Raw genomic sequence first — 57,671 nt, 5'->3', positions numbered from 1 at the left:
AAGGTGATAAACGTAATCGCTAAAGGAATCATCTCAATATTTCCAGCAATTATCGCTTTGGTAGCAAGAACAACATTCACAATTGGAACAAAAGCCAATGTTGCGTTCAATTCTATTCCTGGAATAAACCCGACCATTGCAGGTAAGATAACTGCCATGTTTAATGGCGTTAAAATACTTTGCGCTTCTTTAAAAGATCTTGAATAAACTGAAATTGGAATCATAATTCCCGCAAAGAAAATAGCCAAAGGAATTAATAAGACATACAAAGTTAGGATCAATTCTGTTGACAACATGCCACTAATCACATCCATCATCTCGCCTCCTTCTTTCACCATTTTAAGACTTAAAAACAAACCTATTAGTGCGACGGTGGCACTAATCAATCCAAAAGCAGTAACAACTATCATTTTACCTAATAATATGTGCAAACGATTCACTGGTGTTGTCAATAAAGTCTCAAGCGTTCCTCTTTCCTTCTCCCCAGCGAATAAATCAATAGCCGGCAACATACAACCCATAAAACAAAAGGCCATAAATAAATATGGTAGAATTCCACCAGCGTATTTACCAATTACCTCTTTTAGTGAACTTTGGTTAAGTAAATTAATCTTTATCGGTTTAATAAACATAGGAGCCAATGACTTTTCAGACAGTCGTTTATTGATCAAACGCTCTTCTTGTTTTTCAAGCAATACATTAAATCGGTCGTACTCTTCAGAGTCTGCTTGACGATAAAACAAATCAAAACTTGCTTGATTACCTGCATTAAAGTCATCATCAAAGGTTGGTGTAAGTCCAATTCCCAAATTAATTTCTTGACTAACAACATCTGCTCTTAAAGCTGCCGTATCTGTATAGGCAATAAAATTATAATTTGGAGACATGGCTAAACTATCGATCATTTCAGACGACTGATTGTTCAACACGTAACCAATTTTTAATTCTTTCGCTGCTGCTTTCTCCATTTCTGAAGATTGCACCGTTGTCATTATATTTATAATTAATGGAAAAGCCAATAATGGAATCAGAATCATCCTTACTAGCGTTCTTTTATCTCGAAAAGTGTCGAGAAATTCTTTTTTGGCAACAATTAATATCTTTTTCATCTTAAAAATGGATCAATTTTAATTTTCTCTAACAATTCGTATAAATTCTTCGGTCAACGATTCCGTTTGCATTTGTGCTCTGAAATTTTTCATTGTATCCGTATAAAGCAATTTTCCTTTATTGATAATAGCCAAGTCATCGCATAACAAATCAACCTCCGACATAATATGAGATGAAAAGATTACAGTTTTACCTGCTGTTTTACAATCTCGAATTAGTTTAATAATGTTTTCTGCAGTGATCACGTCAAGTCCTGAAGTTGGTTCGTCAAAAACAACGACAGAAGGATCATGAATCATTGTTCTAGTAATAGAAACCTTCTGTTTCATTCCTGTTGACAATTCACCAATTTTTTTATTCTTAAAATCATGCATATCCAACAGGTCATAATAACGCTCTTTTCTTTCTGCAAAATCCGATTTAGAAACGTCGTTTAAGTCAGCAAAATATTTCAACACCTCATCTGGCGTCAATCTTTCATACAAACCTGTGGACCCTGTCAAAAAACCAATATTTTTTCGCACTTCTTTGGCTTGTTTAACAATATCATATCCTGCAATTTCGGCAGAACCTGAGCTTGGAGATACCATCGTAGAAATCATTCTTAATGTCGTAGTTTTACCCGCTCCATTTGGTCCTAAAAGTGAAAATATTCTTCCTGGTTGACATTCAAATGAAATTTTGTCAACTGCAACTGCATAATCTCCAGTTGCGTTGGATTCTTTTCGCTGTTTCTTGTTCAGCTTGAACTGTTTTGATAAATTTTGAACTTTAATCATCTTTGCTATCTTATTCTGTAAAAGTCAGTGTTCAAAACTAACATTAATGTTTTGATAAAGTCGTTGACAAAACTGTTTTTCACATACTTTAAGTTTCTATTTTTGTAAAAACTGAAATTAATGCCCTTCAACCTCAAAGTACTATCTGCTATTATTATTTGCTCTTTTAGCTTTATAATTGCTTCATGCGGAACAAAAAGCAACTCTCAAACTGTTCAAGTTAAGCAAGACACCGTTATTATCATTCCTCCCGTTATTGAATATGGGTTTACCCTCGATTCTTTTCGTGTTGTTAGAGATACTGTTCAGCCAAATTGGACGCTTAGTCACATGCTTGCTCCTTATGGGGTTTCGCAATGGGATATCAATCAAGCGGCAGACCTTGCTGCAGATTCGACTGTTGGTTTAAGATATGTTAAAGAAGGAACTCCATATATTATTTTATCAGGATTAAAGGATACTTCAAATAAAGTACAATATTGTATTTACCCTATGAATTTGGTTGATTATGTAGTGTTTACGTTTACTGACTCTATAGAAGTTGAGAAACGATCAAAACCAAATATGATTACTGAACATATTATGTCGGGTGAAATTATCAAAAATTCGAACCTAACATTCGCCCTTGATCAGCAGATTAAGAATATTAATATGACTGGAGAAATGGCAGAATATATTGCTGGCGTTTTTGCATGGACCATCGATTTCTTTAAATTACACCCTGGAGATGAGTTTAAAGTAATTTATGATGAAAAGTCTGTGGATGGCTTGCCTTATTCGGTAGGTGGAATTTCTGCAGCTTGGTTCAATCACCAGGGGAATGAGTTTTACGCCTTTGAATATATGATTGATTCAGCAACGAATAAAGTGGGCTATTTCAATGAAGAAGGCAAAGAAATGAAACGTCCATTTTTAATGGCGCCAGTTCAATATTCTAGAATAAGTTCTGGATTTAGTGGAAGACGTTTTCACCCGGTTCAAAAAAGATGGAAAGCACATTTAGGAACAGATTATGCAGCTCCGAAAGGAACACCAATTATGTCAACAGCAGATGGAACTGTGATAGCAGCAGCGTATACTAGAGGGAACGGTAACTATGTAAAAGTAAAACACAACGATACTTACACCACACAGTATTTGCATATGACAGGATTTGCAGCAGGTATCAAAAAAGGAACTTATGTAAAACAAGGGCAAACTATTGGATATGTAGGAAGTACTGGTCTTGCAACTGGTCCACATGTTTGTTATAGATTCTGGAAAAATGGCAAACAAATTAATCACCGCGCAGAGAAGTTCCCTTCTTCTGTTCCGATGGTAGATTCGTTATTACCACATTATTTAGAATATATCGCCCCAATCAAAGCGAAACTAGATTCGATGAAGGTGACACCTTACATCGAAGAACCTTTTATGTAGTTGCTTTATTTAGATATTTTTCTGAATACATAAATTAGAATTACAGCGCCGATTGTTGCTGTAATGATAGATCCTATCCATCCTGATGATCCTGAAAGTCCTACTAAACTGAAAAGCCATCCGCCAGCAAAACCTCCTACAATACCAAGTAAGATATTCCATACTACACCTTCCGATTTAGACTTCATAATCAGTCCGGCTAACCAACCAGCTATTCCTCCAATAATTAAAGATGCTATCCAACCCATAATTTATATTTTATAATTTTGAGTTAAGATATGGATTATTATCAAAATCGCCTTATTTCTTCCAAAAACTCCACCAAGTGGGATAGAAAGTATAGGTTATTTTTAAAGTAGATAATTCCGGTTGAATATCTGCTTCGTAATATTTAATTTCATCATTATTTGCCAGATACCCTTTAAAAGATTGAGAAGGAATCGCATTCAAGCCATATTCGAATGACGCAGAAAATTCATGTCGCCTAATTTTATCTTTATAGATTGTATAGTTAATTCCCAACATCAATTCGAAAGTTTTATAAGGGTCGAAATTGTTCGAATTACGAGAAAATTTATAATATAAAACATCCTCTCCGCTATATCGCGGTTCCCAATCTGATCCAGAACTTAGCGAAGTCGGCAATCCTTTTGTTAAAATAACACCTACTTCATACGACCATTTAAATTTTTTATTTGTTGGAATTTCTAATCTACCAATTATTGGGATCTGCCACGCAATAATATCAGATCCCATATAAAACCCACCGTTGGATTTGAGTTGAGGAAAATCAAAATTGTTCAATTTAAATTTGTAAACTTTTCTCTGGTAGCCTATTCCAGTTCGCAACGACCAAAGTTTATTAAACCGCAATAGCACGGGCAATGAAAGTGTTTCTCCAAATTGAGGTGTCGTTCCATAAAGTTTGTTCTCGTATGTCGATTCACCTTTATGAAAAAAACTGAGTCCAGCGCCTACCTTCATTCCAACCTGCAAACGTTGCGCAAATATTGTAGTCATTGAAAATAATACAATTAAAAAAACACTTACTTTCATTATAAAATCTTTAACCACGTTAACTCATTTAGATTATGATTATTATCTAAATTGTTGTAATAATTTTATCCTTCAAACGTTCTAAATCAATATGAAATTCCTTTTTATCATACTTTTCATAGGAAATTTAGCTTGGTCCCAAGAAATCACCTATTCTCCAGGCCAGAAAGTTGATATCGTAGTCGCTTCAACTTATTATAATACCGAGTATATATATCTTAAAAACACAACCAAATCGAATATTGAGCTTGAATATGCCTTAGTTGATCATGATTTTAATAAAGATTGGAGCATAACTTTATGCACAAATTTATACTGCTTTAATCATTTGAATGAATTCGGATTATTGGGTAATCTAGCACCTAACGAAGAGGCTTTTATATCGATTAACTTATCCGTGAACGAATCAATAGGTACAGGGAAAGTTAGATACTTAGTAACCTCACCACAATTGCCAGAAATGAGTGATACGGTTACTTTTATTTATACCGTAACTGAAACAGGTAAATTACCTGCTGGCCCTGAGGTCAAAATTAATTTTCAAAATGAAAGCCTCACTGTCTTTGTGTTAAATAGCGCTTTTGTGGGTCTTATCGAAATTTACAATTATGGTGGTCAATTGATGTTCCAGGATGAATTGACGCCAATTACAGCTATCTCATTTAGAGATTTTCCTCCGGGTATATATATAGCCGTAATTCGTAAGGAAGATGGGCAAGCTATTACTCAAAAGATTGCACATAATTAGTTAACGAATTTATCCCCATCAATGGGGTGAAATATCACAGCACTTTCTTAAACATCGAGCGACTAACCCGTTGTCATTAATTAAATAACAATTGATTTACAATTACTTATCGAATTATTTACGAATACACACCCTTAATGGAACTAAATTTGTGAATGGTATAATCACAATATTAAAAGAGTCGATTATGAAAAATTTAACAAGCAAAATCATTTTAGCAGCAATAGTATTACTTGCGCACCCCACTTTTGCCCAAGTTGGCATAGGTATAAAAGCAGGTATTGGTACTGGCAATATTTATATAAGTCAAGATGAAATTGAAGGAGAATTGAGAGGTGATAATGTTTTAGGATACGAAGCTGGAGCCTATTTACTTTTCCAAAAAAACATTGTTTACTTTCGCCCAGAAGCCCTTTACCTTTTTAGACAAGGCGAGTTAAACGATATTGACAAATCTAAAATTAGTTACCATCGAATTGAAGTTCCTTTGATTTTTGGTATAGAATTGCCTGGTCCATTAGCCATTGAAGGCGGTCCAACTTTTCATCATATTTTAAAAGTTGACCAAGCATACAATAATGATTTAACCATTCAAAAAAATGGCGTTGGTTATAGAATTGGTCCAGCACTGAGGTTTGGTCGCTTATCAATTTATGCTAATTATGAAGGACTTGCTTTCTCAGGAGGTGACGGAACAAAATTAAAAGAACCGTATAGATTAAACTTCGGTGTACAAATTGGCTTAGGTCATAATGGGAATTTAGATTAAAATCTAAATGAATTCTCTAGTCATTTTTTATCGCGTTTGCGACATTTTTAGCAATGTCTTTTCGACCCTTTTCAGCATAATGCTCGGTAGGGAAATCCTTATCCACATATAAACTATCCGGAACGGTTTCTAAATTATCAACTACCACTACCCCTTTGCGACCATAATAATTGACCAATAAGTCGCGGTTTTCACGCATAAAATAAACCAATTCTTCACCGACTAATCTTTCAGCTTTCTCCGTGTTCTCGCCCATTAAATTAAATACTAAATTCCAATTCCTTTGTTTCGCTAAAGCAACAATTGCATCAAAATCTTGAATTCGAGGATTGTTTAACGTATCAATTTGAAAACCATAAGTCTTAATAAATTGCGTGGTAATGATCGTTTGATATTGATCAATATTTCCTGAAGAATCTTTGATAGGATTCATCGCTTGCCAATAATCCCAGTCCTTAACGTTTTTATGAGGAAATGGAAATGGTACTTTAAATTCATCCGCTAACCATTGCCCTTTAAATTGTCTTTCTCTTTCTTGTTTCGACTTGATATCATAATCCTTAAAAGACAACATTAACCTATTGACTAAAGGTGAATTGTTACGCATCAATACTAAGCCTCTCTGCAGTGGGGTTTCTAAATCCGAATAAATCCATTGCGCGTTAAATGACCTTAAATTTAAAGTAACAATTACTGTTTTGGCCTCATTTTTAGCAGGAATTTGATTCAAAATCGCGTAATAAATTCCGCTATGACTAGCAGGTTTAGTAATGTCAACGACATCTAAGTCCGGTAAATATTCATTGATAAATTCAGAAATTGCCCGTTTGTCCCTATCCTTTTCTAAATATGTGACGTTAGATGATTCTCCGAGGTATATTATATCAACATTCTGCGGCAACGAATTGACTTGCTCAGCGATATCAGAATATTTTGTTAGATCAGCTTTGAAAAAGAAATATTGATAAATATAATTCATCCCTACCAACAAAATTGCAAGTAATAATACTTTAAATCCGATTCGTTTTAATATCCCGTTCTCCATATTTAAAATTGAAAATAAATAAATGGATGATTCTCAACACCAGAAAAAACGATAATGGCAAAAATCAAAATAGAATAAATACTCCAACGAATGATGCCATTCTTCTGGCCAACCCATGAATCAAAACGCTTGTTGTACAATAAAATATCACTCAATAAAAATAACGACAAGAAGATCCAAACGGTATTCGGTATGATAAAATTATTGCTCTCCATATCAAAATTACGACCTAAATTCTCAAAGATGAACAAGGCTTCGTCCAAACTTTGGCTTCTAAAAAACACCCAAATAAAAGTGACCAAAACAAACGTTTTAATTGCCATTAAAATGTGTCTAACAGAAAACGGTTTAATATCATTCGATAATTTCAATTGTTTATTCAAAATGGATTCTATTAAATAGACAATACCATATAGAGCACCCCAAATTATGAAAGTCCAATTTGCACCATGCCATATCCCACTTACAATAAAAACAACAAAAATATTGAATATCCATCTGGCCCATTTAACACGATTTCCTCCCAAAGGAAAATAGACATAATCTCTAAACCAAGTAGACAAAGAGATATGCCAACGTTGCCAAAATTCCGCAATATTAATTGATAGATAAGGCGTTTTGAAATTATCCATTAAACGGACACCCATAATCAAAGCTGCTCCAATTGCAACCAACGAATAACCATAAAAATCACTGTAAATTTGGAATGAATACATAAACATTCCCGTTAAAATTTCGAGTGAAGAATGAATTGTAGGGTCGGCATAAATTTGATCGACAAATGTGCCAATATTATCAGCAATCACCATTTTTATGAATAAACCATACAGAATTAAGCGCATGCCATTGGCTACATTATCATATTCTAAAGTATGTTTCTTTTTTAATTGTGGTGTTAACTGCGAAAAACGCTCTATCGGACCGGCCACTAACTGCGGAAAATAAGAGACGTATAAAGCAAAATACCCCAAATGTCTTTCCGCCTGTTGTCGTCCATTGTAAACATCAATTGAATAACTTAAAGTTTGAAAAGTATAGAATGAAATACCAACAGGTAAAAGAAAATCGAGGTGTGGAAAATTAAAATCAATTCCAAAAGATTGAAACATGCCGTTCGCATTATTTGTTGCGAACGAATAGTACTTAAAAAAGAATAAAAGTCCCAAATTAGTTGCGATACTCATTAACAACCATGGTAATCGTTTCTTTTTTTGATTAATTCTCTCCATTTTTAATGCAATGAAATAATCAACCAAGGTTGAAAAGAGGATCAAAAAAATGTATTCTACTTTCCACGACATATAGAAAAAATAGCTCGCAGCCAATAATAAAATCCATCTGAATTTATGCGGTGTTAGAAAATATAGAATTAACACCGTAGGTAAAAAGAGAATAAAATCGAAAGAATTAAATAACATGCCTAACTATTGACGCCTATTCGAACGTATTTATTATAAATCGTAAAGTTAAATTAAAAATATTACGCTTTAAAAAATCTATCACTTATCCAACACGTAACACTTAAAATCTGGCATAAAATAATTCTAATTCCTTCAATTATCATGAGATTTCACACGAATAATTAACAAAATGCCACATTTATTAAAAAATTGCTGTTTTTTATTTATAATTCAATGGCTAATACCTTATAAAAGCATAAATTTGTACTCTTGCTTGACTTGACTTCACCATTTCCTTTTTTGAATTATTGTTCATTTAACTTTTTTGGTATTGAACAGTCCTAGTAAGACTTATAGTAAACCCGTATTTAAACAGAAGATGGCAGACCAAAAAAGTATCAAGAATGCGCTAATTTCAGTATTTGACAAAAGTGGATTAGATACAATCGTAAAAAGACTAGACGAATTAGGTGTAACTATTTATTCGACTGGAGGAACTCAGAAATTTATCGAAGAACTTGGAATTAAAGTTGAGCGTGTTGAAGATTTAACTTCATATCCTTCAATTTTAGGTGGTCGAGTAAAGACCTTACATCCAAAAGTATTTGGAGGAATCCTTTCTAGAAGAGATAATGCGCAAGACCAAGAGCAAACAGCAGAGTTTGAAATTCCAGATTTAGATTTAGTAATCGTAGATCTTTATCCTTTTGAAGCGACTGTAGCTTCAGGCGCAAGTCAGGCGGATATTATTGAAAAAATTGATATTGGTGGTATCTCATTAATTAGAGCTGCTGCAAAAAATTATAATGATGTAGTAATCATTCCTTCTCAAAGTGAATATGAAACTTTCGAGCAAATCATCACAAAAGGAGATGGAAGTACGACATTAGCGGAGAGAAAAGCATTTGCCCGTTCGGCATTTGAAGTTTCTTCGCATTACGACACACATATTTTTAATTACTTCAATCAAGGAGAGAAAGATGTGTTTAAACAGAGTATTGGGCAATCGCAAGTTTTAAGATATGGAGAAAATCCACATCAAAAAGGTGTGTTTTATGGTGAATTAGATGCCATTTTTGATAAATTACACGGGAAAGAACTTTCTTATAATAATTTATTAGATGTTGATGCGGCAGTTCAATTGATGGCTGATTTCAAAAACAGTGATCCAACTTTTGCTATATTAAAACACAATAACGCTTGTGGTTTGGCAACACGTTCAACAATCAAAGCGGCTTATCTTGATGCTTTAGCAGGTGATCCAGTTTCAGCTTTTGGAGGAATATTAATTTCCAATACAACAATTGACAAGGCAACTGCCGAAGAAATTAATACTTTGTTTTGTGAAGTTGTAATTGCACCGAAATATGATGAAGATGCATTGCCAATTTTGAAAGAAAAGAAGAATAGAGTAATACTCGTTCAAAAAGATGTGGAGTTACCTAAAAAACAATTTCGTACAATCTTAAACGGGGTACTTGAACAAGATAAAGATACAATTACGGATCTAAAAGTAAATTTTGAGACACGTACAACGACTGCACCTACAGCGCAAGAATTAACGGATTTAGAATTTGCCAATAAATTGGTAAAGCATACAAAATCGAATACAATTGTTTTAGCAAAAAATGGACAACTTTTAGCAAGTGGAACAGGACAAACTTCACGTGTTGATGCGTTAAATCAAGCGATTCATAAAGCGCAATCGTTTAATATGGATTTAAAAGGAGCAGTTATGGCTTCAGATGCATTTTTCCCATTTCCAGATTGTGTTGAAATAGCTTTTAATGCAGGAATCACTGCTGTTGTTCAACCAGGCGGATCTATTAAAGATGAATTGTCGATTGATTATTGTAATAAAGTTGGAATGAGCATGGTATTTACTGGGAATAGACATTTTAAACACTAGTAAATTAAACAGAGAATTTAGATAAGGTAACCTTATGTGTTACTTATCAGTATATAAGAGTGACTTAAAATAAATTAAATCGGAAATAATAACATCGAATGGGGCTATTTGATTTTTTAACACGTGAAATTGCAATTGACTTGGGTACTGCAAATACACTAATTATCATGAATGATAAGGTAGTAGTAGATGAACCCTCGATTGTTGCAAGGGATATACAAACTGGGGCGTTTGTAGCTATTGGAAAAACAGCACAACAAATGCACGGTAAAACGCATAAATTAATCGAAACTATTCGCCCGTTAAAGGATGGTGTTATTGCTGATTTTGAATCTGCCGAACAAATGATTCGAGGCATGATTAAAATGATCCATACAGGAAACAGATTAATCAGTCCTTCATTAAGAATGGTTGTTTGTATACCTTCTGGTATTACGGAGGTTGAAAAAAGAGCCGTAAGAGATAGTGCTGAGCACGCCGGTGCAAAAGAAGTGTTTTTGATTCACGAACCTATGGCTGCTGCTATTGGAATTGGAATTGATGTTGAAGAGCCAATGGGTAATATGATTATTGATATAGGCGGTGGTACATCTGAAATTGCAGTCATTGCATTAGGCGGTATTGTTTGTGATAAATCAATTCGTGTTGCCGGTGACGACTTTACTAAAGACATTGAAGAATACATGCGTAGACAACACAATATTTTAGTTGGTGAGCGTACAGCTGAGCAAATTAAAATTGAAGTTGGTTCTGCCTTAACTGATCTAGGCGATAAAGCTCCACCACCATTCGCGGTTCGTGGACGAGATTTAATGACAGGTATTCCTAAAGAAATCTCTATTACTTATTCTGAAGTGGCACATGCACTTGATAAAAGTATCTCAAAAATTGAAGAGGCAATTCTTAATGCGTTAGAAATGACACCGCCAGAATTATCTGCTGATATTTATAAAACAGGTATTTATTTAGCAGGTGGAGGATCAATGTTGAGAGGATTAGATTCTAGAATTTCTGAGAAAACTAAATTACCTATTCACATTGCAGAAGATCCGTTGAGAGCAGTTGCGAGAGGAACAAGTATCGCCCTTAAAAATATCGGTCGATTCCAGTTCTTAATGAGATAATCAACTGTTGAATTATATCAAAAGGTAATGACCCTTATTTGGAGAAAGAGAAATGCGAAATTTATTTGAATTTTTAAAACGGTTTAGAGATTTTTTAATCTTTCTAATCTTACAGGTCATCGTTTTAACTTTCTTCTTCAATAGTAAAAACTACCATAAATCAAAGATGGTCAATACCTCATCTAGCACAGTTGGCTGGTTTATTGAGAAAAGACATAATATTACGCAGCATTTTAACTTGATTGATGCCAACGAGCAATTACAAGCCGAAAATGCGCGATTGAGAGCAAATTTACCTGAAAGTTTCTACCAATTACAAGATCGACTTTATTCGATTGAGGACACATTGTATCGCAAGCAATACGAATACATCCCTGCCAAAGTTATCAACTCATCAAGTAATAAGCAGAATAATTATTTGACATTAAACAAAGGTGCTATTCAAGGAATTGAAACGGGAATGGGTGTTATTTCGCCAATTGGGGCTGTTGGAATTGTTGTTGATGTTTCTGACCATTATTCTATAGTTATGACTGCTTTGTCAAACCATAGCCAGCTCAATGTAAAACTTAAAACAAATAACGAATTTTGGTTGCTTTATTGGGACGGCATAAACAGTGATTATGCACAAATAAAAAATGTAAAAAGAGATGCAATTTTTAATGTTGGGGATACAGTAATTACACGAGGTGGCGCAACGCAATTTCCTGAAGGTATTTTTGTTGGAACAATCGCTGAGCAAACTGCGGTAGATGGAGAACAATCAATGTCCTTAAATGTTGAATTAGGCGTTAACTATAATGCAATTTATCAAGTCTACATTATCAGAAATTTAATGAAAGGTGAACAACTTGAAATAGAAGATAGAATATTGTCAGCAGATGAAAACTAATACTTGGATTATATATTGCATCAATTTTATATTGGTAGTCCTCATTCAAGGACTGGTTATTAATAATATTGAAATCAATACTTATTTAAATCCGATGATTTATCCAGTAATGATTATGATGTTGCCTTTTGAATTGAACATCTTGGTCACCATGTTAATCGCTTTGGTATTGGGTGTTTCTGTGGATGCGATGAGTAATACTTTTGGTTTACACACTTCGGCGGCATTAATTATTGGCTATCTGCGTCCTACTGTTTTAAAATTAATTGAACCACGCGATAGTTATGATACAACACTTTTACCAAGTATACATGACATGGGAAAACTTTGGTTCCTTTCCTATGCAAGTATTTTAATTGCCATGCATCATATCTGGTTCTTTACGATCGAGATTTTGAAGTTTGACCAATTTTTCTTCATTCTTTTGAAAACAATATTCAGTTCGATATTTTCGTTATTACTAATTATCTTATTTCAATATATTTTTTACAAGCCAACTAAAAAATGAGAAATTTAGACAATCGAAAATATACAATTGCACTTGTTTTTCTATTAATCTCAGTGACTTTCACTGTTCGCCTCTTTTATATGCAAGTGGTAGATGGACAATGGAAAGAAAGGGCTGCACAAATTTCTGAGAATAAAATATCTACTTATCCTGCGCGTGGAATTGTGTATGATAGAAATAATGTAAAGATTATATCGAATGAAATTTACTATGATATTCATGTAATTCCCAAACAAGTTAAGGATGTTGACAGCTTTAAACTGGCCAAATTATTAGATATTACAATAGAGAAGTATTCTGAGAAAATGGCGGCTGCAAAAGATTATTCTTACCGAAAATCTTCTGAAATAGTTCGACAAATTCCACCCAACGAATTCGCTTTAATTGCGCCAGAATTATACAAGTACCCTGGCTTTTTTGAGGTTGCAAGAACATTGAGAGTTTATCCTAAAAAAATTGCATCTCATGTTTTAGGTTATATGAACGAAGCCAGTCCGGCGGATATTGAAAAAGATAGATACTATAAACCGGGAGATTATATTGGACGAAGCGGAATTGAAAAAATGTATGAGAATTATCTCCGTGGCCAAAGAGGTGTAAAATACTATTTGCAAGATGCAATTGGAATTCCAACGAGTAGGTATGAAGACGGTAAATATGATACCCTTGCCGTGCAAGGAAAGAATATTACTTTAACGCTCGATTGGGAACTACAGGCTTATGGCGAAGAGTTAATGAAAAATAAATTAGGAAGTATTGTTGCAATTGAGCCATCTACCGGTGAAATTCTAGCCATGATATCTGCGCCAGATTATGATCCAAATTTATTAGTTGGTAGACATCTAAGCAAGAACTATACGAAATTACAACAGGATACTCTTTTGCCATTATACAATCGTTCTATTAGCTCTAAAAACCCTCCAGGATCAACTTTTAAAACGTTGATGGCATTAGTCGGCATGCAAACAGGCGCAATTACTGAAAATTCGAGTTTTGCATGTAATAGAAGTCTTTCGGGTTGTCATAATCATCCAACTGCCCGCAACGTTTCTGACGGTGTTAAAATGTCTTGTAATCCGTACTTTATTAGTTTAACACGACGAATTATTCAACCAGGAAAGGTGAAAAGTATCTTTAAGGATGCTGCCTTAGGAATGGATGTTTGGGCGAAGCATGTAAAGAGTTTTGGTATTGGCGAAGATTTACATACCGATCTTCCATCAGTTGTGCGAGGAAAAGTGCCAACAAGAGAATATTATGACAACGAATTCCCAAGTAAAAGAAATCCTTACGGACAATACCGTTGGGCATTTAGTACAATTTATTCGAATTCAATTGGACAAGGTGAAGTACTAACAACACCACTTGAAATGGCGAATATTGCAGCAGCTATCGCAAATCGAGGTCAGTTTTTCTATCCTCATTTTATTAAAGAGATTGAAGGGGAATATTTACCTGATCTCTATACAAATCCAGTTAAAACAACAATTGATACGACTTACTTTAGACCGGTTATTGACGGAATGTGGCGCGTAGTTCACGAGCCTGGTGGTACAGCTAGAAGAGCAAGAATCGACAGTCTAAATGTATGCGGTAAAACAGGAACGGCAGAGAATTTTAAAATGGTACATGGAAAGCGAATCCAAATGACAGACCATTCGATCTTTATGGCATTTGCACCAAAAGATAATCCACAAATTGCTATTTCAGTATACGTTGAAAATTCTGGGTTTGGAGGAACATGGGCAGCGCCTATTGCAAGCTTAATGATAGAAAAATTCATTCGAGGAGAAATATCGGATAAAGCAAAAGAAACACGTGTGTTAGAAGCGAATCTAATTCCTGACGAAGATGATTATCTTAAAAAATGAGAAATCAAGAAAACAAAATATTTGCTAATATAGATTGGACTTTGTTCGTCATCTATATCGTCTTGGTACTTCTTGGTATCTCTAATATCTATTCGTCTGTTTACAATCCTGAAAAATCAAACATCTTTAATTTAGATACAGAACATGGTAAACAAATTATGTGGTTTGGTGTATCGCTATTTTTTGGAATCGTTATTCTTTTTTTAGAATCCAACTTTATTCGAAAATATGCTTACTGGTTTTACGGGTTTACGATGTTCTTATTGGTTGCCGTATTATTCACACCTCCAATTAACGGTGCACGTTCGTGGTTCGGGTTTGGCAGTGTCGGTATCCAACCTTCCGAATTTGCAAAAATTGGCGTAGCATTGGCTTTGTCACGATTCTTTGATCAAGCGCATAGTTTCTCTGATCGCGCATCCTCTTTCAATAAAAAAGTAGGGTTAAGCAATTTATGGGGAATGGTACCATTCATTTTAAAGAATAAAGAAACCGCTTTAATTTTAGGTATTCCTTGTGTATTAGTATTGCTACAACCTGATGCTGGAACCTTTATCATCTTCACCTCTTTCATTCTGGTTTTATACCGTGAAGGGTATGCAGGAAATATGTTGTTATTTATGGTTATCGCCATAATAATTGCAGTAATAACCTTATTGGTTGCCGATTCAAGTTTTGAACTTCCATTAACAGATATTAAACTTTCCGGAAAGGCAGGTATCATTATAACCTTGGTTGTTCTGGTTGGAATTTTTGCCTTGTTAATCAAGAATTTTATTTTAAAAAGGAATAGGAAATCATTATACAAATCTCTTTTTGGCAGTTTATTAGTCGCTGTTATTTTTGTCAACTTTATTGAGGTTGGATACAGCAATATTCTGCAATCCCATCAAAAAGTACGAATTGATTTATTGTTAGGAAAAATTGATGATCCTGATGGGGATGGTTATAATATTAACCGAGCAAAAGCTGCAATTGGCTCGGGTGGTTTTATTGGGAAAGGTTATAAGCAAGCAACATTAGCGAACGCTCATCAAAAGCATGTACCAATGCAAAGTACAGATTTTATATTCTGTACATGGTCGGAGGAACGAGGTTTTATTGGGTCCTTTCTACTGGTTTCACTTTACACCTTTTTATTGTTGAAAATTGTTGTCATTGCTGAACGGCAAAGATCACACTTTACAAGGGTATATGCCTATTGTGTTGGCTCGATTTTCTTCTATCACTTCTTAATTAATGTTGGTATGGCAATTGGTCTTGCCCCTGTAATTGGAATTCCTTTGCCCTTCTTTAGTTATGGAGGATCTTCGATGATGTCTTTTTCAGTTTTAATTTTTATACTGATTAAATTAGATTCGGAACGTAAAATTGTATTACAATAAAAGTTTATGCTTAAAGATTTATCAGCCCCTATCCAATTAGTTGCGTTTATAATAATTGTATTTATAATGTCTGGGGTCGGTGAAATTATTTTTGGCTTGGCCATTACTCCATTTATAACAGAACCTGTTGATCAATTTGACTGGACTGATCCTCGAATGACCTTAACCCGTGCCCTATTCTTTCAAATATTTAGCTTCTTAATCAGTTTGATGCTCTATATGCGTTATGTTAAGGCTAATTTCAACGAAATTATAGATGTTGGCGCATTACGTATAAAACCTTTTTTAATTACGTTAGGCGTCTTTATAGCGGGATATTTTCTAATGGATATTTTGCAGTTATTGAACGAACCCCTCAGAAATTTGATTCCAGAACATCCAGCTATTTTATATGAAGATGAAGTCAATGCCATGCAAGAAAAATTGGTATATCACAGCGATCCTGTTCAACTGGTTTTTACGCTATTCATTATGGCATTGTTACCTGCAATTTGTGAGGAACTAGTTTTTAGAGGGTTTTTGATTCATAATTTGATGAAATCGGGAGGAAATGTAAACGCATCAATTTTAATCTCCGCACTTATTTTTACGATTACACATTTTCAACCACTCAAGTTTTTACCAATTCTATTTATGGGGATTTGTTTAGGCTATGTTTATACCTATTTCAAGAATATTAAATACCCGATTATTTTACATTTTCTAATTAATGCAAGTCAAATCATCATTGCATATTACAGTTTCAACTTTTAATCGATAATATTTTCTTCTAAAACAAGAGGATCATTTCTAAACCTTAAAAATAATTGAATCAATGCAATTACATCCTTTTGACAATAGGTAACAATTCTTGCTAAGTCATTTTCTTCGTAATATACACGTGCAACATCTGCTCCTGAAATATCATCTTTAGGGGTTGGTACTTTGAAAATATGACACAATAAACTCATTGACGTATAATGTTTATAATCGCCAAGCTTCCATAATTCCATTGTGTCTAAATGATTAATTTCCCAAGGTTTTTTACCTGCAATATCAAGTGCTGCTGGTAAATCAATTCCATGAATCAACATCCTCCTTCCAAGAAAAGGAAAGTCAAATTCTTTGGCATTATGGCCACATAAAATGTGATAAGGGGAATTATAGTGTTTGTTCAATAATTCGGCAAATTCTTCGAGCAATAATTTTTCATCATCACCAGCAAAAGATTTCATTCGAATGGTTCGACCTTCCGGTTTATCTTGAACGATGCCACAAGAAATACAAACGATCTTACCAAATTCGGCATAGACACCTGCACGATCGTAAACATCCTCTGCCGTCAGTCCATCTTTTTGAAAAAACTTTGTTTTATGGGTGTATAATGCCGCGGTTTCATCATCAAGATCACTAAAGTTGTAAACTTCTGGAACCGTTTCGATATCTAAAAATAGTACCTTTTCAATATTTATTTTTCTAAGCTGCATGGGTAATGGTTTAATTCTCAAGATAATGAAAATCTTTTAGATCTGATCCTTTTCTTGTAAAATTGAAAACGGTTTCAAATTAAATCATCACTCCTTTTTGATTGAGGATAGGGATATTAATCATGTTTTCATCAAGAATAGACTCGGCCAAAAAGATGTACTTCTTGTCATACATTTGATTCCCACTATAAAAACTTACCCAATACTCATTATTTACACCAAAAACATCTTCCACAATTGGTTCAATTTTTGCGTATGAATTTCCTTCAACATCACCAATAAAATGCCTTAAAACAGAAGTATTGATTTTTTCACCCGTTGTTTTATTCTCACCGTATCCTTTTGATGAAATCAATACATTCTTCAACATTGAGTCGCGAAAATTTAATAAATATACATTGTATATTTCATGCGTTTTCTCTTCATTTAATTCCTTAACGACCGCAACTGATACTTTATCAACTTTTGGAATTTCAATGTCTTTCTTCATGGTATTTAGCAAAAATAAATAAAATCACTTTGTAAAGATCTACTAATTCATGTATTTTGGAATCTTAATTAGCAAAGAATCGCATTAAACAATTTGCATGAGTCTTAATAAATCGAATTTGGTCAAGTCTTTGATACTCCTAATACTGATTTATTTTGCTTTTATTATTATTCCTAATGGCCCTGGAATCACTTTCGACTCTATTACCTTTTTACAAACGGGCAATAATTTCTTTTCAAACCTTCACTATGTGCGATCCGGACCTGAAAACCTCGTATTTGCTGGCGATACATTTCCAGCTTATACTTTATTGGCTACAATCTTTAACCAATATGTTTGGTTGGGATTGTTCCTACAAATCTGCCTATTTGCTTTAAGCCTTTATTATTACTCCAAAATTATCATTGCCAATAATTCTTCCGTTCTCAACCTCCTTTTCTTTACATCAATTTCCGTGATACTTTGTTATTATAATGTCTGGACAGAAAGTCTTTATGGGCTCCTTTTTTTAATGCTCCTTTTTAACCTTACAAAACCTTTTAGTAGAAAAGTCTTATCGACAATTTGTATTGTTATTGCATTATTGTGCTTTACAAGGTTAGTGGGTATTGTTATCGGCGGATCCTTATGCCTTACTTTATTCATTCGGAAAGAATATAAATCTTCTTTAGCAGTAATAATTGTAACCATTTTAAGCTTTTCAACCTGGCTAGGAATAGGTTTTTTATTCCTTGGAGAAACTGCTCGGCCAATGGTTTTTCACCCTCCTACTTTATTAACACTACAACAATTCCCTTCAGCTCTTGGTGGATTCATATTTCCCAGACAATTCTCAGAAATTATACCAATTCTTATTGGTTCCTTTTTACTTCTTTTACCCCTATTCCATTTAATTCGTTTTAAAACTAAACAAGTTCAACTCTCAATTATTGAACTATTTTTAATCCTGCATTTTTACGGCTATATCCTTTTCTTAACGCTATCAATTACATTTATTGACATCAGTACCCCAATCGAATCTAGAACATTAATTCCTCTTTTCATTAACCTCTTAGTCCTTTTTCTTTACGTATTCAAAAGAGAATATTTATCCTTTAAGAATAAAAGAATAATGAATGTTTCATTTGTATTTATTTTGATTGCGTCCGTTTGTTTGAATATACTACCAAGTTTAGATTTACGTAAAAATGGATTTGGTTATTCTGCCAAATTTTGGGATACTTATGCTTTTCCCAATTATCTCAAAACTTTATCATCAAATACTGTATATGTGAATGATAAATCTGCCGTTTTATATTTTACAGACTTTGAAATTCAACCTAAAATATTACCCGAAAAGTTTAATGTAACGTCTTTGGTTGAAAATCCTGCTTTTAACCAACAATATGAAAAACTCATTGACACTTTGATTAAGAATGAAACAGCTTATATAATTTGGATAAGTAATGGTGTGTTAATTAATTACCCAACTTACCAAGAATTAAAGTCAGATCCGCATTTAAAGGTCGAATATGACGATGGAGTTTGCCTTGTATTAAGTGGTAAAAGAGCTTAGCTCCCTCCTGCTTGCGCCATTATTGTTAAGCCTATTGATATGTATGCAGGGACTTCAGTTCGATGCCCTTCCATTGCATCATCTTGTATCTCTGGTGTATTCACCCAATTCGCTTCCACTCCCGAACCTGTTCGAACGATAACTAAATCTTTTTCAGGAATTGAGATGATATATTGTCCAGACATTCCTCTGAAATATGAAACCTTATATGGTAATCCATTATAGATCCAATATTGAAAACCATAAAGGTTATTCGGTTTCCCATCTGGCTTTTTAAGCGGTGCTAAACTAGAAAATTCGCTAATATATGCCTCACTTACCAACTGTTTGCCATTCCAATTCCCATTGTGATTAATTAATTTACCCAACCTCAAAAAGTCTCTAGAAGTAGCATAAAAACAACAGAATGCTTTTTCATTGCTTTCCTCGTCTCCAGCTAAACTCCATAATGCTTCACTTTCAGCACCCATCGGAATCCATAATTTTTCTGAAGCATATTCAGATACAGATCTACCAATTGCCGCTTTAAGAATGTACATTAATACTTGTGTATCTCCACTTTTATAACGAAATGTTTTTCCCGACTCCTCCTCTATTGTTCTTCTATTCAAAGCTAAATCCCTATCGTCCGTATCGTAATATAATTCGGCCACATCACACATCGGACTGACATAGCTTTCACTCCACGATAAACCTGAGGACATATTTAATATTTGTCGAATGGTTATATCCTTCTTCTCATCATTAAATTCAGGTAAATAATTCGCAACAGGTTCGTCTAAAGACTTGATCAATCCTTCGTCATGCGCCACTCCAACTAATAGTGAAACGATTGATTTTGCCATTGAAAAAGAATTCCCCAACCGATTGACATCATGTTCTCCCCAATATTGCTCATAAATAATTGTATCACCCCAAGCCACTAAAAAAGATGCAGGTTTTAATAATTCTACCCTTGTTTTTTGTTTCTCTGAAAAGATAAACGAACCTAAATCTGGAGAATCAATCCAAGCTTGGCTGGCTCCATTCTCAACAATTCTATTCGTAAATACATCCTTGTCGTATATGGTTGGACGAATATGTCCTTTCATATATGTATTCGCTATCCCTTTATAAATATAATAACGACCAGAAACAATGATAATTAAATTTCCAATGATGATCAATGCCAGCATAACAATGCCGATCCATTTTAACGATTTTTTGAGCCTTTTCATTATAAAACCTGAGTTTGATTATAGCAAACGCACACAGTTGATTTCAACTTACTTAGATAAGACATGGTTTTGAAGAAGTATTTACTACGAAAAATCATAACGCAATATAAGAAAATTGAAATCAATTCTTCGAAAAACCATGAAAACAGCAGCCTTTTGACCAAAAAAGCCTTAAATTAACCCGTTAGTTTTACGTTTTTTAATCAAAATCTTACTGTTTTCAAGGCTTCTGTGGAAATTTGTTATAGTCGAACTCAGGTTTATAGACTAATATAGTCAAAATCAAAGATATTGGCCATATTGATTTTGAGTGCTTCTTGCACTGCTTTTAAGTCGACCTCTTTGCCTAATTCTTGTTGCATTGAAGTGACCGCTTTGTCAACGATGCCACAAGGAACCATATGGTTAAAATAAGACATGTCCGTATTGATATTCAGCGCTATTCCGTGCATGGTTACCCAACGCGAACTTTTTACACCCATGGCGCATATTTTACGCTCATCCGGCGTCCCACCATCAATCCAAACACCCGTTAAGCCATCTACTCTTCCTCCCTTTATTCCAAATTCAGCCAAGGTTAAAATCACAGCCTCCTCTAAAAACCGCATGTATTTATGGATATCAGTAAAGAATTGATCTAAATCAAAAATTGGATACATGACCAATTGACCTGGACCGTGATATGTAATATCTCCACCTCTATTAATCTTGTAGAATTGTGCATTTTTCTGCCGCAACGTTTCTTCGTTGATTAATAAATTGGTCTCTGCTCCACTTTTCCCCAATGTATAAACATGGGGATGCTCACAAAAAATCAAGTGATTCTTTGGTATCGTATCTGATTTACCATCGCGATTTGCAATTTTTAAATCGATTGTTTCTTTGAATAATACTTCTTGAAAATCCCAACCTTCTTTATAGTCGATCAAGTTTTTTTCAATATAATTTACCTTTCTTTCCATTTTACGGTACAAATTTACGGCTAATTATTGAAACCGTATTTCCAATTTCCTTTGGTTTTTCCTTTTGATAGATCACCCTTTATCATTAAATTTACACCAATATTCACTAAAGGTGGCGATCTTACGTTAATAAGATAACATGAAAAATATTCTTCCTTTAATTCTTATCGCTGTCAGCTTTGCAAGTTGTCGTAAGGATCCGAATATTCCCGTATCAAATGCTACTCTATATACGCTTAATTATCCTGCTCGTATTAGTAAATACATCCCTGACGTAAAATCTCCCGTTAATAATCCTTTAACAGTTGAAGGTGTTGAATTGGGACGTCATTTATTTTATGAAGAACGCTTATCAGCTGATAATTCAATGGCTTGTGCGTCATGTCACGACCCTTCAAAATCATTTAGTGATGTAGTTGACTTGAGTATTGGTATTGATGGCCTATCTGGCAAAAGAAATTCCATGCCTTTAATTAATTTAGGTTGGATGAATTCACTGTTTTGGGATGGACGATCAGCTTCCTTAGAATTACAAGCTTTTGCTCCCGTAACAGACCCTGTAGAGTTACATACAACTTGGCCAAATGTGGTTGAAAAATTGTCTTCGGATGAAAAATACAAAACCATGTTTAATAAAGCTTTTGGAACAGAAGAGATTGATTCTGTTCTTATTTCTAAAGCGCTTTCTCAGTTTGAAAGGACATTGATTTCGGGAGATTCGCCGATGGATAAATACATGAATGCTGATTATAGAATTGGCAGTAGCGGTTGGAATGAGGCAGATGAATTGGCAGCATACCAAGGATTTGCACTTTTTATGGACGAAGAAAAAGGTGATTGTTTTCATTGCCATGGCGACCCTTTTAATCCTTTATGGACGGATAATTTATTCCATAATAACGGATTAGATGCAGTAATAACTGATTTAGGTTTAGGAGCAATTACGGGAAATCCTTATGACAATGGAAAATTCAAAACGCCGACATTAAGGAACTTAGTTTTTACTGCTCCTTATATGCATGATGGGAGATTTGAAACTTTAGAGGATGTGATTAATCATTATAGTGAAGGATTAGAATACTCTGAAACTATTGATCCATTAATGAAAAGTGTTCGAGAAGGTGGGGTACAATTATCCCTTGAAGAAAAATACTTTCTTAAAATGTTTTTGATTTCGCTTTCTGACAGTTCGTTTGTTGAAAATCCAGCTTTTCAAGATCCCAACTAACACCCAAAAACAGTTTTCTTTACCGCACTTTTGTATGAAAAAGAAATAAGTCGAATTAGAATTTAGGCTTTCTTACCCATTTCTCCTTTAAGGTATTTGATTACCTCTACCTCTTCTGCATCAATATCTTTTATTTCAGAAATGAACCAAGACACCCAATCCCCAAAATGAATCAGGTAAAAGTTTTGAGCAATTTTATTGTCTCCTTTCGCAGTGAATTCCAAAATGGTATCTGTATATTTTCCGATTACCTCTTTACAAATTTCCCAACGGTAACCTGTTCTTTTATGATCGAAGTCAGTTTTGAAGAAAATTGGAACATAATCATTCGAACCTCCAGCCCATCCAACCAATTCGTTGTGGGTCATTTCTGGTAGAATGTGATGCCAACATAACATCTTGCCATTCTCGTTAATTTGTTGTCTGAAACGGGTCGCAATTCCTTCGAAATGTGAACCGGCATAGATAATTGGATGTTTATCAATAAAAGACTTAGCAGTAGCCATTGCCTTTTCTTGAACGTCCTCTGTATTATTGTTTAACAAAGCAGGTACACCTTTCAATTCAGCTAAATGTCCTTCGGCTATTAACCCGTAATTTTTTAAAATATAAACTTGTTGAACTAACGAATAAGCTAACATAGCTCGAGGTTGTTGTCCCCCGGGAACCACATAATGATTCCAGTTATTCGCTTTCGCCATTTCCAACAACTCACCACCTGATGTAATAACAGAAATTATAGCGCCTATTTCATTGGCTTCTTTAATGGCTGATAATGTCTCTTCCGTATTTCCAGAATACGACGAAGCAATCACTAAAGTATTTGCATTTACCCAGGCAGGAATGTCATAATCGTTAATTGTAGCAAAAGGTACTTTAATTTCATCAACAAATAATTGCTGAATAATCTTTCCTCCAATGCCTGAACCTCCTAGACCACAAATCAATATCGACTCGATTTTACGATCACTTCCTTTAAAAGCGGTCGATTCCCCTATTTGAATTGCTTCTTCAACTTGCTTTGGTAAACTTGCAATAATACTCTTCATTCAACTGATTGATTTTAAAAACGTCCAAACTTAGTTGTTTTGAACGTGAAAATTGTTTAATTGTTCTAATTATTTCGTTAAATTTTAGTTGCAAATACATTTTGCCTGTTATTTAAGGCTTATCTTTGTTGACCTAAATTATAAAAATATGAGTGCAATTCAATTGTCCGAACAAGAAATTCAACGTAGAGAATCTTTATCAAAGCTAAGGGAATTAGGTATAGACCCCTTCCCCGCGGCGCTTTTTCCAGTAGATCAGCTGTCAACTGATATAAAGAAAAATTTTGTTGAAGGAAAGAAGGTTGTAATAGCAGGACGATTGATGGCGAGAAGAATGCAAGGAAAAGCATCTTTTGCCGAATTACAAGATTCAGCCGGTAGAATTCAAGTTTACTTCAATCGAGATGTGATTTGTCCAGATGAAGATAAAACAATGTACAATGATGTCTATAAAAAGTATTTAGACTTAGGTGATTTTATTGGAATTGAAGGGGAATTGTTTTTAACCCAAGTTCAGGAAATTTCTGTTCGAGTCTTAAAATTTACAGTTTTAAGTAAAGCTTTAAAACCTTTACCTCAACCTCGAACGGATGATGCGGGTGTTGTTCATGACGCTTTTACAAGTCCCGAATTAAGATATAGACAACGTTATGTTGATTTGGTTGTTAATCCTCATGTTAAAGAAGTATTCATTAAACGTACCAAGTTAATGACAGCAATGCGTCAGTTTTTTAACGATCGCGAATATTTTGAAGTTGAAACACCTGTTTTACAACCTATCGCAGGTGGTGCAGCAGCAAAACCTTTTATTACACATCACAATTCATTAGATATTCCTTTGTATTTACGAATTGCGAATGAATTGTATTTAAAAAGATTGATCGTTGGTGGATTCGACGGTGTTTATGAGTTCTCTAAAAACTTCAGAAATGAAGGAATGGACAGAACACATAATCCTGAGTTTACAGCAATGGAAATCTATGTGTCTTACAAAGATTACAATTGGATGATGGACTTTACTGAGCAATTGCTAGAACATTGTGCAGTCGCAGTAAACGGAACGTCTGAAACTACATTTGGTGAACATACAGTAAACTTTAAAGCGCCATACAAACGCGTTACCATGCGTCAGTCAATTATTGATTTTACTGGCTTTGATATTAAAGATAAAACTGAAAAAGAACTATTTGATTGGTGTCGTTCGAATAATATTCCTGTTGATGAAACGATGGGTAAAGGAAAGTTAATCGATGAAATTTTTGGTGAGAAATGTGAAGGGAATTATATCCAACCGACTTTCATCACTGATTATCCGAAAGAGATGTCGCCTTTATGTAAAGTTCACCGAGAAGATCCTGAATTGACAGAACGATTCGAATTAATGGTTTGTGGTAAAGAAATAGCCAATGCATATTCAGAATTAAATGATCCAATCGATCAAAGAGAAAGATTTGAAGAGCAAATAAAATTAGCTGCTAAAGGAGATGATGAAGCTGGTGAATTTATTGACCAAGACTTCTTAAGAGCGCTAGAATATGGAATGCCCCCAACATCTGGTTTGGGAATTGGAATTGATAGATTGGTAATGTATTTAACGAACAATCAATCTATTCAAGAAGTATTGTTCTTCCCTCAAATGAGACCGGAGAAATTTGAGCAAGCTAAAGGACCTGAATTGAATGAAAACGAAAAAGTAATTTTTGATATTCTTTCTAAATCAGGATCAATGGAATTAAACGCTTTAAAGGATGCTGCAGGCCTTTCTAACAAACAATGGGACAAAGGTATTAAAGGTTTAGGTAAACATGGTTTAACCAAGGTTACGAAGACTGATGATGCTTTAACTGTAGAGGTTGTTGGGTAAGTTATAAAATTACTTGGGGGTGAACATTTGACTCTAATTCATTTAAAATTAGATTTTTACTTATCTTGTACCCCTAACTTATGCCAAATGAAATGTAAACTCTTTTCTGTTTTTCTATTCCTATACTATTACAGTATTGGTTTTTCCCAATGTATTACGCCGTATAATATATTTGGACATTCTTCAAGCTTGCATCGATCATCAATTGATCTGCCCAATTCTCTTGATTATGATTTAGACGGTGATATAGATATCGTTACCAAAACGAATAAAATAATCAAAAATACAGGTTTAAATAGACCTATATTTAGATTGTTTTCCAAATACAATTTACTATATTACAACTCATTGATAAAACAATTCCATAACACAAATAAAAAAGTATTTGAAATGAAAAAGTTTCATCGCAAAAGTTGTTTTGATCATATTACTTGTAGAAAACGACTATCCACCTGTGGATAGAGATGAAGTTTAAAAAGAGATTTTTGAATAACCAGAGAATTTTAGGAAGAAACTAGGTTAAAACATATTGAAAATGGAATTTAAAGAATACCAAAATAAAGCAAGTAAAACAATTCAGGAGTATGCAAAGGCAAAAGAGGCAAGTGCATTGATACCTTTCTTAGGATTGATTGGTGAAGCTGGGTCTGTAATATCGGAACTAAAGAAAAGTTTGAGAGACGGTGAATCTTATACTAATTATAACAACAAACTGAAAGAAGAACTAGGTGATGTTCTTTGGTATATTTCAACAATAGCGACTCAATACGACTTGAGTCTTGAAGATATTGCAAAAAAAAATCTTAATAAAATTACTGATCGTTTTGAAAATTCATCATCGAATAACTTTATTACCTATGATGAAACCTACCCAAAGGAAGAAAAATTTCCCAGAGAGTTTGAGGTTATGTTTAAAGTTATAAACCATGAAGGTAAAGAAAAGGTCAGAATAATTGAGAAGCTTACTGGAAATCAATTAGGCGATGATATTACAGATAATTCTCATCAAGATGATGGGTATAGATTTCATGATATTTTTCATTTTGGATATGTAGCTTATCTTGGATGGTCTCCTGTAGTGAGAGAATTAATGGGTTTAAAAAGAAAAAGTGACGACAATATTGATGAAGTGGAAGATGGTGCAAGAGCTACGATTACAGAAGAATTAGTTAGTCTATATATTTATAATCATAGTATGGATCATCAATTATTCAAATATAGTAGTAGTGTCGATTCTGAAATCCTTAAAACAATTCAAAAACTTGTTAGTGGAATCGAAGTTAGTAGTTGTACGCAAAAACAATGGGAAACAACGATAATTAACTCTTATCAAGTATTTGACGAGCTACGTAAAAATAACGGCGGAAGGGTGTTGGTTAGTATAAAAAATAGAAAACTAATTTATTTAGGGAAAAATTAACATGGAAGGGAAAAATAGAGCTGATCGTATTGATAGAATTTTTAGATTGATTTCTGAAGAAAAGGAAAAAGATGTACCATGCATTTTCATAAGTTATCAAAGAAAAGATGAGGATTTTGCTTCAGCGGTAGCGGATTATATCAAAGAGCATCAAATCGATGTGTTTTTTGATTTAGAAGATATAAACCCAAAAAAGAGCAGTTCGCCTGCAAAGGTTACAAATTCTATAAAAGAAGGGCTAAATAAATCCAATTTTATGCTTGTAATTGTTTCACCAACAACGTATGAATCTCCATGGGTTCCTTTTGAAATTGGATATGCTTACGATCATATGGGAACAAAAATGAAAATTCTAAAACATCGGAATCTCCCAGAATCAAGCTTACCTGATTATTTGAAAACAAAGGACTTGCTACATGGTTTTCAGTCCCTGATTTCTTTCTTAGCAATTGTTCGGTCTCAGTATAAACTTTATGAGTCTATGATTCAAAAAGGGCATACTGTGAAAACTTTTAGTTCTTTTTCAAACCCACTCCAAAAATACTTAGTAAACGCATGAATTTTAAAAGTCCACTAGCAATTTACATTATTTGGCATCCTAGTTTCAAAGATGGGCAGAAAATTGCTGACTATTTGTACTCTGTTTTTTGTCGTGATTCTGAAAAACCTTTAAACCGTGCAATTGGAATACCTGTGTATTTCAGAAAGGTTAATTATAAAGATCAAGATTTTCCCAAGAAAATAAATTACAACGAATCCATATTTAATGCGATTATTCCTTTAATTGATGATGATTTTGTAACTGACAAGAACTACAAAAGTTATATAGAAGACATTCTTTCTGATTCCCTAGCAAACAGAGGGAAGACAAAAGTATATCCCGTAGCAATTTCAAAAAATGCTTATGGTTTTTCAAAGCTCCTTGGGCAATTAAACTTTTTAAGGGCGGATAAAATCGAAGAGAAAAGGGAATTCCTAACACATAATGAAAACAATTTATTTCGCTATATAAGGCTCAATATAACGCATGAGTTATGTCGATTAATGCTCAACATGAAGAAGGCAGTTGATGAGCAAGAATCCTTTGAACATTTACCACCTCCGATAAAGCTGTTTATTAGCCACTCCAAACACGATGACTCTAAGTATGAAGCTAATAAGTTTAAGGATTTTATAAATTCTGAAACACAATTGAAAACTTTTTTTGACGCAAATGATATTTCATTTGGTTCAAATTTCGGAGATGAGATTAAAAGAGCTATTGAAAATTCTGCCCTAGTTGCTTTTCAGTCTGATAGTTATGCCGAACGAGAGTGGTGTAGAATTGAAGTGTTAACAGCAAAAAAACATGGTTGTCCAGTTGTAATTGTTAATGCAATTCAAAATGGAGAGAAAAGAACCTTCCCTTATATGGGTAATTATCCGTCAATTCGATTAAAAGATAATTACGAAGATATTATATGTTTAACACTTGAACAAGTACTCTACAATAAATACACGAGGATGCTATTAGACGAAATAACTACGCTTTATGGCTTAAGAGCTGATTCTATTCTTTCAACTACCCCAGAACTTTATAGTTTTTTGCAATTAAAAGACAGAAAATTCGAAGATAATAATGATTCGGCGTTCAAACTAATTGTATATCCCGACCCTCCATTGGGAACTGAAGAAACAGAACTTTTATTAAAAATGGATAACACTTATCATTTTGTAACTCCAACAACAATTCCATCCTTAATTTTAAAAAAAGATGACTGATCATATTAACATCACAAATCAATCGGACGATAGTGGTTCAGTAAATGACATTGTACTTACAAGTAATGATCGTTTTGAGAGACGTTTTCTCCTTAAAGATAAACGCATAGGGGTGTCAATTTCGGAATGTGAGGACTTAGAAGAATTAGGATTTGACATAAATCATCTTCGAGATGCAATGATTGAAACTGCAAAGTATACTTTATCATTGGGTGGTGCATTAGCATATGGAGGAGATCTAAGGAATGGAGGGTTTACTGAGTTATTCTTTGATCTATTAAATTACTATAATGTTCCAGATTCAAACGAAGAAAGATTTTACAGTTATTTAGCTTGGCCTTTGAGTCTTAATTTGACAAAAGAACAACGTGCAGAATTAATTACTAAGGTAACTTTTATCCCTGTTGATCCACCATCTGATATTGAAATAAAAGATCTGAATGAATTTCTACCTCCATCAAAAGGAGAAAATCAATACTTATGGGCACGTTGCTTAACTGAGATGAGAGAGAAAATGAATCATTCTTGTGATGCTAGAGTGTTTCTTGGAGGAAAAACTTCTGGATTCAAAGGGAAATATCCGGGTGTTTTGGAAGAGTTTGTTATTGCTCTAAATAAGGAACAACCAATTTTTTTAATTGGTGCTTTTGGTGGAGTGACAAAGCAAATTGTTGCATTATTGGAAGATAAAGACACTTCTATATTTGATCAAGATTATATGGCAGATAACGAAGAATATCAAAAGTTAATAACATTATTCAATCAAAATTATTCCGAAAAACCTGTGAATTATTCTGAGATCAAGGAAGTAATAAATAAACTTGGTTGGGAGGGAATATCCCTTCTCAATGGTCTAACATTATCTCAAAATAAACGATTAGCAACTACTCCTCATATAAGTGAAATTATTTATTTGATCCTTCTCGGATTAACACAAAAATTTAGTAGTTAGAACATTTATGCTTTTAATGGAGAAAAGAAATAGTATTAAAAATAATGATGCCCATGCATTTGGGCTAAAGCCAACAATTGTATTCGACACCTATTGGAAATTCGCTGTTGAACGTCAAAATATATTCTATAATAAAATTCATAAAGAATCTTTATTGACAAATGATGTCATTCTCCAAGAATACAAATTTACTAATGTCTATAGGGTACTAGATCGTGTAAGTCAGTATTTAATATCTGATGTGATTTACAGGCACGATAATGACCCTAGAAATATCCTTTTCAGAATACTTCTATTCAAGATTTTTAATAAAATAGAAACTTGGGATTATCTGGAACATGAATTAGATGGAATCAGTTATGACTCCTTCGATTTTGACAGGTATGACAATGTTCTGACAAGCTTATTAGATAACAAGGTATCCATATATTCTGCCGCATACATCATGGCTTCAGCAAAGTCTAGATATGGACAAAGGAGAAAACACCAAAATCATTTATTAATGATAGAAGAAATGATTGAGGACGGATTAGCTGAAAAATTGATGAGAAGTAAAGACATGAAAGAGGGATATGAACTTATGTTATGCTATCCTTCAATAGGAACTTTTCTAGCTTATCAACTTATAACAGATATTAATTATAGCGAAATCACAAATTATAGTGAAATGGAATTTGTGAAAGCCGGCCCTGGAGCAATCGAAGGCATTCAAAAGTGTTTTAGTGATATTGGAAATAAGAGTTACGAAGATATAATTAGGTACGTTACCAATACGCAAGAATATCATTTTCAGAGGTTAGACTTAAATTTCAGCTATTTAAATAAAAGAAAATTACGCCTAATTGATTGCCAAAATATTTTTTGTGAAGTTGCAAAATATTCAAGAGTTGCACACCCTGAATTTTCTGGATTAAATGGACGTAAAAGAATAAAGCAAAAGTATAAACCAAAAAGTAAGGAAATTCAGTATTGTTTCCCTAACAAATGGAATTTGGAAATCTAATTATTAGCATATGGCAGATACCAGTAATATATTTATAAGCCATTATGGCAAAGATGATCATCATGTCCAATCATTGAAAGAAAGATTAAAAGGTGGTGGGTTTAATGTTAGAAACTTTTCTATTGATAGTACTAAGCATAAAGATGGTCGTAAACCTTCAGATGCCGTTGTAAAAAGGCTATTAAACATGCGGATAATGCAATCAAGTACCGTTATTTGTTTAATTGGTCCCGAAACACATAAAAGAAAGTGGGTTAATTATGAGATTCGAAAAGCGTATGCCGATGGGAAAAGAATTGTAGGCGTATACACGCATGGTAATAAGGACAATGTGGAGCTTCCAACAACTTTTAAAAGGTACGGATCAGCATTATTAGGGTGGAACTCGATTGATAAATTGGGAGACATAGTCAATGGAAATAATTCCGATTTTGAAAATGAATCAGGAGGAGTAGCTTCTCCATTGTATAACATTAAAAGAATATCTTGCTGATGAAAATTTATAGTTACGTAGTACATCATGATTTTGGCTTAGCCCCAAATCCATTTGGTAAATACTGTACATTAACCGTTTGTAAACCAAAAATTCGTAAAAGTAGAAATCTTGAAATTGGAGATTGGATTATAGGAACAGGTTCTAAAAATATAGAAGATATTACGGGTTTTAAGTGCTTAAATAGATTAATATATGCTATGAAAGTATCCGAAAAAATTCCGATGGAGGACTATTGGAATGATCCAAGGTTTCAATATAAAAAACCTGTAGTCAACGGTAGTTTGGTAACAATGTACGGTGATAATATTTACTATAAGAATTCAAACAACAACTGGGGTCAAGTGAATTCAGCACATTCACTTGATCATGGTCAAAGAAATGAAGGTCACTTGGATACAGATGTAAGTGGAAAATATGCTATAGTTTCGGAAGAGTTCTTTTATTTTGGTGATTCAGCTCCAACGATTCCTGAGGAATTTTCTAATTTTATTAAACCAGGTGTTGGTGAAAAAAAGATAACCGATGAAAAGGAAATTTTAAAGTTTACCCAATGGCTCGAACACAAATTTAACAAAGGGGTTAACGGTGATCCAATAAATTGGCGGGAGTATCAACAAACTGAAATTATTATTGAATAATCAATTTGAAGTGTAAGTCGCTTTTGATTTCAAAATTTAAATATTCTTTTCACCTGTTTCAGATCTTATACAAGTGGCACTAAACACACTATTTTACGCGCGGTCAGCTGATTATAAAATTGGTGTAAATACTCATATCTTATTTACGATTGGGTATAAAAGTGAAACAAGGAATCACAGTTTTTATAACTTTAATATAAGCACAAATGAGTGTTAAAAGAGGTCAAACTGTTTGTTCTGTCTTTGATTGCAATATTATTCTGTTACATTTATTCTGCAAAAGGAATTAAAGGTTTAGGTAAACATGGTTTAACCAAGGTTACAAAAACTGATTATGCTTTGACTGTTGAGGTTGTTGGATAGGAATGTAAAAATAAGTGAGATTAAGTATACGATAGGTATTAAACTATAAACTACTCTATTACAATATTCTAATGCGAATTTCGTTTATGGTTAATATCTCCTAACCTATGAACGCGAAGCATCTATTAATTGGATTGTTAATTCTTGTCGCTTTTTCGTGCCGAAAAGATCCCAAAATTGAAGAAATTATTAATATCGACCCACAACCTTTGGTGCAAGTAACTTCTCCTGGAAGTTGGTGGAAATATGATTGGTATGACATTGACAGCTCGGGTGTTGCAACGCTGCGTGAAGAGAAAGACTGTGTTTATGTGGTTGGCGATACGATTATTAATGGGGTGGTTTATACCCATCAAAAAGGAACCTCTTTTGGTAGAGATTTTGAAAGCTATAAAAGGGATTCTTTGCATTATATTATTGATCGTCTTGGATATATAATCTACAGTTCCGCTCGTAAAATTGACACACTTTATATATCTTCAGGAGCCGGGTTAACTACTTATAGAGTTTTGAATGGAATTCCTTCGAATGTAAGTGTGCCTGCAGGTAGTTTTGAGGTTATAAAAAGGGAATTGCATTATACCAATACTGATTTATCTCCTTTTACCCCTTGTGATTCTATTTTCGTTTTTTATAGTACCTTTTCGAATGGAATTGGAATTATTTCATCAGTAACTGCATCAATTGGTATAATTCGATATAATTGTGCATACATGGAAAGTCGTTTAACTGAATATTATATTGCGCCTTAGATTTAATTTGAGCAAACCACTTTCAAATGGAGTTCCCATTATAAATAAATGACTGTTTCGTACAGTTGCTTTACATTTCATTTTTCCTTATCTTTGATATCAATGAAGACTTCAGAATTAAATAATGCAAAACTAGAACTCATCCAATGGATTTCAAACCTACAGGATGATAAATTCATTCAATTAATGAATTCTTTTAGGATTTCTAAATCTGACAGCGATTTCTGGAATGAACTTTCAGATCAACAAAAAGATGAAATAGATTTGGGAATCGCACAACTTGACAATGGTGAGGGAATTGCGATTAAAGATTTTCTAAAATAAAACTGTTGGTGAAAGCAAAATATTCTCAAATTATCTGGTCGCCTTTGGCTGTTAAACAATACGAGAATATTAAGAAATATTTATTAGATCAATTTCACAAGGTTGTTATAAAATTTCCTGAATAATACCCAAAAACTAAACTCCGTCCGCATCTATTTCGTGCCGTTATAAGCAGAGAGGTATCCATCTTCTACAGAACAAATCACTCTACTATCCAAATAGTAGCAGTCTATGATAATCGACAAGACTTTGAGTCGAAATTGACAAAATAATTCAGTTTTAGAAGTAATTTAAGCATTTCCTTATGAATTCCTTTGCCATTGTTGGAAAGACCTAAAAGGAAAGAAGAAATATACGTTTTTTATAACATATTCAAACCAGATAAATTAAACCTTTCGATCAATTAACTCATCAGAATTTTCAATTTATTGTATTTTTGAACCTATTCTTTACAATTAAAACATGAAAAACTTAATTATTGGCATTTTGGCTGTTGCACTTATCGGTGCTGGTTTATATATTTTTATGACCAAAAAAGGACACAATACAGAATCTATAATCAATACCGTGAATACAGTTAAACTGCACGTAGACTGTTCGAGTTTAGAAAGTTCTTTAATTGGATCGGCATTAACCGTTGCAGTAATGAATAATGGTGATGATTTGCACAAAAATGTTGAAGTTCGAATTACTGCGTATGACGATGAAGGTGGAATTCTGAAACAAAAAAACACCAAATTCATGCGTGATTTAGAACCTAAGGGTGAGCTTTCTAAAATTGTAAAATTACCTGGGAAAACAGCGAAATGTGATTGCGTAATTTTAGATTCTGAAAAAGTTGAATTAACCGAATAATTGAACTTATGCTTAAAAGAACCTCGAGAATATTATTATTTGCTGTTATTTTAAGCTTCTTTGGAATTAACTACCTGTTTAGTTTTAACAACTCATTTTTAAGTAATTATACTCCCCAGAAGGAATCGATAAAAGATTCTACAATGATCAAAGCTTTTAATGTGCTCGAGCAAAAATGTAATGCTTGCCATCAGAAAAAGAAACCTTCCTTATTATTTACAATGGCCAATATGAATACTTTCGCATTTTCCATTCATAAAGAAGTTTTCATTCGAAAGAAAATGCCAAAAGGAAAAGATTTTCCACTTACTTTTGAAGATGAAGAAGCGCTTAAACTATGGCTTAAATCTCAAGATATTGGGGAGTAGTTTGACTTTTTGAGCTAGAAAAGCCATCATTAATGGATAATTTTAAAAAATTATACGCTTAAAAAGTGAGTCTATAATACACTGGAAATCTAAAAAAAATTAACCTTTTCTCACTTTTTTTACAGCAAAAAAAGTAAGCAAAAAAGGCTGCCTGGCAGGGCCTACATCCAATAGCCCGCTTTTACTCACCAACGCCACTCTTGTAATTGGAAAAGGTCGGTGATCTTCAATCAGAGATTGAAGCTTCCTCACTTTTTAACCAATTCCAATTCGTTTCTTATGGATCTTAAAAGAATGGCATCTACACCCTTACATTCTAGTTAGGCACTTTAGATCACTCCATAAACGTTATTAACGTATCAATTAATTTAGTAAAACCAGCTTTCCTTTATGTAATTACACATTATCCATGCATTTTTTAAATGCATACGAGTGTTATTTTAGCTGGTAAATTGCACCATTAGATAAAGTACGAAAGAAGTTTTCATTCGAAAGAAAATGCCAAAAGGAAAAGATTTTCCACTTACTTTTGAAGATGAAGAAGCGCTTAAACTATGGCTTAAATCTCAAGATATTGAGGAGTAGTTTGACTTTTTGAGGTCCCTTTTTTCGTAAACATGTACATCCAAATAACACGAGAGTAATTATAATTGAATCCGCTAAACATGATTATCGTTCCAAGTACAATTGGAATCATCCAAAAGTTAAGCACTTCGGTAAAGAAGAATTGAGCAATAATAAATGCCCCAACAGCCTCTGCAATTCCAAGTGCATAGCTTGCATACATTGCGCCTAAAAAGAAGCCAGGTTCTTTATCGAACTTATGGTGACAATTCGAACAACTGTCATTCATTTTACCGTATCTAAACCCTAATTTGGACTTAAAAACATCTCCGTTTTCACAATTTGGACATTGTCCCTTCACTAATGAAATTAACCTGCTCATCTTGAATAGTTTTTAGCAAATTTATGACTATAATCTTGTGTTTTATTAGAATATATAGCGCTATTTATAGGACGAATGGCGTATAATGCTAACTTTGTAGTTATGGCAATACTTCCGGTATTAAGAATAGATCAATTTGATAATTCAACGCATAACGCAGATGTATACGCTAATATTTTTTCTGATCATATTAGAACATATCACGCATCTATCACAAAACCGCATAAACACGATTTTTACCTCGTTGTTTTATTTACTAAAGGTTTAGGAATCCATGAAATTGACTTTAAGTCGTATAATATACAGCCAGGTTCGTTATTCATTTTACGTCCAGGTCAAACCCATTATTGGGAATTATCAAAAGACATAGAAGGTTATATCTTCTTTCATACGGAAAGTTTTTATAAAAGTTTTTTTCCGAATAATACTTTGAGTAATTATCCCATCTACTATTCGAATTATAATTCACAGCAAATAAACCTATCTGCAAGCGATCTTAAGAATTATACAATCCGTTTTGAACAATTATATAAAGAATATAAAGGTGAAGCTTGGCATAAGCTAAACGCATTAAGCAACCAAATCGAATCCATTTATATTGATCTTTCAAGGTTGTACATTGAACAAGAAAAGGATAAAGTGCATGTTCTGCCTAAATCTATGAACTATGTTCGTGAATTAGAGGTCTTAATCGAAGCTAATTATCTGACCCTTAAAAAACCGAGTCAGTATGCCAATCTGTTGAATATTTCGACCAAACACCTCAATAAAATCGTTCAAAATAGTTTAGGAAAAAGTAGCAGTGAACTAATTAACAATCGCATTATTTTGGAGGCACAACGCTTATTAACCCACGGTCAAATTAATGTAAAAGAGATTGCCTATGAGTTGGGGTATGAAGACCCCTCTTATTTTACGCGTTTCTTTAAGACCAATGTTGGCGTTTCTCCTACAGCCTTTGCAGATAATTATACCCAAGATTAATATAAATTTGAGCACAATTATATCATTGTGCCTTTTCATTCCTTTTAAATAAATCCAAAAACAGTAGATTAACCCCTAAATAACTGGCATCTTTAATATCTCCTTGCGTACATAAATCATTCATATATCCGATGTCTAATTTGATATTTGCCTCAGGAAAAGTTAAAGAATAATAGATGCTCATTCGACAGTCTTTATAATTAAATGCCTCCCAATTTAAATGTTTACTGCTCGCTCCTAGAAATTCGACACCAACGATCAGTTTTTGCGTTTTTTGAGCATTCAAAGGAATAGAACTTGCTCCTTTAAGTCTTAGCCTAAACTGATTTACTTCGGTATAACTAGAGAAGTCTGAATTGTAAAATGATCGATATTCTGGACGTACAGTTACCGTATATTTAATTGCCTGTTTATTGTACACATAACTGAGTTTGGTGAAAATTCGAATTTCTTGTTTCCCCGTTAAGCCATTAGAACTATAGACATCTGACTTTGCTGCGATATTTTGCCAATCATAATTTATACCAATAGCCGCATTCCAGTTCTTGTTGAATTTATATTTCAATTCATTGCTGACAACATAAATCGCGACCCGATGAAAAGGATTCATGCTGCTCATTTCACTTATACTTCCCAACCCGAGATAGTTTAATAATGAAATTTTTTCGCTTTGATCTAAATGATGTAATGTTCCAACGGCAACCCAACTCGCTGTATTGGTTTCGCCCATGCCAGGTGGTGTAATTTGACCTTGAAGATTGCAAAATGGAATAAGTAGGAATGAGAGGAATATAAAACGCATAATTCTAATTTGATTTCCACAAATTAATTACACGATTCTGGATTGTTTTAGGAGGGTTAAATCAAACCTGTATTCTGTAAGTCGATTTTATTTAATTAAAACCAAGGTTGTCATGGAGCGCAACGCTTCGACCAATACAGATTTTACCGGTTCAATTTTAGTGAGTTGAAGATATTGCCGCAGTGAGTATGTTGAAGTGGATGAGCTTATTTATTTGCTCTAGTTATTTTACTTTATATGGTATGGTTTTTAATTTGCTGGCTATATAATCCGTAGTCTTCTTTGAAATATTTAAATCCTGAGCAATTTTGCTCCAATTAAGAAAACTTTGATTTATTGCATTAATTATTTTTTTTGGGTTTTTGATAGAATATTCTTCTGCTACATGAAGAATGTCTTTTAAACTAAAGTCTTTATTTTTACCATTTATCGAGAGAAAATGTGGCGTGATTCTATTAAAGTTTTCGTTATAACTGAATGTTAAATCATAGGCTGGAGATAAATTCCATTCCCCATCTTCTTTCATATTAAACCCAAAGTTTTTAGTATGGTCATCTACATTTCGACCAATTACATTAAAAACCATTATTTTAAATAATTGTTCTTTAGCTGAGTAGTCGAATTTCATTTTGTTTAATATGGTGAATATTTGTTCATACGAATAAGTGTTGGGCAATTTGAAATTCATACCAGCAAATGCGTGTAAAGTCTGAGTATGAAGTTTGTGTCCATCAACACGATCAAACCTTTTGGTCATAAAATAATAATCATTGTCATACTCCTTTAATGCTGAATCCATCATGATAATTTTAGATGCTCTTGCCATGAGGTAATATGCATATTCAATTTTACCTCTTTCTTTATCAGCGTCTAAACCTATATCTCTATTGAATTTTAAAATCCAACTATCTTGGTCCCTTGATGGTAAGTTGTCACCTCTATAAATGTCACCTGTCTTATTATCAATATTAATTAAAACTTTTGGTTGAGCTCCTCCTGGAGATGTTCCAATATGGAAAAGGTTTGCCATATCATCAATATTGGCTATAGGTTCGTTTTTTAGCAGTGATATTGATAGTTCATTTAGTTTTTTTAAGTTTAATATTTTAGTACTATTTTGTTCATGTTTAGCCGGTCTAAATTCAAGTGCTCCCATTCCTCTATTACCGATATAAGATAATTTTTCTATTGGAGTAAGATCTCTATAGTTTTTCCCTTCTTTCTCGAGAAATTTTGAGAACAATTCAGTACCAAATTTATCAGGTAATGAATCTGATATAAAGAGCGGAAGTCCTTTATTCGTGTCAAATAATAAGCTGCCCTCACTACTGTACGCTAGCTTTTGAACTGAAGAGATTATTTTCTTTGATGTAGGGTTTATTATGGGAGACAATTGAATTTCCTTGCGAATAAAACTATTTGCGTATTCAAAAGTGCTTGTCTTCTTTGTTTCATTCCAAATAAGAACGCCTACAAGATTTTCCCATATCATTACTTCTAATAGGATCATTTTTTATACCCTCCTCTTTTTTTCTTCTTTTTTTCTCTTTCATAAATTTCCATAGGAGTTAATTCATACGCTTCCTTTTTTAGGAAGAATTCAAACTCCTCCAATAGTTCAAGTGATCGAGAAATAGAAATTAGTGAAGCTATCGAGAAGTTTCTCCCTTTTTCAATGCCTGCAATGGAACTTCTGCTCATACCAGTTTTTTGAGCCAATTCAGTTTGTGATAATCCAGCATCTACACGTAATGAACTAAGCTTTTCGCCCCATTTTCGTATTAACTCTTTATCAGAATAACCGTAATAATTATTTTCCATATTCAAATGTACTACAAACAGGTCAATAAAGCAAATTGTGACCTATAATGTCCTTTTTGTGATACATAACTTAAAATACCTAAGGTAAGTTTTAAGAAATTAAATGAGTTGGCTTAAATTGCAGTTGAACGTTGAGTATATGAAGCGGAGCATCCCGCAGGGTGCTATGATTTCATATACAGTGTTATCATCTTTTTATTCTATTATCCTGGTGTTCCTGTATTCAGTACTTTCCAAATCAATTCATTTTTAATTTTAATTTCTTCGCCAGTATGTGGGTCTATAAAAGTCAAGTGGTCAACTCTAATAGTCATTTTGGGCATTTCATTTCCATAATAATCTGTTGGGTCAGTTTTGCCTATCGCAATTTGCCCATATCCCTGTTTTAGAGTTTTAATTGGTTCAGGAGCATTGACCAAAATAACGTCTGTACAAATGTTGGTCAGACTTGCTTTACCTTTTTCAAATATTAATAGCTCGGTTAGAAGTGACTGTTCTGAAGAATCAATTGATACAATAACACAGTCGTCATATTCGACTTTTAATTCAGATGAAATTCTCAAGACATATTGGTCATTAATTAGTTTGTAATACCCTCCTGAACATCCCATAGCTTCTTGTATATAACTTGAATCAGGCTCTACAAAACAATTATTAAAGTTATTCTCGGAAACAACAGAATCTGCCACTTCAATGGTGTTATATTCCTCAGTTTCGTTTTTTCCAGTCTCATTAGTATTACAACCTATAACAATCAGAGATATTAATATGTAAATTATTTTTTTCATGCTATTGATGATAAAACCAAATAAAGTTAACATTAACTATATCCGCGCTATATGTCCTTCTCAAATTTAAGCATTCTTCCCGACTTAAATAAACTGAATGCATCTCACAATAGTTTTACCGAAGCATTCTTATTTCCTCAAAACCAGCGTCGTCATGGAGCGCAACTCTTCGACCAATACAGATTTTACCGGTTCAATTTTAGTGAGTTGAAGATATCGTCGCGCTGAGCATGTCAAAGTGGAAGAGTGCAACACACGCTCCAAAGAAATGCGGCCTTACCGCAATTCATTTGAGCTTAATTGTTATCCTTTGTTTTTAATTATATTCTTTCCATTTCGGATTAATATCTATGCTATCTAATTCTTGCCCAGAATATTCTATTATTTCGTTTCCGTTAATGTATACTGATATTTCACGTATTTTACCTAAAGTGTCATAGCTTCTAAATATTCCTTCTGCTGAACCATCTATATATTCACCCGCAAAGTATAATTTTCCATTACTATTAAACTCAAAATGAATTCCATTTAACCTTTTATTATTTCTTATTTGAGAAACTTGTTTCAGTTTACCTTTGTAATAATACAAGTCTAAGGTGTCGGACACATTTAATTTAAATTCTTCAGAATAAACATTGGTAATTAAAGTATGAAACATTACTTCTTCTGAGTAGTTTGTTCTCATTATCTTTAAGTCATTAATCGAGAGAGCAACACCATCAACTTCATTCACATCCTCCCTGCATCCAATTAATGTCAAGCTAAAAATGATTATTAACATTATTCTATTTATCATAAGAAAAGCTTTCAAGTAAAATGTTTATGACGATTTTAATAAAAGATAACAACCAAACAAAGTCAACACTAACTTCATCCACGCTATATGTCCTTCTCAAATTTAAGCATTCTTCCCGACTTTTAATAAACTGAATGTAGCTCACAATTAGTTTTATCTAAACATCCTTATTTCCTCAAAACCAAAGTTGTCATGGAGCGCAACTCTTCGAACAATACAGATTTTACCGGTTCAATTTTAGTGAGTTGATGTTTTGACAATGTATCCTCCAACAGCGTTTTAGTCAATAAAAATCGTTCACTTCCATCCTGCAATAAATAACGACCTTCTGATTTTGGTATATAATTATTGGGCAATCCAAAGGTTGATGTCATGCGAATAAATAAAATTCCACCTGGTTTTAAAACGCGAACTAATTCAGTAAACATCGCTGAAAAATGATCGGTTGATTTGGCAAAGTGCAGCACCGCATTACATATAATACCATCAAACATTTCATCTGGATAATTTAAATCCTCGAGTGCTGATTGCTTAAAAAATTCAGCAGAAAGTCCGAGTCTTTCCTGCGCCATTTGTATCGCATCAATGTTCGAATCACAAGCATGTATAGTGATGTCATTATTTACAAACCAAGTTAAATTCCTTCCCGACCCACAACCAGCATCCAATATAATATCGTCTTTCTGAAAACGGTTTTTAAAGATTTGATCTAATAAGTAAATGTCTGTATCACTGTATTGATTTATTTTTTCCATACATTAAATTTCTTTGCAAAACGCTGTACCCCTTTATTCATATACCCTTCAAGAAGGGCATTGATTATTCTGCTTCGCTAATTTAGTTTTTTTAACAGTTCCTCACGAACCTAAATAACGTTCTTGTGTAATACGGTAAACAAATACCTTAAAATATGAAAAGCATACTTCTCATTTTATTCGTTGGATTTAACCTGATAACCTTAAACGGATACTCACAATCTTCAACACCTGAAAAAGTCCATTCGGTAGTAGATGTATATCGCACCTATGAATGGTATACCGAACAAAATCAACTTTGGGGAGACATCCTTAAAAAACAAAAGAAAAATATGGATGCTTGGGAGAACTATTATGTCTCTGCAAGAATGGCGAAAATTATGTCAGAAACGGATACTGATCGCGATAATTGGGCCGATAAAATGGAAACCATCATTACAGGAATGGAAAAAGCCATTCCAGGTACATACGAATATTACCATTTAAAAAGCTGGCATTCGAGTATATGGGGAGCGACTGAAGAGGATGTAAAAAAATTCAGTTCGTGGGCAGAAAAAGCTTATGCAATGGACCCTGATCGAACGGAAATTTATCCTGATATGATGAATGTATATATGATTAATAATGATGAGGAAAAGATGAGGGAGCTTTCAAAAAGGTGGTTAGCATCTGGTGATATTTCTCCTAATTTAATTGCTTTGACTTATAATATGTTAATGTCGACAGAGGAGAATGCTATTCTGCTCACAGCTGGAGATAATGATACTTACCCAGCATTGGTTTTGCAGTATGCAAGAGACATTCGTCCAGATGTTACGGTTATTAATATTTTCTGTGCTTGGGGGTCAAATAATTATAGAACGAACCAATTTAATAAAGCCAATGTTAAGCTTTCGTCTAATATCAATAACGAAATGGAAGTCGTAGATCATATGATTGCGAATATTGGAGAAAAACCACTCTTTTTCTCATATGGGAATTATATCAACGGTTCAGAAAAACTTCAAGGAAAAGTATACAATGTAGGTTTATCATTTCGATATAGTGATACCGATTTTAACAATACATCGATGCTAATCAATAATTACGAAAACAAATTTATGCTGGATCAATTGAGACTAGAATTGTATCCCGAACCTTTTCCAGAACAAGTAAAAAGACATAACTTATCCTATTTACCCGGTTTAATTCAATTGTACAGTCATTATAATATAATTGGTGATGCCACTAAAAAAGCGAACACACGGGCACTTATTTTGCGCATCACTTCGAACACAAACTTCGAAGAAACAATTGAAGAAACCCTGAGAAACTGTTAATATAAGCGCTAAGTAAAAATAAACTGTGAGAGGAGTTAACCTCATTCAACTCCTCTCCATTTTACGATGAAGAATATAAAAAATATAACCGACGAAGCATTGATGAAGCGCTTGCAAAAAAACGGAGATGAAGCCGCTTTTAACGAGATTTATCTGCGCTATAGCCAAAGACTCTTGTACTTTATGTTTAAGATGTTGGGACAAGACGAAGCTAAAGCTCAGGATTTTTTGCAGGATGTCTTTTTAAAAATAATTGCCGAACCGGATAAGTTTAACACAGCGAAGAACTTTAAAACATGGATCTTTACTGTCGCAGCAAATAAGTGTAAGAACGATTATCGCGTCATTAAACCGTCTCACGTTGATCTGCATCCTGAGATCGTTAGTGAAACAGAGAATGCAGATAAATTAATAGACCAGGAGCTTTTTAAAACGAACCTCAGTCAATATTTAAACGAATTGATTCCAGTATACAAAGAGGTTTTTGTATTGCGATATCACGAAGGATTAAGCTTAAATGAAATTGCAATAATTGTCGCGTGCCCTTTGGGAACAGTTAAGTCGCGATTGTTCAGTGCAACCAAAATTCTATCGGAAAAATTAGATCACTTTAAACAAAATTATTATGCCATATAACTTAGAAATATTGTTAGACGAAAAGAGTTTTGAGCAACTCAATTCTTCCGAACGACAGTTTGTACTCAATCAGATTTCGAAGGAGGAATATATGGCTCAATACGTCATTCTACAGGATGCAAAAACAATCTTTGCAGCAGAATCTATACAATTAAAGCCACGTTTAGCAACACAGGCCAACTTATTGACTGCTTTGCAGCAAAAGAAGAAAAGTCCTAAAATTTTCGCCATATTCCAACATAAAACACCTACTTGGGTTACCGTTGCGGCGTGCATAGCGATTGTTTTCCTTTTAAAAAATGGACCTTTCCAATCTGCCGAAACAAAACAACCTTTATTTGTGTCGAATCAAGTAGATACGGTTTATATTGAAAAATTCATCCCTATTGAAAAAGCGGCAACGTTAGATAGTACCATAACACCTGCGATAGAGACAGAAAAAAGTATTCAGAAAGCGGCGCCTAAAACCGAAATAAAGCCAAAACTTGATCCGAGCAACATTACTTATTATTCGGATGCGATGATGAATGCTGAGATGGAAAATTACACCTCAATAATTAATATGGCCACTCAACCGCGTGGTGTATCCTTAGCCAACGATTCAATCTCACAGCAAATAAATAGAACAATATATTAGTGGTTATGTTCCTCTTCCATTCGGCAAGTTTCTTCGCTTAACTCCACCTCAACGGTATGGTGTTTAAATGGATATTGTTTTAATACCGATTTAATCGCGGCCTTTACTTTTGCAAGCTCCAATAAACTGTCAATATTATTCAGTTTTACATGGGTTGTAAAGACGTGCTGCTCTCCATCTAACGACCAAACATGGGTATGATGGACCGAATTTATTTGCTCAATTGTAATCAATTCATTTTCTACATTATTGATGTCAATATCATCTGGTGTCCCTTGTAAGAACAAGAACAACGTTTCCTTCAATCGTTTTATAACATTGAATAATATATAAGCAGTAATGGCAATTGACAATGCTGGATCGATATAAGGCGATTCATAAAACTTTAAAACGATCGCCGCAATCAGTACTGCAAACCAACCCAAAACATCTTCCATTAAATGCCAAGAGACTACTTTTTCATTCAAGGTTTTAGCACCACTCAACTTCCATGCAGCATATCCGTTCACAGCAATTCCGAATAAAGCAAAAACAATCATCCCGTTTGCATCAGATAATTCAGGATTAATAAACCTTGAAACGGCCTCATTAATGACAAAAATTGATCCTACTATAAGCACAACAGAATTAATCAATGCGCCTAATAATGACAATCGACTATAACCAAAAGTAAAACTCTTGGTCGCCGATTTTTTTGATTTAACATCTAAAAACCATGCAAAACCAAGAGACAAACTATCTCCCAAATCATGAATGGCATCGGAAACAATGGCGACACTATTTACATAGATGCCGCCAATAAATTCCATGAATGTAAAAGCAACATTTAAAAAAAATGCCGTTTTTAAATTTTTACTCGAATGATGATGTGAATGATGATGTCCCATAATTCATTGATTTAATGTGAATGACCACCTGCCCCTTCACTTTTTTGTAAATGACTTTGAATGTAGTAAGCTCCTTTAACCACTATTTTATCACTTTTTAAGATCTTTTCTAAAGGTGTGATTTGAACAAAACCCAATTGTGTTGCTCCTGTTTTCACTTCAACACGGGTGAATTCAGTTTCATTCGAAGTATCTCCGTGCGCATGACCATGTCCGTGACCAGCATGACTTCTTTTCACGAAAATAAATTCACGCCCTTCAGCACTTACAATCGCTCCTTCTGGTAAAGCATCAACTAGGTTTTCACCGATATCTATTATCGCATTCACATACATGCCTGGAATGAGTCCTTCTTTTTCATTTTCAATATGTGCATGAACAGCGACTGCCTTCGTTTCATTTTCAAATGATTTACCGATATTAAAGATCTCCCCTTCAATCTCAGTATTGGACTGATTGGTTAGCGTGAATCTAACCTTCTGCCCTTTTTGTACACTGCGCAAATCCTTTTCGTAAACCAATAAATCGACATGCATTTCTGAATTGTCAACGATAGAGAAAAGAGGTTTGGCAATTTCAACCGACGATCCTATTTTAATAAAAACATCCGTTAAAAATCCTGCTATTGGAGCTAAAATTGGAATAGAAGAAACAGAGGCTCCGTCGGGATTAATATTTAAAATTCTTAGTTGCGTTTTTAAGGCATCATAACTTGCTTGCTCCGCATCATATTCTGCTTTTGCCTTCTGGAATATTTTAGTAGAATTGGCATCGTTTTGAAGTAAGTTCTCTTGTCGATCAAACTCTTCTTTTAAATAAGTCATCTTACTTTTTGAACTTAAATAAGCCTGTTGTAATTTAGAAAATTCTGGGCTTTCTATGGTCGCCAGAACTTGACCCTTCTTCACTTTTTGTCCTTCAATAACACGAATACTTTTTACGATTCCTGTAGTAAAGACAGAAACATCCGCTTGATTTTGAGGTGGTAATTTTGTATACCCATTCGCATGAATAATCTCCGATAAATTCTTCTGAGAAAATTCTCCTAACGATATTTCAGCACTTTTGTACTGTGCTTTATTCAAACTCACAACCGTTCCTTCTTCTGCGCCGTGACCATGCTCATCCTTTGCATGCACATCCTCCATTGTGTTTAATTTTGTGTCACTATTTCGTATAAATCCGAAGTAAATAATTGCCCCCAATCCAGCGAACAATATTACACTAATTATTATTTTATTTTTCATTGCTAATAGCTTATTTAATTAGATAATTCACAGACAATACCAACTGGTTGTATGTGGCAATTTTATTGATATAATTCATTTGAACGGACAAATTAGTGCGCAAGGCTTGACCAAATTCGATATAATCGATATTGCCATTTTCATAAGCCAAACTCGCCTTTTCAATAATTAAATTGGCATTGGCAATTGCTCCTGTTTCATAGAATTCTATCTGTTCTTTTACAGTGACTAATTCTGCTGTTAATCTTTCAAGGTTTGTTTGTAATTCGTTCTTGGTATAGGCCGCGTTCAATTCTTCAATCTCTATTTGCGTTTCTGCCATTTTAACACTCGCCTTTTGAGCACCAAAAAATAATGGAACACTTAAGCCTACAGTTACACCTTGAAATTTGGGCGTTTTATTGTAAACAAATCCATCACTTCCGATATGTTGATCCATTGACTGATTAAAATATCCGACCTTAAAATTTGGCAATAACATCGCCTTTTCAACTTGTTTTGACTGTTCTGCTAATGCCACCTCTTGCAGTGCAATTTTTAAATTGGGATGTTCATTTATCAAACTAGTATCCGCATCCAAAGTCCTCGACTTAATCAGTAAATCTTGCTCTTCAACAGAAAACTCGTTTTTCATATTGAGCATCAATAGCAAAGATTTTTTTTGATTCGAAATCCGCGTATACAACATTGATAGTTCTTGTTCGAATTCTAATTGTCGAATTTCAGCTGTAGATTTTTCTATAAAACTAGATTCGCCTGCAGCATATCGATAGTCCGCTATTTTTGCAAATTTCACAAACAAAGTATCCTGAACTAACATCAATTTTAGCTGTTCATTTAACAACAATAACTCATTCCATTGTGCTCTGATTTCAAACTCCAATTGTTTCGCGTTTAAAGCCAATAAATATTCGCTTTTGATAATACCTGCATCATTTAATTTTCTTTGCGAAGCATATTTAAAAGGACTGAATGATTGAGAAATAGAATAATTTTGATCGACAAACTCACTATTCATTTGCCCAAAACTCGCATTAATATCCGTTTTAGGAAGTTGCCAAGCGGTTCCTCTTTTTTGTGTTTCATGAACGACTTCCAATTGCATGGACTTCGTCTTTAAATTATTTTCAAGCGCAAGTTTTACAGCGCCCTCTTCATTTAATAACAAGGTCTCTTGCGCATTCATTTGAATGGTAAAAAATAATAACCCTATTGATAAAACAGATTTTTTAATCTTGATTCCTTTTTCTAGATAATAATATAGAATTGGCAATACAATTAAAGTCAAAAAAGTAGCAGATATCAATCCACCAATAACAACTGTGGCCAATGGTTTTTGAACTTCTGCACCAGCACTACTAATCAATGCCATTGGTAAAAATCCGAATGATGCAACTGCTGCTGTCATTAAAACTGGTCTCAAACGAACTTTTGTTCCTTCTTTTATTCGTGCAACAATATCATTCATACCCTCTTTTTTTAGTTGATTGAAATATCCAATTAATACAATTCCGTTTAATACAGCGACACCAAAAAGCGCGATAAAACCAACCCCTGCAGAGATACTAAATGGCATATCCCTCGCCCATAAAGCAAAGACACCACCAATAGCGGAAAGTGGAATGGCAGTAAAGATTAATAAAGACTGTTTAACATCTCTGAAAGTGAAAAACAACAATCCAAAAATCAAGGCCAAAGCAACAGGAACGGCAATTGATAACCTTTTATTGGCTTCAACCAAGTTTTCAAATTGTCCTGCATAACGCACATAATACCCCGGAGGTAAATCAAGTGATGCATCAATTTTTGCTTGAATTTCTTCAACAACCGATTGCACATCCCTATCTCTCACGTTAAATCCTACAATAATTCTTCTTTTTCCATCCTCACGACTGATCTGAGCCGGTCCTTTTTCTAATGTAATATCTGCAACTTGCTCTAAAGGAATCTGACTTCCAGATGGCAAAGAAATAAAGATGTTCTTTAAATCTTCAATTGAGTTTCTGCTCTCTTCTTCTAGTCGTACAACCAAATCAAATCGCTTTTCTCCTTCGTATACAACACCTGCTTTCTCTCCGGCAAATCCCGCTCGAATTAATAGGTTTAAATCACCTACTTTTAAACCATACAAAGCCAGTTTATCCTTATTGTACTTTACATTGATTTGAGGCAATCCTGTTACTGCTTCCGCCCTTGCGTCTACTACACCTTCAACATTCTGTGCTATAGCTGCTACTTTTTCGCCAAAACCGACTAAAAGGTCAACATTTTCACCGAAAATTTTAACTCCAACATCACTTCTAACGCCCGTCATCAATTCGTTAAATCGCATTTGAATAGGTTGAGAAAATTCAGTAGTTACACCCGGTAAATCACTTAAAACAACATCCATTTTAGCAATTAACTCTTCTTTATTGCTTGCAGATGTCCATTCGCTTTTGTCTTTAAGAATAATCATCATATCTGCAACCTCCATCGGCATTGGATCAGTTGGAACCTCAGCACTACCAATCTTTGAAACCACTTGTTCAACCTCCGGAAAGTTGGCTAGAATTAGTTGCTCTGCTTTCGTTGTTGTTTCAATTTCTTGTTCTAACGAACTACCCGGTGGAATGATAATATGCGTTGCAATATCACCTTCTTCGAGCGTTGGAATGAATTCACCACCCATTTGGTTAAAAACATATAAAGAGAATACAAATAAGGCGACTGAAACAAAAATAATTGTTCGTTTCACCTCTAGCGCACCGTTCAACAATCGCTGATAAATACGATTGAAAAAGGCAATAATTTTATCTGAAAAAGTGATTTTATTACTCGGTTTTTTACTTAAAACCAAGGCACTCATCATCGGAACATAAGTCAATGATAGAATAAATGCCCCAAGAATAGCAAAAGCAACTGTTTGTGCCATTGGTCCGAACATCTTGCCTTCAATACCAACCAAAACGAGTATCGGCAAGTAAACAATTAGAATAATAATTTCTCCAAACGCAGCACTGGTTCTAATTTTTGATGAAGCTTCATAAACAGCCGAATCCATTTCTGCTGTTGTTAACTTCCTATTCTTTGTGAGTTTTTGCATATGGTGAACAATAGACTCGACGATAATTACCGCCCCATCCACAATTAATCCAAAATCAATGGCGCCTAAACTCATTAGGTTTCCACTTACACCGAATAACTTCATCAATGAAATAGCAAACAATAAAGCCAATGGAATTACGGATGCAACAATTAAACCTGCTCGCCAATTTCCGATCAGTAAAACCAGTACAAAAATTACGATTAATGCACCTTCCAATAAATTTTTCTCTACTGTGCTAATTGCATTTTTCACCAATTTTGATCGATCTAAAAATGGCTCTACTACAATTCCTTCCGGTAACGATTTTTGAATCTCTTTAATGCGTTCTTTTACATTATAGACAACCTCAGCACTATTCTCTCCCTTCAACATCATCACCATTCCACTCACAACTTCTCCTTTACCATCTCTGGTTGTTGCTCCGTATCGCACAGCACTTCCGAATTGTACATTTGCAACGTCTCTTATTAGGATTGGAATTTCATTATTTACTTTGATCACTATTTTATTGATCTCATCCAAATCTTCAACCATCCCCATTCCACGGATATAATAAGCATTGGGTTTATTATCTATATAAGCTCCTCCTGTATTTTGATTGTTATCATTTAATGCTGATATGATTTCAGCAATAGTAATATCCATACTTTTTAACCTGTCCGGTTGAACGGCAACTTCGTATTGTTTTAAATGACCTCCTAAAGTATTGACTTCGGCAACTCCTGGGGTACCGAGTAATTGGGGAATAATAATCCAATCCTGAATGGTACGCAATTCCATATCATCATATTGATCTTCATATCCTTCTGCTGGATGAACAACATATTGATAAATTTCACCCAAACCGGTACTTACTGGGGCTAAAAATGGGGTGCCATAACCGGCTGGAATATTTTCCTCTGCTTCTTTTAAACGCTCATTTATTTGATTTCTTCCCCAATAAATATCTACGTCTTCTTCAAAAACAACAGTAATTAAACTCAATCCAAATCGACTTACCGAACGCAATTCGACAATATTTGGTATTGATTTTAAGGCCAATTCTATAGGATGCGTTATGATTTGCTCAACCTCCTGCGTCGCCAAATTAGGCGATGTAGTAATAATTTGTACTTGATTATTGGTGATATCTGGCAGTGCATCGATTGGTAATCTTGATGCTGAATAAATACCTACAAGCATCAAGGCCAACGTAAAAAAGCCAATTACTAGTTTGTTTTTAATACTAAATTCAATGATTTTATTTAACATAAAAATGTATTTAAGATTGAAAAATGCCCAATCTAATTTTGTTAATAAAAAATCTCTTGATAGGATTCAATTCCCCTTAGCAATCCAAGGTAACTCTAAGAAAATATAAAAAATGAACCCGCTTTAGATAGTAGGAGGTCCTCGTAATGAAGTAACCTTGCCATGGGTTTGATGATAGATAATTGTAACATTATCAGCGGCTGTTAATTTTATTGGTGTAGTAGTCGTGATTTCGAATTTTGGTAAATCGAAATCTGCGATGATATCTACTTCAATTTGTTGTTTCTTTAATTTTAAAGTTCTTGAAACAAATGGTATTTCACAAGATGTATTGTGATCAACATTAGACAAAAGGCAACTTAAATATTCCATTAATCCTTCATCGATATGATTGTCGTGAGAAATATGATCATGTTCCGAATTATCTGCAGAACATGCTGAAATCTTAGTCATTTCGTACTGACAATTTTCTTCGGATTCAACGTGATGGTGATGCGGAATAATATTATGTCCGAATGACACAAAATAGGTCATTAGAAGAAAGATTGATATTATGCTTTTTAAGCCGCTCACATCGGTAAAGTTATAAATTTTTAGAACTATTTCTCTGATTAACATTTTTTTAACTTAAACACAATTGCTTAAAATCAGTGTATTATTTCCTCTTTTGCTGAAAAAAATCCTTGACTAATTTGCTTGCTTGTTCTGCTAAAAGTCCATGCTCAACAACCGTTTTTGGATGATATACATTTTCGTTCATGAACTTCTTCCGTTCATCAGTTGCAGCATAAACGATCCTATCAATTTGTGACCAAGCCAATGCTCCGCAACACATTCCGCAAGGTTCGAGTGTGACGTATAAAGTACATTTTTTGAGATATTTTGCTCCCAAATATTCACTCGCGGAAGTAATTGCTTGCATTTCAGCATGCGCTGTTACATCCGTTAATTGCTCGGTTAAATTGTGCGTTCGTGCAATAATCGTTTTATTCAAAACAATTACAGCTCCAACTGGCACCTCTCCTTTATCATATGCAATTTCCGCTTCCTTTAAAGCTTCTCGCATAAAGTACTCATCTGTATAAACTTCAATCATCCTAAAATTTCTTGATTAATAATTCTTTTGGTGAACCAAATTCTGAGGCCTTGTTTTCGTGTAAAATTAGAATCTCATCCGACATCGCAAGCAATACATCCTTCCGATGACTGACAATAATTACTGTCACTTTGGTTGCTTTTTGTATGTCTGAGATGGCAAGCATTAAATCTTCAATATTGTCATCATCCAATGCCGAAAATGGTTCGTCCAATAATAAAAGTTTCGGGTTTTGACAAAGGGATCGAATTATTGCCACTCTTTGTGCTTGTCCTCTTGATAATTCGTGCGGATAATTTTTTAATAAGGGTCGAATGCCCGTTATTTCAATCAACTTTTCTGTTTCAGGTGTCAATTGATTCGACGGTGAAGCATAAGTCATATTCCGTTCGACTGTCATATTCGCAAAGAGATTATTGTCTTGAAAAACAAGTCCAATATTCCGCTGATTGATCGGCAAATTAATTCGCTTTTCACTTTCAAACCAAACCTCATCTCCCCAACTAATTTCGCCTTCATCAGCATTTTCTAATCCTGCTAATATCCTTAGAATTGTTGTTTTACCCAATCCAGATTTACCATAAATTGCCCCGGTTTTACCGATCGAAAAATCAACTTTGCAAGCAATATTTACTGCACGTGATTTAGAGGTATAGGCTTTATGAATATCAATATGGAGCAATGTCTGAATTTTTAGGTTTGGCAAAAATATTTAACAGTAGAATAGCAACAAAACTAACGAATAATAAGACCAATGCATAGGTATGAACAGCGTCATAATTCATCTTGTTCATTTCGTCATAAATAGCAACAGCTGCAACATTTGTATCCGCCATTTTACCTCCAATCATTAAGATAATTCCAAAAGCACCTATCGTATGCGCAAAGGTTAAAAGTATCCCATTCATGATTGATTTCTTTATCGTCGGTAAAAAAACATAAATCAATGCATTCCATTTCGTCTTATTCAAAATTTTGGTGGCTTCGATGGTGTTTTTAGGTATCGATCTAAAACCTGTCATAATGGGTGTTACCATGAATGGCAAACAAAAAATAACAGCTCCCAATAAAATGCCTTCAAAAGTAAAAGCGAAAGAAAGACCGAAGGTTTTTTCAAAAAATGCACCAATCACACTATTCGGACCGAGATAAATTAAAAAGTAAAAACCTAAAACTGTTGGCGGTAGAACAATGGGCAACATGACTAAACTTTCTAGTAATACTTTGATTTTTAATTTAGTAAAAGCTAAAAAATACGCCAAAGGAATAGCAATATTGAACAGTATCATGGTTGTCAACAAAGCCAATTTAAATGTGATAAAGAACGGTGTATAATCCATTAGTTTATATCATAATTAAAATGAAGCAAAATATTTTTTACCGTTGTCGTTTGCATAAAATCAGCGAATAATTCGGCATTGGTTTGAATTGTTGGAGATTCCGAATGGAGTATCACCATTCCTTGTTCAATTTGATTATCGTCGAGCAATGCTACATCAAAATAATCAAATGCCTGTGAATTTTCTTGCCGAAACGTCGCCGATGTAAAACCAAGATCTACTGCTTTAGATTTTAAAAATTGATTGACTTGTCCGATACTTTCTGCCATCACCAATTTATGTTCAACCGTCGCATAATAACCTTCCTCTTTCAGAAAATTAACCGCTGCTTTTCCATAAGGAGCTAAATTCTCATCTGCTATTGCAATGCGTTTGGTATTCTTTAAGGCGTCTGCAATTGAAGTCATGCCTAATTTTTTATCCGCGACTAAAATTAATTTCCCTTTTGCATATATTACAGGTTTTGTTGACAATCCCGCATCATAAATGGCATTCGGATATTTCATATCAGCCGATAAAAAAATATTAAACGGTGCTCCATTTAGTATCTGTGTTGTTAAAATTCCAGAAGCATTTATGGAAGTTTCACAGTCAATCTTGTACTTGTTTTCAAATATTTCTACAATCGAATCTATTGCCAAATGCATATTCGCTGCGCAAGCAATTTTTAAAGATGATTTCGGTGACGAATTTTTACAAGCGAAGACAATGGTGCCTATACTTATAATTATACCGATAAATGTTCTTGAAAACATGGGATAAAAATAGGGAATAATACTACATCTGAGAATAGATTCCTTATCTTTACGACTTAATTAATTTTTGACAAATGTATAGATCACATACTTGCGGCGAATTGCGTTCAAGCCATATCGGAGAAACAGTAAAAATTGCCGGTTGGGTGCAAACAATTAGAGATAAAGGAAATATTATATGGATCGACATGAGAGATCGTTATGGTATTGTTCAAATTGTTGCTGAAAAAGGTGTAGTTACGGATGAAGTAATTGCACAATTAAAAGATCTAGGTCGAGAATTCGTAGTTCAAATTGCTGGTGAAGTCATTGAACGATACCAGAAAAATCCAGAATTACCAACGGGTGACATTGAAATTAAGGCAACTGAGGTTGTCCTTTTAAATGCATCATTGGTTCCTCCCTTTACGATCGAAGATCAAACAGATGGCGGTGAGGAATTAAGAATGAAATACCGTTATTTAGATTTGAGAAGGAATCCTGTTCAAGACAAATTAAAATTAAGACATAAGGTTTCTTTAGAGACTAGAAAATATTTAGATACAGTTGATTTTATGGAGGTGGAAACGCCTTATTTAATCAAGTCGACTCCTGAAGGTGCAAGAGATTTTGTTGTACCCAGTCGAATGAATCCTGGGCAATTTTACGCTTTGCCTCAATCACCACAAACCTTTAAACAATTGTTAATGGTTTCTGGATATGATCGATACTATCAAATTGTAAAATGTTTTAGAGACGAAGATTTACGTGCAGATAGACAACCAGAATTTACACAAATTGATTGCGAAATGGCATTCGTTGAGCAAGAGGATGTTTTAAACACTTTTGAAGGTTTAATCAAACATTTATTTAAGACTTGTCGTAACCACGAATTTACTGAGGATTTCCCTAGAATGACTTATGCTGAAGCCATGGAAAGATATGGTTCTGACAAACCAGACATTCGTTTCGGAATGGAATTCGTTAATTTAAATGCCGTTGCACAGAATAAAGGATTCGGTGTTTTTGATGATGCCGAATTGGTATTAGGAATCACAGTAAAAGGCGCTGCAGAATATACGCGTAAACAATTAGATGCATTAATCAACTGGGTGAAAAGACCACAAATTGGTGCAAAAGGCATGATTTATTCGAAGTGTAATGAAGATGGAACTTTCAAATCTTCTGTCGATAAATTCTTCGATCAAGCTGCTTTAGCTGAATGGGCCAAAGTAGCTCAAGCTGAAAAAGGCGATTTAATTTTAGTACTTTCTGGTGATACAGACACGGTTCGCAGTCAAATGAATGAATTGCGTTTACATATGGGAACAGAACAAGGATTGAGAGATCCTAATGTATTTGCTCCGTTATGGGTTTTAGATTTCCCTTTATTAGAATGGGACGAAGAAAGTCAACGTTACCATGCCATGCACCATCCATTTACTTCGCCTAAGAAAGAAGATTTTGATTTGATTGATACCGATCCTGGAAAAGTTCGTGCAAATGCTTATGATTTAGCCATGAATGGTGTTGAATTGGGTGGTGGTTCTATTCGAATTCACGACAAGAAATTACAAGGTCGTATGTTCGAATTATTAGGCTTTACTGATGAAGAAGCAAAAGAACAATTCGGATTTTTAATGAATGCATTCGAATATGGTGCACCTCCACACGGTGGATTAGCATTCGGTTTTGACCGTTTGGTTGCTACGATGGGTGGTTCTGATTCTATTCGTGATTATATCGCTTTCCCTAAAAACAATAATGGTCGTGATGTAATGATTAATTCACCATCGCCTTTAGCTAACGAGCAATTAACAGAATTATATTTAGATACTTTACCCGTTGAGAAATGAAAGCAAGAATAATCGCATTTTTAGTTATTGTTTTGACCGGAATCGCCATTGCTATTTATATTAATGTCAATTATTATAATACAGATATTCCAGACGATCCGAATGCGGAAATTAGTGCTTTTAACAGAAGTAAAGATAATAGACTGAAGGTTTATAATCCTAATGATATCAATCCAAAATTGGTAGATGGCTCTATTCAGGATGTGAGAAAAGATCATGTAATTTCTGATTTTTCTTTACTGAACCAATTGGGAGATACAATTACCAAAAAAGATATTGAAGGTAAGATAACTGTTGTTGATTTTTTCTTTACGACTTGTGGTGGTATTTGTCCGAAGATGACTTCACAATTAAAACGTGTTCAAGACGAATTTACTGGCGATGAAAATTTAAAGATTCTCAGTCATACAGTCAACCCAAAAATTGATTCGGTTGAAGTGATGCATAAATATGCGAATCGATTCGGCGCTGATTCGACTCAATGGTGGTTTCTAACAGGATCAAAAGAGCAACTCTATACAATTGCTCGTAAATCTTATTTAGTCGTTCCTGACAAGGCTGATCCTAATTTTGACCATGGAGATGAATCTGACTTCATTCATACCGAAAACTTCGTTATAATCGATCCTATTGGCCAAATAAGAGGAATTTATGACGGCACTGTAGAAGCTGAAGTTTCAGAATTGATTCGTGATATCTACGATTTGAAGAAAGAGTTTTCGAAAGGGAATGACTAGGGGTTAGGGGTTAGTGGTTAGATAATAGGTTTTAGGTCCAGATGTCATGTCCTGATATAAGTAGACAAATTATTTTAGTAATTATCTCTATAAATTAATTTCATTTCCGAATGACTTATACTTAACACAATTGGTTTAGAAATAAACTGTATAAAGATAAATACAATAACCTAGAGCATAAGTACTCTCAATCAGTAAAAATCTTTTCCTAAGAAATTTATCAATTAACCAACTGAATAGAAAAAACATCAAGATTAAAAATACTGGTTTCCAAATATGAAATAATATATATGATTTTACGGTTACTAGATTAGTCGAATCAATTTGTATTAATTCTCTATCTTCAATATCCCAATGCTTCAATTCTCCATGATTTGATTTAGACATTATTTTCACATAATAAAGTCCAACATGATCAATTTTTAATTTACCTTCTTCCTTTTTGATAATCTTGAACCAATGTCCATTTGTTGCATCCGAAAACAGTTGAACATATCTAATATCATTAGGTACATAGTAAAAAGAAAGTTCTTTTTGCGAGTCGTTTAAGTCTACTTCTTTATTAGAATAATGGCTAATTACCATAAACGGTCCCATAAATATTATAAAACAAAAACCATGAATAATCGTCAATAATATCCCTTTAAGAAACGTTGAAATAAGTAAAAATCTTATTTTTTTAATTAAAGTCATATGTAGAAAATAATGCAAATTACATGAGACTAAATAGACATTTATAGCTACTCACAAACACCTCAATTCTAATAACTATTTACTAGCTACTATATGTAAAGTTTCACAACATTGTTGATAGCAATAAAGCCCTTTCAGCTTCGTTTCGGCTTCGCCTTCACTTCGCTGAAAGGGCTGGAAATAAAATAGTTGATTATTTTTGTTTTACGACAAATAAAAATAATTATGCAACAAATCTATCATTCCAATGCCAAGACAAATATACATATTCGTCAAGAAATTAAAAATAATCTGAACTTAAGTATTGAGCAATTAGCCTTACGTTATGGTGTTTCTCGTCAAACCATATTTAAATGGCGTAAAGCTGAAACTCCTGAAGATAATTCTTGTGCCCCTAAAAAAATAGAATATGCTCTTAACGAGCAAGAAAAAGGGCTAGCAATTTCAATAAGAAGATCTACATGGTTTTCATTGGATGAG

General features: G+C 33.9%; 58 protein-coding genes (1 of these 58 running past the window's edge). 31 read left to right on the top strand and 27 right to left on the bottom strand.

All coding sequences use genetic code 11. The annotated features are described in order from the left end of the window. Both T367_RS0104195 and T367_RS0104190 read right to left on the bottom strand, forming a co-directional pair. Positions 1-1,109: the 5' portion of an ABC transporter permease gene (locus T367_RS0104195; RefSeq protein WP_027418724.1), read on the bottom strand. It extends 73 nt beyond the left edge of the window; only the first 1,109 of its 1,182 coding nucleotides appear in the window; the start codon lies at positions 1,107-1,109; its stop codon lies beyond the left edge, outside the window. An 18-nt stretch (positions 1,110-1,127) separates the two neighbouring features. Further along, positions 1,128-1,889 (bottom strand): ABC transporter ATP-binding protein, encoded by a 762-nt coding sequence (locus T367_RS0104190; protein WP_027418723.1) that lies wholly within the window; start codon positions 1,887-1,889, stop codon positions 1,128-1,130. Positions 1,890-2,009: 120 nt separating this feature from the next. Between T367_RS0104190 and T367_RS21320 the strand changes: the two genes are divergently transcribed. Beyond that, positions 2,010-3,308, top strand: coding sequence for a M23 family metallopeptidase (locus T367_RS21320; protein ID WP_035842459.1), 1,299 nt, complete (start codon positions 2,010-2,012; stop codon positions 3,306-3,308). Between the two features lie 5 nt (positions 3,309-3,313). Here T367_RS21320 and T367_RS0104180 read toward each other — a convergent pair whose 3' ends face one another. Together T367_RS0104180 and T367_RS0104175 are read right to left on the bottom strand one after the other, a co-directional pair. Beyond that, on the bottom strand, positions 3,314-3,556 hold the full coding sequence (locus tag T367_RS0104180; RefSeq protein ID WP_027418722.1) for a GlsB/YeaQ/YmgE family stress response membrane protein: 243 nt from the start codon (positions 3,554-3,556) through the stop codon (positions 3,314-3,316). A 52-nt stretch (positions 3,557-3,608) separates the two neighbouring features. Then, a complete protein-coding gene (locus T367_RS0104175) occupies positions 3,609-4,364 on the bottom strand; it encodes an outer membrane beta-barrel protein (protein WP_027418721.1) in 756 nt (251 codons plus the stop codon). A 91-nt stretch (positions 4,365-4,455) separates the two neighbouring features. Here T367_RS0104175 and T367_RS0104170 point away from each other — a divergent pair, with 91 nt between their 5' ends. Then, positions 4,456-5,112 (top strand): T9SS type A sorting domain-containing protein, encoded by a 657-nt coding sequence (locus tag T367_RS0104170; protein ID WP_027418720.1) that lies wholly within the window; start codon positions 4,456-4,458, stop codon positions 5,110-5,112. Positions 5,113-5,299: 187 nt separating this feature from the next. Then, positions 5,300-5,881: a hypothetical protein gene (locus tag T367_RS0104165; RefSeq protein ID WP_027418719.1), complete on the top strand. Its 582-nt coding sequence runs from the start codon at positions 5,300-5,302 to the stop codon at positions 5,879-5,881. 16 nt (positions 5,882-5,897) lie between these two features. On the opposite strand, the gene T367_RS21315 is transcribed toward T367_RS0104165, so the two are convergent. Then, the gene (locus T367_RS21315) at positions 5,898-6,926 is read right to left on the bottom strand and encodes a hypothetical protein (protein WP_035842510.1); all 1,029 of its coding nucleotides are present in this window, start codon (positions 6,924-6,926) and stop codon (positions 5,898-5,900) included. 2 nt (positions 6,927-6,928) lie between these two features. Further along, positions 6,929-8,344 carry an MBOAT family O-acyltransferase gene (locus tag T367_RS0104155; RefSeq protein WP_027418718.1) on the bottom strand — a complete coding sequence of 472 codons (1,416 nt, stop codon included), beginning with the start codon at positions 8,342-8,344 and terminating at the stop codon, positions 6,929-6,931. A 361-nt stretch (positions 8,345-8,705) separates the two neighbouring features. On the opposite strand from T367_RS0104155, the gene purH reads away from it, so the two are divergent. From purH to T367_RS0104120, 7 genes are all read left to right on the top strand, one after another. Beyond that, on the top strand, positions 8,706-10,235 hold the full coding sequence (gene purH / locus T367_RS0104150) for a bifunctional phosphoribosylaminoimidazolecarboxamide formyltransferase/IMP cyclohydrolase (RefSeq protein ID WP_027418717.1): 1,530 nt from the start codon (positions 8,706-8,708) through the stop codon (positions 10,233-10,235). A 98-nt stretch (positions 10,236-10,333) separates the two neighbouring features. After that, positions 10,334-11,359 (top strand): rod shape-determining protein, encoded by a 1,026-nt coding sequence (locus T367_RS0104145; RefSeq protein ID WP_027418716.1) that lies wholly within the window; start codon positions 10,334-10,336, stop codon positions 11,357-11,359. Positions 11,360-11,411: 52 nt separating this feature from the next. Further along, positions 11,412-12,251, top strand: a complete 840-nt coding sequence (gene mreC / locus T367_RS0104140; protein ID WP_027418715.1) for a rod shape-determining protein MreC — start codon at positions 11,412-11,414, stop codon at positions 12,249-12,251. Next, positions 12,241-12,759: a hypothetical protein gene (locus T367_RS0104135; RefSeq protein ID WP_027418714.1), complete on the top strand. Its 519-nt coding sequence runs from the start codon at positions 12,241-12,243 to the stop codon at positions 12,757-12,759. The genes mreC and T367_RS0104135 overlap by 11 nt, the downstream gene beginning before the upstream one ends. Next, positions 12,756-14,630 (top strand): penicillin-binding protein 2, encoded by a 1,875-nt coding sequence (gene mrdA / locus T367_RS0104130; protein ID WP_027418713.1) that lies wholly within the window; start codon positions 12,756-12,758, stop codon positions 14,628-14,630. The genes T367_RS0104135 and mrdA overlap by 4 nt, the downstream gene beginning before the upstream one ends. Beyond that, positions 14,627-16,015: a rod shape-determining protein RodA gene (gene rodA / locus T367_RS0104125; RefSeq protein WP_027418712.1), complete on the top strand. Its 1,389-nt coding sequence runs from the start codon at positions 14,627-14,629 to the stop codon at positions 16,013-16,015. The genes mrdA and rodA overlap by 4 nt, the downstream gene beginning before the upstream one ends. Positions 16,016-16,081: 66 nt before the next feature. Further along, positions 16,082-16,768 carry a CPBP family intramembrane glutamic endopeptidase gene (locus T367_RS0104120; protein WP_211252682.1) on the top strand — a complete coding sequence of 229 codons (687 nt, stop codon included), beginning with the start codon at positions 16,082-16,084 and terminating at the stop codon, positions 16,766-16,768. On the opposite strand, the gene T367_RS0104115 is transcribed toward T367_RS0104120, so the two are convergent. Continuing rightward, the gene (locus T367_RS0104115) at positions 16,765-17,481 is read right to left on the bottom strand and encodes a ribonuclease H-like domain-containing protein (protein ID WP_027418710.1); all 717 of its coding nucleotides are present in this window, start codon (positions 17,479-17,481) and stop codon (positions 16,765-16,767) included. The genes T367_RS0104120 and T367_RS0104115 overlap by 4 nt on opposite strands. Positions 17,482-17,560: 79 nt before the next feature. Continuing rightward, positions 17,561-17,971, bottom strand: a complete 411-nt coding sequence (locus T367_RS0104110; RefSeq protein ID WP_027418709.1) for a hypothetical protein — start codon at positions 17,969-17,971, stop codon at positions 17,561-17,563. Between the two features lie 97 nt (positions 17,972-18,068). On the opposite strand from T367_RS0104110, the gene T367_RS0104105 reads away from it, so the two are divergent. Continuing rightward, complete coding sequence (locus T367_RS0104105; protein ID WP_027418708.1) at positions 18,069-19,526, top strand: hypothetical protein; 1,458 nt, start codon at positions 18,069-18,071, stop codon at positions 19,524-19,526. Here T367_RS0104105 and T367_RS21310 read toward each other — a convergent pair. Together T367_RS21310 and lipB are read right to left on the bottom strand one after the other, a co-directional pair. Continuing rightward, positions 19,523-20,743 (bottom strand): serine hydrolase domain-containing protein, encoded by a 1,221-nt coding sequence (locus T367_RS21310; protein WP_051568337.1) that lies wholly within the window; start codon positions 20,741-20,743, stop codon positions 19,523-19,525. The two genes, T367_RS0104105 and T367_RS21310, sit on opposite strands and share 4 nt — an antisense overlap. Before the next feature lie 260 nt (positions 20,744-21,003). Further along, the gene (lipB, locus tag T367_RS0104095; RefSeq protein ID WP_027418707.1) at positions 21,004-21,705 is read right to left on the bottom strand and encodes a lipoyl(octanoyl) transferase LipB; all 702 of its coding nucleotides are present in this window, start codon (positions 21,703-21,705) and stop codon (positions 21,004-21,006) included. A 139-nt stretch (positions 21,706-21,844) separates the two neighbouring features. Between lipB and T367_RS0104090 the strand changes: the two genes are divergently transcribed. Next, positions 21,845-22,933 carry a cytochrome-c peroxidase gene (locus T367_RS0104090; RefSeq protein WP_027418706.1) on the top strand — a complete coding sequence of 363 codons (1,089 nt, stop codon included), beginning with the start codon at positions 21,845-21,847 and terminating at the stop codon, positions 22,931-22,933. A 62-nt stretch (positions 22,934-22,995) separates the two neighbouring features. Here T367_RS0104090 and T367_RS0104085 read toward each other — a convergent pair whose 3' ends face one another. Continuing rightward, entirely contained in the window at positions 22,996-23,982 is a 987-nt protein-coding gene (locus tag T367_RS0104085) for a bifunctional phosphoglucose/phosphomannose isomerase (RefSeq protein WP_027418705.1), read from the bottom strand. Positions 23,983-24,130: 148 nt separating this feature from the next. Here T367_RS0104085 and lysS point away from each other — a divergent pair, with 148 nt between their 5' ends. From lysS to T367_RS24830, 12 genes are all read left to right on the top strand, one after another. Next, positions 24,131-25,846, top strand: a complete 1,716-nt coding sequence (gene lysS / locus T367_RS0104080; RefSeq protein WP_169736021.1) for a lysine--tRNA ligase — start codon at positions 24,131-24,133, stop codon at positions 25,844-25,846. Between the two features lie 535 nt (positions 25,847-26,381). Continuing rightward, positions 26,382-27,266 (top strand): nucleoside triphosphate pyrophosphohydrolase family protein, encoded by an 885-nt coding sequence (locus T367_RS0104075; protein ID WP_027418703.1) that lies wholly within the window; start codon positions 26,382-26,384, stop codon positions 27,264-27,266. Between the two features lies 1 nt (position 27,267). Next, on the top strand, positions 27,268-27,825 hold the full coding sequence (locus T367_RS0104070) for a toll/interleukin-1 receptor domain-containing protein (RefSeq protein ID WP_027418702.1): 558 nt from the start codon (positions 27,268-27,270) through the stop codon (positions 27,823-27,825). Next, the gene (locus T367_RS0104065) at positions 27,822-29,027 is read left to right on the top strand and encodes a toll/interleukin-1 receptor domain-containing protein (protein WP_027418701.1); all 1,206 of its coding nucleotides are present in this window, start codon (positions 27,822-27,824) and stop codon (positions 29,025-29,027) included. Before T367_RS0104070 ends, T367_RS0104065 begins: the two co-directional genes overlap by 4 nt. Next, positions 29,020-29,979 carry a hypothetical protein gene (locus tag T367_RS0104060; RefSeq protein WP_027418700.1) on the top strand — a complete coding sequence of 320 codons (960 nt, stop codon included), beginning with the start codon at positions 29,020-29,022 and terminating at the stop codon, positions 29,977-29,979. Before T367_RS0104065 ends, T367_RS0104060 begins: the two co-directional genes overlap by 8 nt. Before the next feature lie 16 nt (positions 29,980-29,995). Further along, positions 29,996-30,982, top strand: a complete 987-nt coding sequence (locus T367_RS0104055) for a nucleotide kinase domain-containing protein (protein WP_027418699.1) — start codon at positions 29,996-29,998, stop codon at positions 30,980-30,982. A 10-nt stretch (positions 30,983-30,992) separates the two neighbouring features. Next, complete coding sequence (locus tag T367_RS0104050; protein ID WP_027418698.1) at positions 30,993-31,475, top strand: TIR domain-containing protein; 483 nt, start codon at positions 30,993-30,995, stop codon at positions 31,473-31,475. Beyond that, positions 31,475-32,116 carry an Nmad2 family putative nucleotide modification protein gene (locus T367_RS0104045; RefSeq protein ID WP_027418697.1) on the top strand — a complete coding sequence of 214 codons (642 nt, stop codon included), beginning with the start codon at positions 31,475-31,477 and terminating at the stop codon, positions 32,114-32,116. The genes T367_RS0104050 and T367_RS0104045 overlap by 1 nt, the downstream gene beginning before the upstream one ends. Positions 32,117-32,586: 470 nt before the next feature. Next, the gene (locus T367_RS0104035) at positions 32,587-33,231 is read left to right on the top strand and encodes a hypothetical protein (protein ID WP_027418696.1); all 645 of its coding nucleotides are present in this window, start codon (positions 32,587-32,589) and stop codon (positions 33,229-33,231) included. A 102-nt stretch (positions 33,232-33,333) separates the two neighbouring features. Beyond that, entirely contained in the window at positions 33,334-33,555 is a 222-nt protein-coding gene (locus T367_RS0104030) for a hypothetical protein (RefSeq protein ID WP_035842451.1), read from the top strand. A 462-nt stretch (positions 33,556-34,017) separates the two neighbouring features. After that, positions 34,018-34,410 carry a hypothetical protein gene (locus T367_RS0104025; protein ID WP_027418694.1) on the top strand — a complete coding sequence of 131 codons (393 nt, stop codon included), beginning with the start codon at positions 34,018-34,020 and terminating at the stop codon, positions 34,408-34,410. Positions 34,411-34,553: 143 nt separating this feature from the next. After that, on the top strand, positions 34,554-34,778 hold the full coding sequence (locus T367_RS24830) for a hypothetical protein (protein WP_157454119.1): 225 nt from the start codon (positions 34,554-34,556) through the stop codon (positions 34,776-34,778). A gap of 559 nt (positions 34,779-35,337) precedes the next feature. On the opposite strand, the gene T367_RS0104010 is transcribed toward T367_RS24830, so the two are convergent. Next, positions 35,338-35,724 (bottom strand): hypothetical protein, encoded by a 387-nt coding sequence (locus T367_RS0104010; RefSeq protein ID WP_027418692.1) that lies wholly within the window; start codon positions 35,722-35,724, stop codon positions 35,338-35,340. A gap of 102 nt (positions 35,725-35,826) precedes the next feature. On the opposite strand from T367_RS0104010, the gene T367_RS0104005 reads away from it, so the two are divergent. After that, positions 35,827-36,708 (top strand): AraC family transcriptional regulator, encoded by an 882-nt coding sequence (locus T367_RS0104005; RefSeq protein ID WP_027418691.1) that lies wholly within the window; start codon positions 35,827-35,829, stop codon positions 36,706-36,708. Positions 36,709-36,730: 22 nt separating this feature from the next. On the opposite strand, the gene T367_RS21305 is transcribed toward T367_RS0104005, so the two are convergent. From T367_RS21305 to T367_RS0103975, 6 genes are all read right to left on the bottom strand, one after another. After that, positions 36,731-37,510, bottom strand: a complete 780-nt coding sequence (locus tag T367_RS21305; RefSeq protein ID WP_051568336.1) for a DUF2490 domain-containing protein — start codon at positions 37,508-37,510, stop codon at positions 36,731-36,733. Positions 37,511-37,733: 223 nt separating this feature from the next. Continuing rightward, a complete protein-coding gene (locus T367_RS21300) occupies positions 37,734-39,020 on the bottom strand; it encodes a type II toxin-antitoxin system HipA family toxin (protein ID WP_084274302.1) in 1,287 nt (428 codons plus the stop codon). Next, the gene (locus tag T367_RS21295) at positions 39,017-39,331 is read right to left on the bottom strand and encodes a helix-turn-helix domain-containing protein (RefSeq protein WP_035842442.1); all 315 of its coding nucleotides are present in this window, start codon (positions 39,329-39,331) and stop codon (positions 39,017-39,019) included. The genes T367_RS21300 and T367_RS21295 overlap by 4 nt, the downstream gene beginning before the upstream one ends. A 203-nt stretch (positions 39,332-39,534) precedes the next feature. Continuing rightward, positions 39,535-40,119 carry a hypothetical protein gene (locus T367_RS0103985; protein ID WP_157454118.1) on the bottom strand — a complete coding sequence of 195 codons (585 nt, stop codon included), beginning with the start codon at positions 40,117-40,119 and terminating at the stop codon, positions 39,535-39,537. 316 nt (positions 40,120-40,435) lie between these two features. Beyond that, positions 40,436-40,915, bottom strand: coding sequence for a toxin-antitoxin system YwqK family antitoxin (locus tag T367_RS0103980; protein WP_157454117.1), 480 nt, complete (start codon positions 40,913-40,915; stop codon positions 40,436-40,438). Positions 40,916-41,082: 167 nt separating this feature from the next. Further along, on the bottom strand, positions 41,083-41,670 hold the full coding sequence (locus tag T367_RS0103975) for a class I SAM-dependent methyltransferase (RefSeq protein ID WP_027418688.1): 588 nt from the start codon (positions 41,668-41,670) through the stop codon (positions 41,083-41,085). A gap of 155 nt (positions 41,671-41,825) precedes the next feature. On the opposite strand from T367_RS0103975, the gene T367_RS0103970 reads away from it, so the two are divergent. The 3 genes from T367_RS0103970 to T367_RS0103960 all read left to right on the top strand — a co-directional run bounded on the left by T367_RS0103970 (position 41,826) and on the right by T367_RS0103960 (position 44,262). Continuing rightward, entirely contained in the window at positions 41,826-42,989 is a 1,164-nt protein-coding gene (locus tag T367_RS0103970) for a hypothetical protein (RefSeq protein WP_027418687.1), read from the top strand. Positions 42,990-43,055: 66 nt separating this feature from the next. After that, complete coding sequence (locus T367_RS0103965; RefSeq protein ID WP_027418686.1) at positions 43,056-43,625, top strand: RNA polymerase sigma factor; 570 nt, start codon at positions 43,056-43,058, stop codon at positions 43,623-43,625. Next, the gene (locus T367_RS0103960) at positions 43,615-44,262 is read left to right on the top strand and encodes a hypothetical protein (protein ID WP_027418685.1); all 648 of its coding nucleotides are present in this window, start codon (positions 43,615-43,617) and stop codon (positions 44,260-44,262) included. Before T367_RS0103965 ends, T367_RS0103960 begins: the two co-directional genes overlap by 11 nt. Here T367_RS0103960 and T367_RS0103955 read toward each other — a convergent pair. From T367_RS0103955 to modA, 8 genes are all read right to left on the bottom strand, one after another. Further along, positions 44,259-45,149, bottom strand: a complete 891-nt coding sequence (locus T367_RS0103955; RefSeq protein ID WP_027418684.1) for a cation diffusion facilitator family transporter — start codon at positions 45,147-45,149, stop codon at positions 44,259-44,261. The two genes, T367_RS0103960 and T367_RS0103955, sit on opposite strands and share 4 nt — an antisense overlap. An 11-nt stretch (positions 45,150-45,160) precedes the next feature. Then, on the bottom strand, positions 45,161-46,396 hold the full coding sequence (locus T367_RS0103950; RefSeq protein ID WP_027418683.1) for an efflux RND transporter periplasmic adaptor subunit: 1,236 nt from the start codon (positions 46,394-46,396) through the stop codon (positions 45,161-45,163). A 10-nt stretch (positions 46,397-46,406) separates the two neighbouring features. Further along, a complete protein-coding gene (locus T367_RS0103945) occupies positions 46,407-50,735 on the bottom strand; it encodes a CusA/CzcA family heavy metal efflux RND transporter (protein WP_027418682.1) in 4,329 nt (1,442 codons plus the stop codon). 123 nt (positions 50,736-50,858) lie between these two features. Beyond that, the gene (locus tag T367_RS0103935; protein WP_157454116.1) at positions 50,859-51,269 is read right to left on the bottom strand and encodes a hypothetical protein; all 411 of its coding nucleotides are present in this window, start codon (positions 51,267-51,269) and stop codon (positions 50,859-50,861) included. 121 nt (positions 51,270-51,390) lie between these two features. After that, positions 51,391-51,831 (bottom strand): nucleoside deaminase, encoded by a 441-nt coding sequence (locus T367_RS0103930; RefSeq protein WP_027418680.1) that lies wholly within the window; start codon positions 51,829-51,831, stop codon positions 51,391-51,393. Between the two features lies 1 nt (position 51,832). After that, positions 51,833-52,513, bottom strand: a complete 681-nt coding sequence (locus tag T367_RS21290) for an ATP-binding cassette domain-containing protein (protein ID WP_051568334.1) — start codon at positions 52,511-52,513, stop codon at positions 51,833-51,835. Continuing rightward, the gene (gene modB / locus T367_RS0103920; RefSeq protein WP_027418679.1) at positions 52,500-53,171 is read right to left on the bottom strand and encodes a molybdate ABC transporter permease subunit; all 672 of its coding nucleotides are present in this window, start codon (positions 53,169-53,171) and stop codon (positions 52,500-52,502) included. The genes T367_RS21290 and modB overlap by 14 nt, the downstream gene beginning before the upstream one ends. Next, positions 53,171-53,926: a molybdate ABC transporter substrate-binding protein gene (modA, locus tag T367_RS21285; RefSeq protein ID WP_084274300.1), complete on the bottom strand. Its 756-nt coding sequence runs from the start codon at positions 53,924-53,926 to the stop codon at positions 53,171-53,173. The genes modB and modA overlap by 1 nt, the downstream gene beginning before the upstream one ends. 74 nt (positions 53,927-54,000) lie before the next feature. Here modA and aspS point away from each other — a divergent pair, with 74 nt between their 5' ends. Both aspS and T367_RS21280 read left to right on the top strand, forming a co-directional pair. Further along, complete coding sequence (aspS, locus tag T367_RS0103910; RefSeq protein ID WP_027418678.1) at positions 54,001-55,761, top strand: aspartate--tRNA ligase; 1,761 nt, start codon at positions 54,001-54,003, stop codon at positions 55,759-55,761. Further along, positions 55,758-56,498, top strand: coding sequence for an SCO family protein (locus T367_RS21280; RefSeq protein ID WP_051568331.1), 741 nt, complete (start codon positions 55,758-55,760; stop codon positions 56,496-56,498). The genes aspS and T367_RS21280 overlap by 4 nt, the downstream gene beginning before the upstream one ends. 135 nt (positions 56,499-56,633) lie before the next feature. Here T367_RS21280 and T367_RS0103900 read toward each other — a convergent pair whose 3' ends face one another. Next, the gene (locus tag T367_RS0103900; RefSeq protein WP_027418677.1) at positions 56,634-57,191 is read right to left on the bottom strand and encodes a hypothetical protein; all 558 of its coding nucleotides are present in this window, start codon (positions 57,189-57,191) and stop codon (positions 56,634-56,636) included. 225 nt (positions 57,192-57,416) lie between these two features. On the opposite strand from T367_RS0103900, the gene T367_RS21275 reads away from it, so the two are divergent. Next, the coding region (locus T367_RS21275; RefSeq protein WP_035842439.1) for a helix-turn-helix domain-containing protein at positions 57,417-57,671 on the top strand (255 nt) is incomplete at its 3' end.

Source organism: Crocinitomix catalasitica ATCC 23190, from assembly GCF_000621625.1.
GTDB classification, from domain to species: Bacteria; Bacteroidota; Bacteroidia; order Flavobacteriales_D; family Crocinitomicaceae; genus Crocinitomix; species Crocinitomix catalasitica.
This window is presented reverse-complemented; position numbering and strand designations above follow the sequence as displayed.

Coding starts and splice junctions, on each gene's coding strand:
- T367_RS0104190 (WP_027418723.1), bottom strand. CDS start 1,889: ATGATTAAAGTTCAAAATTTATCAAAACAGTTCAAGCTGAACAAGAAA.
- T367_RS21320 (WP_035842459.1), top strand. CDS start 2,010: ATGCCCTTCAACCTCAAAGTACTATCTGCTATTATTATTTGCTCTTTT.
- T367_RS0104180 (WP_027418722.1), bottom strand. CDS start 3,556: ATGGGTTGGATAGCATCTTTAATTATTGGAGGAATAGCTGGTTGGTTA.
- T367_RS0104175 (WP_027418721.1), bottom strand. CDS start 4,364: ATGAAAGTAAGTGTTTTTTTAATTGTATTATTTTCAATGACTACAATA.
- T367_RS0104170 (WP_027418720.1), top strand. CDS start 4,456: ATGAAATTCCTTTTTATCATACTTTTCATAGGAAATTTAGCTTGGTCC.
- T367_RS0104165 (WP_027418719.1), top strand. CDS start 5,300: ATGAAAAATTTAACAAGCAAAATCATTTTAGCAGCAATAGTATTACTT.
- T367_RS21315 (WP_035842510.1), bottom strand. CDS start 6,926: ATGGAGAACGGGATATTAAAACGAATCGGATTTAAAGTATTATTACTT.
- T367_RS0104155 (WP_027418718.1), bottom strand. CDS start 8,344: ATGTTATTTAATTCTTTCGATTTTATTCTCTTTTTACCTACGGTGTTA.
- purH (WP_027418717.1), top strand. CDS start 8,706: ATGGCAGACCAAAAAAGTATCAAGAATGCGCTAATTTCAGTATTTGAC.
- T367_RS0104145 (WP_027418716.1), top strand. CDS start 10,334: ATGGGGCTATTTGATTTTTTAACACGTGAAATTGCAATTGACTTGGGT.
- mreC (WP_027418715.1), top strand. CDS start 11,412: ATGCGAAATTTATTTGAATTTTTAAAACGGTTTAGAGATTTTTTAATC.
- T367_RS0104135 (WP_027418714.1), top strand. CDS start 12,241: ATGAAAACTAATACTTGGATTATATATTGCATCAATTTTATATTGGTA.
- mrdA (WP_027418713.1), top strand. CDS start 12,756: ATGAGAAATTTAGACAATCGAAAATATACAATTGCACTTGTTTTTCTA.
- rodA (WP_027418712.1), top strand. CDS start 14,627: ATGAGAAATCAAGAAAACAAAATATTTGCTAATATAGATTGGACTTTG.
- T367_RS0104120 (WP_211252682.1), top strand. CDS start 16,082: ATGTCTGGGGTCGGTGAAATTATTTTTGGCTTGGCCATTACTCCATTT.
- T367_RS0104115 (WP_027418710.1), bottom strand. CDS start 17,481: ATGCAGCTTAGAAAAATAAATATTGAAAAGGTACTATTTTTAGATATC.
- T367_RS0104110 (WP_027418709.1), bottom strand. CDS start 17,971: ATGAAGAAAGACATTGAAATTCCAAAAGTTGATAAAGTATCAGTTGCG.
- T367_RS0104105 (WP_027418708.1), top strand. CDS start 18,069: ATGAGTCTTAATAAATCGAATTTGGTCAAGTCTTTGATACTCCTAATA.
- T367_RS21310 (WP_051568337.1), bottom strand. CDS start 20,743: ATGAAAAGGCTCAAAAAATCGTTAAAATGGATCGGCATTGTTATGCTG.
- lipB (WP_027418707.1), bottom strand. CDS start 21,705: ATGGAAAGAAAGGTAAATTATATTGAAAAAAACTTGATCGACTATAAA.
- T367_RS0104090 (WP_027418706.1), top strand. CDS start 21,845: ATGAAAAATATTCTTCCTTTAATTCTTATCGCTGTCAGCTTTGCAAGT.
- T367_RS0104085 (WP_027418705.1), bottom strand. CDS start 23,982: ATGAAGAGTATTATTGCAAGTTTACCAAAGCAAGTTGAAGAAGCAATT.
- lysS (WP_169736021.1), top strand. CDS start 24,131: ATGAGTGCAATTCAATTGTCCGAACAAGAAATTCAACGTAGAGAATCT.
- T367_RS0104075 (WP_027418703.1), top strand. CDS start 26,382: ATGGAATTTAAAGAATACCAAAATAAAGCAAGTAAAACAATTCAGGAG.
- T367_RS0104070 (WP_027418702.1), top strand. CDS start 27,268: ATGGAAGGGAAAAATAGAGCTGATCGTATTGATAGAATTTTTAGATTG.
- T367_RS0104065 (WP_027418701.1), top strand. CDS start 27,822: ATGAATTTTAAAAGTCCACTAGCAATTTACATTATTTGGCATCCTAGT.
- T367_RS0104060 (WP_027418700.1), top strand. CDS start 29,020: ATGACTGATCATATTAACATCACAAATCAATCGGACGATAGTGGTTCA.
- T367_RS0104055 (WP_027418699.1), top strand. CDS start 29,996: ATGGAGAAAAGAAATAGTATTAAAAATAATGATGCCCATGCATTTGGG.
- T367_RS0104050 (WP_027418698.1), top strand. CDS start 30,993: ATGGCAGATACCAGTAATATATTTATAAGCCATTATGGCAAAGATGAT.
- T367_RS0104045 (WP_027418697.1), top strand. CDS start 31,475: ATGAAAATTTATAGTTACGTAGTACATCATGATTTTGGCTTAGCCCCA.
- T367_RS0104035 (WP_027418696.1), top strand. CDS start 32,587: ATGAACGCGAAGCATCTATTAATTGGATTGTTAATTCTTGTCGCTTTT.
- T367_RS0104030 (WP_035842451.1), top strand. CDS start 33,334: ATGAAGACTTCAGAATTAAATAATGCAAAACTAGAACTCATCCAATGG.
- T367_RS0104025 (WP_027418694.1), top strand. CDS start 34,018: ATGAAAAACTTAATTATTGGCATTTTGGCTGTTGCACTTATCGGTGCT.
- T367_RS24830 (WP_157454119.1), top strand. CDS start 34,554: ATGATCAAAGCTTTTAATGTGCTCGAGCAAAAATGTAATGCTTGCCAT.
- T367_RS0104010 (WP_027418692.1), bottom strand. CDS start 35,724: ATGAGCAGGTTAATTTCATTAGTGAAGGGACAATGTCCAAATTGTGAA.
- T367_RS0104005 (WP_027418691.1), top strand. CDS start 35,827: ATGGCAATACTTCCGGTATTAAGAATAGATCAATTTGATAATTCAACG.
- T367_RS21305 (WP_051568336.1), bottom strand. CDS start 37,510: ATGCGTTTTATATTCCTCTCATTCCTACTTATTCCATTTTGCAATCTT.
- T367_RS21300 (WP_084274302.1), bottom strand. CDS start 39,020: ATGATCCTATTAGAAGTAATGATATGGGAAAATCTTGTAGGCGTTCTT.
- T367_RS21295 (WP_035842442.1), bottom strand. CDS start 39,331: ATGGAAAATAATTATTACGGTTATTCTGATAAAGAGTTAATACGAAAA.
- T367_RS0103985 (WP_157454118.1), bottom strand. CDS start 40,119: ATGAAAAAAATAATTTACATATTAATATCTCTGATTGTTATAGGTTGT.
- T367_RS0103980 (WP_157454117.1), bottom strand. CDS start 40,915: ATGATAAATAGAATAATGTTAATAATCATTTTTAGCTTGACATTAATT.
- T367_RS0103975 (WP_027418688.1), bottom strand. CDS start 41,670: ATGGAAAAAATAAATCAATACAGTGATACAGACATTTACTTATTAGAT.
- T367_RS0103970 (WP_027418687.1), top strand. CDS start 41,826: ATGAAAAGCATACTTCTCATTTTATTCGTTGGATTTAACCTGATAACC.
- T367_RS0103965 (WP_027418686.1), top strand. CDS start 43,056: ATGAAGAATATAAAAAATATAACCGACGAAGCATTGATGAAGCGCTTG.
- T367_RS0103960 (WP_027418685.1), top strand. CDS start 43,615: ATGCCATATAACTTAGAAATATTGTTAGACGAAAAGAGTTTTGAGCAA.
- T367_RS0103955 (WP_027418684.1), bottom strand. CDS start 45,149: ATGGGACATCATCATTCACATCATCATTCGAGTAAAAATTTAAAAACG.
- T367_RS0103950 (WP_027418683.1), bottom strand. CDS start 46,396: ATGAAAAATAAAATAATAATTAGTGTAATATTGTTCGCTGGATTGGGG.
- T367_RS0103945 (WP_027418682.1), bottom strand. CDS start 50,735: ATGTTAAATAAAATCATTGAATTTAGTATTAAAAACAAACTAGTAATT.
- T367_RS0103935 (WP_157454116.1), bottom strand. CDS start 51,269: ATGACCTATTTTGTGTCATTCGGACATAATATTATTCCGCATCACCAT.
- T367_RS0103930 (WP_027418680.1), bottom strand. CDS start 51,831: ATGATTGAAGTTTATACAGATGAGTACTTTATGCGAGAAGCTTTAAAG.
- modB (WP_027418679.1), bottom strand. CDS start 53,171: ATGGATTATACACCGTTCTTTATCACATTTAAATTGGCTTTGTTGACA.
- modA (WP_084274300.1), bottom strand. CDS start 53,926: ATGTTTTCAAGAACATTTATCGGTATAATTATAAGTATAGGCACCATT.
- aspS (WP_027418678.1), top strand. CDS start 54,001: ATGTATAGATCACATACTTGCGGCGAATTGCGTTCAAGCCATATCGGA.
- T367_RS21280 (WP_051568331.1), top strand. CDS start 55,758: ATGAAAGCAAGAATAATCGCATTTTTAGTTATTGTTTTGACCGGAATC.
- T367_RS0103900 (WP_027418677.1), bottom strand. CDS start 57,191: ATGACTTTAATTAAAAAAATAAGATTTTTACTTATTTCAACGTTTCTT.